At 58.8% G+C, this 55,040-nt stretch carries 60 protein-coding genes (2 of these 60 only partly in view); 29 read left to right on the top strand and 31 right to left on the bottom strand.

Annotated features, from left to right (window positions below):
* The 3 genes in view from speB (ACR0B3_RS04205) to ACR0B3_RS04195 are tightly spaced (at most 59 nt apart) and all read left to right on the top strand, a layout consistent with a single transcriptional unit that may run on beyond the window.
* Nucleotides 1-345: the end of an agmatinase gene (gene speB, locus ACR0B3_RS04205; RefSeq protein WP_480807960.1), read on the top strand. The gene continues 624 nt to the left of window position 1, outside the view; 345 of the gene's 969 nt are visible here — the last part of the coding sequence; its start codon lies beyond the left edge, outside the window; it ends in the stop codon at nt 343-345.
* A 59-nt stretch (nt 346-404) separates the two neighbouring features.
* Complete coding sequence (speB, locus tag ACR0B3_RS04200; RefSeq protein ID WP_480807959.1) at nt 405-1,352, top strand: agmatinase; 948 nt, start codon at nt 405-407, stop codon at nt 1,350-1,352.
* 57 nt (nt 1,353-1,409) lie between these two features.
* Entirely contained in the window at nt 1,410-1,811 is a 402-nt protein-coding gene (locus ACR0B3_RS04195) for a DUF1499 domain-containing protein (RefSeq protein WP_480807958.1), read from the top strand.
* On the opposite strand, the gene ACR0B3_RS04190 is transcribed toward ACR0B3_RS04195, so the two are convergent.
* Nucleotides 1,737-2,039 carry a hypothetical protein gene (locus ACR0B3_RS04190; protein ID WP_480807957.1) on the bottom strand — a complete coding sequence of 101 codons (303 nt, stop codon included), beginning with the start codon at nt 2,037-2,039 and terminating at the stop codon, nt 1,737-1,739. The genes ACR0B3_RS04195 and ACR0B3_RS04190 overlap by 75 nt on opposite strands.
* Before the next feature lie 62 nt (nt 2,040-2,101).
* On the opposite strand from ACR0B3_RS04190, the gene prfA reads away from it, so the two are divergent.
* The 3 genes from prfA to ACR0B3_RS04175 all read left to right on the top strand — a co-directional run bounded on the left by prfA (nt 2,102) and on the right by ACR0B3_RS04175 (nt 4,818).
* On the top strand, nt 2,102-3,157 hold the full coding sequence (gene prfA, locus ACR0B3_RS04185; protein WP_480808025.1) for a peptide chain release factor 1: 1,056 nt from the start codon (nt 2,102-2,104) through the stop codon (nt 3,155-3,157).
* Nucleotides 3,154-4,011 (top strand): peptide chain release factor N(5)-glutamine methyltransferase, encoded by an 858-nt coding sequence (prmC, locus tag ACR0B3_RS04180; RefSeq protein ID WP_480807956.1) that lies wholly within the window; start codon nt 3,154-3,156, stop codon nt 4,009-4,011. The genes prfA and prmC overlap by 4 nt, the downstream gene beginning before the upstream one ends.
* 228 nt (nt 4,012-4,239) lie before the next feature.
* Complete coding sequence (locus ACR0B3_RS04175; RefSeq protein ID WP_480807955.1) at nt 4,240-4,818, top strand: DUF4167 domain-containing protein; 579 nt, start codon at nt 4,240-4,242, stop codon at nt 4,816-4,818.
* Nucleotides 4,819-4,876: 58 nt separating this feature from the next.
* Here the strand turns inward: ACR0B3_RS04175 and rsmA are convergent, their stop codons facing one another.
* The 5 genes from rsmA to lptG form a co-directional block, all read right to left on the bottom strand.
* Nucleotides 4,877-5,719 (bottom strand): 16S rRNA (adenine(1518)-N(6)/adenine(1519)-N(6))-dimethyltransferase RsmA, encoded by an 843-nt coding sequence (rsmA, locus tag ACR0B3_RS04170; protein WP_480807954.1) that lies wholly within the window; start codon nt 5,717-5,719, stop codon nt 4,877-4,879.
* Nucleotides 5,720-5,800: 81 nt separating this feature from the next.
* The gene (pdxA, locus tag ACR0B3_RS04165) at nt 5,801-6,766 is read right to left on the bottom strand and encodes a 4-hydroxythreonine-4-phosphate dehydrogenase PdxA (RefSeq protein WP_480807953.1); all 966 of its coding nucleotides are present in this window, start codon (nt 6,764-6,766) and stop codon (nt 5,801-5,803) included.
* Nucleotides 6,763-8,016 carry a peptidylprolyl isomerase gene (locus ACR0B3_RS04160; RefSeq protein ID WP_480807952.1) on the bottom strand — a complete coding sequence of 418 codons (1,254 nt, stop codon included), beginning with the start codon at nt 8,014-8,016 and terminating at the stop codon, nt 6,763-6,765. The genes pdxA and ACR0B3_RS04160 overlap by 4 nt, the downstream gene beginning before the upstream one ends.
* On the bottom strand, nt 8,007-10,172 hold the full coding sequence (locus ACR0B3_RS04155; RefSeq protein ID WP_480807951.1) for an LPS-assembly protein LptD: 2,166 nt from the start codon (nt 10,170-10,172) through the stop codon (nt 8,007-8,009). The genes ACR0B3_RS04160 and ACR0B3_RS04155 overlap by 10 nt, the downstream gene beginning before the upstream one ends.
* Nucleotides 10,172-11,272, bottom strand: coding sequence for an LPS export ABC transporter permease LptG (gene lptG, locus ACR0B3_RS04150; RefSeq protein ID WP_480808024.1), 1,101 nt, complete (start codon nt 11,270-11,272; stop codon nt 10,172-10,174). The genes ACR0B3_RS04155 and lptG overlap by 1 nt, the downstream gene beginning before the upstream one ends.
* 220 nt (nt 11,273-11,492) lie before the next feature.
* On the opposite strand from lptG, the gene ACR0B3_RS04145 reads away from it, so the two are divergent.
* Genes ACR0B3_RS04145 through ACR0B3_RS04135 form a run of 3 tightly spaced genes read left to right on the top strand, consistent with a single transcriptional unit; the run spans nt 11,493 to nt 14,499 of the window.
* Complete coding sequence (locus tag ACR0B3_RS04145) at nt 11,493-12,959, top strand: leucyl aminopeptidase (RefSeq protein ID WP_480807950.1); 1,467 nt, start codon at nt 11,493-11,495, stop codon at nt 12,957-12,959.
* A 4-nt stretch (nt 12,960-12,963) separates the two neighbouring features.
* Nucleotides 12,964-13,422 (top strand): DNA polymerase III subunit chi, encoded by a 459-nt coding sequence (locus ACR0B3_RS04140; RefSeq protein ID WP_480807949.1) that lies wholly within the window; start codon nt 12,964-12,966, stop codon nt 13,420-13,422.
* Between the two features lie 30 nt (nt 13,423-13,452).
* Entirely contained in the window at nt 13,453-14,499 is a 1,047-nt protein-coding gene (locus ACR0B3_RS04135; protein WP_480807948.1) for an aldo/keto reductase, read from the top strand.
* 75 nt (nt 14,500-14,574) lie between these two features.
* Here the strand turns inward: ACR0B3_RS04135 and ACR0B3_RS04130 are convergent, their stop codons facing one another.
* Nucleotides 14,575-15,561, bottom strand: a complete 987-nt coding sequence (locus tag ACR0B3_RS04130; RefSeq protein WP_480807947.1) for a GlxA family transcriptional regulator — start codon at nt 15,559-15,561, stop codon at nt 14,575-14,577.
* Nucleotides 15,562-15,693: 132 nt separating this feature from the next.
* Here ACR0B3_RS04130 and bcoG point away from each other — a divergent pair, with 132 nt between their 5' ends.
* A complete protein-coding gene (bcoG, locus tag ACR0B3_RS04125; RefSeq protein WP_480807946.1) occupies nt 15,694-16,611 on the top strand; it encodes a 3-dehydrocarnitine:acetyl-CoA trimethylamine transferase BcoG in 918 nt (305 codons plus the stop codon).
* Between the two features lie 63 nt (nt 16,612-16,674).
* Nucleotides 16,675-18,156, top strand: coding sequence for a carnitine 3-dehydrogenase (locus ACR0B3_RS04120; RefSeq protein WP_480807945.1), 1,482 nt, complete (start codon nt 16,675-16,677; stop codon nt 18,154-18,156).
* A gap of 64 nt (nt 18,157-18,220) precedes the next feature.
* Here ACR0B3_RS04120 and ACR0B3_RS04115 read toward each other — a convergent pair whose 3' ends face one another.
* A complete protein-coding gene (locus ACR0B3_RS04115; RefSeq protein WP_008756037.1) occupies nt 18,221-18,403 on the bottom strand; it encodes a hypothetical protein in 183 nt (60 codons plus the stop codon).
* 76 nt (nt 18,404-18,479) lie between these two features.
* On the bottom strand, nt 18,480-19,346 hold the full coding sequence (locus tag ACR0B3_RS04110; RefSeq protein ID WP_480807944.1) for a helix-turn-helix domain-containing protein: 867 nt from the start codon (nt 19,344-19,346) through the stop codon (nt 18,480-18,482).
* Nucleotides 19,347-19,454: 108 nt separating this feature from the next.
* Here ACR0B3_RS04110 and ACR0B3_RS04105 point away from each other — a divergent pair, with 108 nt between their 5' ends.
* From ACR0B3_RS04105 to ACR0B3_RS04095, 3 genes are read left to right on the top strand one after another with little or no spacing between them, the layout of a single operon-like run.
* Complete coding sequence (locus ACR0B3_RS04105) at nt 19,455-19,658, top strand: DUF2061 domain-containing protein (protein WP_170683622.1); 204 nt, start codon at nt 19,455-19,457, stop codon at nt 19,656-19,658.
* On the top strand, nt 19,651-20,553 hold the full coding sequence (locus tag ACR0B3_RS04100) for a fatty acid desaturase (RefSeq protein WP_480807943.1): 903 nt from the start codon (nt 19,651-19,653) through the stop codon (nt 20,551-20,553). The genes ACR0B3_RS04105 and ACR0B3_RS04100 overlap by 8 nt, the downstream gene beginning before the upstream one ends.
* A gap of 21 nt (nt 20,554-20,574) precedes the next feature.
* On the top strand, nt 20,575-21,477 hold the full coding sequence (locus ACR0B3_RS04095; protein WP_480807942.1) for an EamA family transporter: 903 nt from the start codon (nt 20,575-20,577) through the stop codon (nt 21,475-21,477).
* Here the strand turns inward: ACR0B3_RS04095 and ACR0B3_RS04090 are convergent.
* The 3 genes from ACR0B3_RS04090 to ACR0B3_RS04080 form a co-directional block, all read right to left on the bottom strand.
* The gene (locus ACR0B3_RS04090) at nt 21,474-22,826 is read right to left on the bottom strand and encodes a DEAD/DEAH box helicase (RefSeq protein ID WP_480807941.1); all 1,353 of its coding nucleotides are present in this window, start codon (nt 22,824-22,826) and stop codon (nt 21,474-21,476) included. The two genes, ACR0B3_RS04095 and ACR0B3_RS04090, sit on opposite strands and share 4 nt — an antisense overlap.
* 184 nt (nt 22,827-23,010) lie before the next feature.
* A complete protein-coding gene (locus tag ACR0B3_RS04085) occupies nt 23,011-23,940 on the bottom strand; it encodes a glycosyltransferase family 2 protein (protein WP_480807940.1) in 930 nt (309 codons plus the stop codon).
* Nucleotides 23,941-23,963: 23 nt separating this feature from the next.
* Nucleotides 23,964-25,568, bottom strand: coding sequence for a peptide chain release factor 3 (locus ACR0B3_RS04080; protein WP_480807939.1), 1,605 nt, complete (start codon nt 25,566-25,568; stop codon nt 23,964-23,966).
* A 109-nt stretch (nt 25,569-25,677) separates the two neighbouring features.
* On the opposite strand from ACR0B3_RS04080, the gene ACR0B3_RS04075 reads away from it, so the two are divergent.
* From ACR0B3_RS04075 to ACR0B3_RS04040, 8 genes are all read left to right on the top strand, one after another.
* A complete protein-coding gene (locus tag ACR0B3_RS04075; protein WP_480807938.1) occupies nt 25,678-26,040 on the top strand; it encodes a SnoaL-like domain-containing protein in 363 nt (120 codons plus the stop codon).
* 71 nt (nt 26,041-26,111) lie between these two features.
* A complete protein-coding gene (locus ACR0B3_RS04070; RefSeq protein WP_480807937.1) occupies nt 26,112-26,891 on the top strand; it encodes an SDR family oxidoreductase in 780 nt (259 codons plus the stop codon).
* Between the two features lie 2 nt (nt 26,892-26,893).
* Complete coding sequence (locus ACR0B3_RS04065; protein WP_480807936.1) at nt 26,894-28,006, top strand: hypothetical protein; 1,113 nt, start codon at nt 26,894-26,896, stop codon at nt 28,004-28,006.
* A gap of 96 nt (nt 28,007-28,102) precedes the next feature.
* Nucleotides 28,103-29,149, top strand: a complete 1,047-nt coding sequence (locus ACR0B3_RS04060; protein WP_480807935.1) for a methyltransferase domain-containing protein — start codon at nt 28,103-28,105, stop codon at nt 29,147-29,149.
* An 80-nt stretch (nt 29,150-29,229) separates the two neighbouring features.
* Nucleotides 29,230-30,315: an ABC transporter ATP-binding protein gene (locus tag ACR0B3_RS04055; RefSeq protein WP_170683632.1), complete on the top strand. Its 1,086-nt coding sequence runs from the start codon at nt 29,230-29,232 to the stop codon at nt 30,313-30,315.
* A gap of 119 nt (nt 30,316-30,434) precedes the next feature.
* Nucleotides 30,435-31,217, top strand: coding sequence for a 5'/3'-nucleotidase SurE (surE, locus tag ACR0B3_RS04050; RefSeq protein ID WP_480807934.1), 783 nt, complete (start codon nt 30,435-30,437; stop codon nt 31,215-31,217).
* Nucleotides 31,214-31,864 carry a protein-L-isoaspartate(D-aspartate) O-methyltransferase gene (locus tag ACR0B3_RS04045; protein WP_480807933.1) on the top strand — a complete coding sequence of 217 codons (651 nt, stop codon included), beginning with the start codon at nt 31,214-31,216 and terminating at the stop codon, nt 31,862-31,864. The genes surE and ACR0B3_RS04045 overlap by 4 nt, the downstream gene beginning before the upstream one ends.
* 59 nt (nt 31,865-31,923) lie before the next feature.
* The gene (locus ACR0B3_RS04040; protein ID WP_480807932.1) at nt 31,924-33,087 is read left to right on the top strand and encodes a peptidoglycan DD-metalloendopeptidase family protein; all 1,164 of its coding nucleotides are present in this window, start codon (nt 31,924-31,926) and stop codon (nt 33,085-33,087) included.
* Between the two features lie 63 nt (nt 33,088-33,150).
* Here the strand turns inward: ACR0B3_RS04040 and ACR0B3_RS04035 are convergent, their stop codons facing one another.
* Together ACR0B3_RS04035 and ACR0B3_RS04030 are read right to left on the bottom strand one after the other, a co-directional pair.
* The gene (locus ACR0B3_RS04035) at nt 33,151-33,822 is read right to left on the bottom strand and encodes a helix-turn-helix transcriptional regulator (protein WP_480807931.1); all 672 of its coding nucleotides are present in this window, start codon (nt 33,820-33,822) and stop codon (nt 33,151-33,153) included.
* A gap of 21 nt (nt 33,823-33,843) precedes the next feature.
* On the bottom strand, nt 33,844-34,149 hold the full coding sequence (locus ACR0B3_RS04030) for a hypothetical protein (RefSeq protein ID WP_170718702.1): 306 nt from the start codon (nt 34,147-34,149) through the stop codon (nt 33,844-33,846).
* A 220-nt stretch (nt 34,150-34,369) separates the two neighbouring features.
* Between ACR0B3_RS04030 and ACR0B3_RS04025 the strand changes: the two genes are divergently transcribed.
* From ACR0B3_RS04025 to ACR0B3_RS04010, 4 genes are all read left to right on the top strand, one after another.
* Nucleotides 34,370-34,585, top strand: coding sequence for a twin-arginine translocase TatA/TatE family subunit (locus tag ACR0B3_RS04025; protein WP_010440381.1), 216 nt, complete (start codon nt 34,370-34,372; stop codon nt 34,583-34,585).
* A 6-nt stretch (nt 34,586-34,591) separates the two neighbouring features.
* Nucleotides 34,592-35,050: a Sec-independent protein translocase protein TatB gene (gene tatB / locus ACR0B3_RS04020; protein ID WP_170718705.1), complete on the top strand. Its 459-nt coding sequence runs from the start codon at nt 34,592-34,594 to the stop codon at nt 35,048-35,050.
* Nucleotides 35,047-35,928: a twin-arginine translocase subunit TatC gene (tatC, locus tag ACR0B3_RS04015; protein WP_170758277.1), complete on the top strand. Its 882-nt coding sequence runs from the start codon at nt 35,047-35,049 to the stop codon at nt 35,926-35,928. The genes tatB and tatC overlap by 4 nt, the downstream gene beginning before the upstream one ends.
* Before the next feature lie 115 nt (nt 35,929-36,043).
* On the top strand, nt 36,044-36,886 hold the full coding sequence (locus ACR0B3_RS04010; RefSeq protein ID WP_480807930.1) for an ATP-binding protein: 843 nt from the start codon (nt 36,044-36,046) through the stop codon (nt 36,884-36,886).
* Between the two features lie 63 nt (nt 36,887-36,949).
* Here ACR0B3_RS04010 and ACR0B3_RS04005 read toward each other — a convergent pair whose 3' ends face one another.
* The 11 genes from ACR0B3_RS04005 to alr all read right to left on the bottom strand — a co-directional run bounded on the left by ACR0B3_RS04005 (nt 36,950) and on the right by alr (nt 46,850).
* Nucleotides 36,950-37,594 (bottom strand): SDR family NAD(P)-dependent oxidoreductase, encoded by a 645-nt coding sequence (locus ACR0B3_RS04005; RefSeq protein ID WP_480807929.1) that lies wholly within the window; start codon nt 37,592-37,594, stop codon nt 36,950-36,952.
* A gap of 42 nt (nt 37,595-37,636) precedes the next feature.
* A complete protein-coding gene (locus ACR0B3_RS04000; RefSeq protein WP_480807928.1) occupies nt 37,637-37,885 on the bottom strand; it encodes a hypothetical protein in 249 nt (82 codons plus the stop codon).
* Between the two features lie 240 nt (nt 37,886-38,125).
* Complete coding sequence (gene purF, locus ACR0B3_RS03995; RefSeq protein WP_480807927.1) at nt 38,126-39,646, bottom strand: amidophosphoribosyltransferase; 1,521 nt, start codon at nt 39,644-39,646, stop codon at nt 38,126-38,128.
* Between the two features lie 643 nt (nt 39,647-40,289).
* Entirely contained in the window at nt 40,290-40,862 is a 573-nt protein-coding gene (locus tag ACR0B3_RS03990; RefSeq protein WP_170683643.1) for a CvpA family protein, read from the bottom strand.
* A 39-nt stretch (nt 40,863-40,901) separates the two neighbouring features.
* Nucleotides 40,902-42,266, bottom strand: a complete 1,365-nt coding sequence (gene radA, locus ACR0B3_RS03985) for a DNA repair protein RadA (protein ID WP_170718720.1) — start codon at nt 42,264-42,266, stop codon at nt 40,902-40,904.
* A 121-nt stretch (nt 42,267-42,387) separates the two neighbouring features.
* On the bottom strand, nt 42,388-43,164 hold the full coding sequence (locus tag ACR0B3_RS03980) for a DNA repair protein (protein WP_480807926.1): 777 nt from the start codon (nt 43,162-43,164) through the stop codon (nt 42,388-42,390).
* A 144-nt stretch (nt 43,165-43,308) separates the two neighbouring features.
* Nucleotides 43,309-43,761: a paraquat-inducible protein A gene (locus ACR0B3_RS03975; RefSeq protein ID WP_480807925.1), complete on the bottom strand. Its 453-nt coding sequence runs from the start codon at nt 43,759-43,761 to the stop codon at nt 43,309-43,311.
* Nucleotides 43,762-43,848: 87 nt separating this feature from the next.
* Nucleotides 43,849-44,247 (bottom strand): hypothetical protein, encoded by a 399-nt coding sequence (locus tag ACR0B3_RS03970; RefSeq protein WP_480807924.1) that lies wholly within the window; start codon nt 44,245-44,247, stop codon nt 43,849-43,851.
* Between the two features lie 46 nt (nt 44,248-44,293).
* A complete protein-coding gene (locus ACR0B3_RS03965) occupies nt 44,294-45,040 on the bottom strand; it encodes an ABC transporter ATP-binding protein (protein ID WP_480807923.1) in 747 nt (248 codons plus the stop codon).
* Nucleotides 45,037-45,819 (bottom strand): MlaE family ABC transporter permease, encoded by a 783-nt coding sequence (locus tag ACR0B3_RS03960; RefSeq protein ID WP_480807922.1) that lies wholly within the window; start codon nt 45,817-45,819, stop codon nt 45,037-45,039. The genes ACR0B3_RS03965 and ACR0B3_RS03960 overlap by 4 nt, the downstream gene beginning before the upstream one ends.
* Nucleotides 45,816-46,850, bottom strand: coding sequence for an alanine racemase (alr, locus tag ACR0B3_RS03955; protein WP_480807921.1), 1,035 nt, complete (start codon nt 46,848-46,850; stop codon nt 45,816-45,818). Before alr ends, ACR0B3_RS03960 begins: the two co-directional genes overlap by 4 nt.
* 251 nt (nt 46,851-47,101) lie before the next feature.
* Between alr and ACR0B3_RS03950 the strand changes: the two genes are divergently transcribed.
* Entirely contained in the window at nt 47,102-47,641 is a 540-nt protein-coding gene (locus ACR0B3_RS03950; protein WP_480807920.1) for a GNAT family N-acetyltransferase, read from the top strand.
* 3 nt (nt 47,642-47,644) lie between these two features.
* On the opposite strand, the gene ACR0B3_RS03945 is transcribed toward ACR0B3_RS03950, so the two are convergent.
* The 6 genes from ACR0B3_RS03945 to ACR0B3_RS03920 all read right to left on the bottom strand — a co-directional run bounded on the left by ACR0B3_RS03945 (nt 47,645) and on the right by ACR0B3_RS03920 (nt 53,620).
* Nucleotides 47,645-49,135, bottom strand: a complete 1,491-nt coding sequence (locus ACR0B3_RS03945; RefSeq protein WP_480807919.1) for a replicative DNA helicase — start codon at nt 49,133-49,135, stop codon at nt 47,645-47,647.
* A gap of 201 nt (nt 49,136-49,336) precedes the next feature.
* Nucleotides 49,337-50,014 carry an orotate phosphoribosyltransferase gene (locus ACR0B3_RS03940; protein WP_480807918.1) on the bottom strand — a complete coding sequence of 226 codons (678 nt, stop codon included), beginning with the start codon at nt 50,012-50,014 and terminating at the stop codon, nt 49,337-49,339.
* 140 nt (nt 50,015-50,154) lie between these two features.
* Nucleotides 50,155-51,336: an ammonium transporter gene (locus ACR0B3_RS03935; RefSeq protein ID WP_480807917.1), complete on the bottom strand. Its 1,182-nt coding sequence runs from the start codon at nt 51,334-51,336 to the stop codon at nt 50,155-50,157.
* 186 nt (nt 51,337-51,522) lie between these two features.
* Nucleotides 51,523-51,999, bottom strand: coding sequence for a CinA family protein (locus ACR0B3_RS03930; RefSeq protein ID WP_480807916.1), 477 nt, complete (start codon nt 51,997-51,999; stop codon nt 51,523-51,525).
* Nucleotides 51,996-52,493, bottom strand: coding sequence for a phosphatidylglycerophosphatase A family protein (locus tag ACR0B3_RS03925; protein WP_480807915.1), 498 nt, complete (start codon nt 52,491-52,493; stop codon nt 51,996-51,998). The genes ACR0B3_RS03930 and ACR0B3_RS03925 overlap by 4 nt, the downstream gene beginning before the upstream one ends.
* Nucleotides 52,490-53,620, bottom strand: a complete 1,131-nt coding sequence (locus tag ACR0B3_RS03920) for a bifunctional 2-C-methyl-D-erythritol 4-phosphate cytidylyltransferase/2-C-methyl-D-erythritol 2,4-cyclodiphosphate synthase (RefSeq protein WP_480807914.1) — start codon at nt 53,618-53,620, stop codon at nt 52,490-52,492. The genes ACR0B3_RS03925 and ACR0B3_RS03920 overlap by 4 nt, the downstream gene beginning before the upstream one ends.
* A gap of 233 nt (nt 53,621-53,853) precedes the next feature.
* Between ACR0B3_RS03920 and dusB the strand changes: the two genes are divergently transcribed.
* Both dusB and ACR0B3_RS03910 read left to right on the top strand, forming a co-directional pair.
* Complete coding sequence (gene dusB, locus ACR0B3_RS03915; protein ID WP_480808023.1) at nt 53,854-54,783, top strand: tRNA dihydrouridine synthase DusB; 930 nt, start codon at nt 53,854-53,856, stop codon at nt 54,781-54,783.
* A protein-coding gene (locus ACR0B3_RS03910; protein WP_480807913.1) for a two-component system sensor histidine kinase NtrB crosses the window boundary here: on the top strand, nt 54,780-55,040 show its start. It continues 819 nt past the right edge of the window; 261 of the gene's 1,080 nt are visible here — the first part of the coding sequence; it begins with the start codon at nt 54,780-54,782; the stop codon falls past the right edge of the window. The genes dusB and ACR0B3_RS03910 overlap by 4 nt, the downstream gene beginning before the upstream one ends.

The following is a 55,040-nucleotide window of genomic DNA, read 5'->3' as shown; positions in this document are numbered from 1 at the left end:
GGCGTCAACATCATCGACGCGCGCGAGGTTTACGAATCCGGCCCAGCCGCCGTGGCGCAGAAGATCAGGGGTATTCTGGGCGACAGCCCCGTGTACCTGAGCTTCGACATCGACGGTCTGGATCCTGCTTTTGCGCCCGGTACTGGTACGCCGGTCTGGGGTGGGCTGAGTTCGATTCAGGCGCAAATCATCCTGCGCGACATTGCCGGGATCAACCTCAAAGGTGGCGACGTGGTCGAGGTTTCTCCGCCCTATGACACCTCTGGTGCGACGGCGATTGCGGGGGCTCATGTGGCAACACAGATCATTTGCCTTTTGGGGTGGAACAAGCTGGTGAAGCCTTAACCTTTGGTTAGGCATAATCCCGGTATCTGCTTGGTGAGGCACCGGATCGGAGACATCACATGACCCAATACAACCAACCGATTGGCGGCAATGATCTGGCACGGTTTTCGGGGCCGAACACGTTTATGCGGTTGCCACAGGCGTCGTCGCTGGACGGGCTGGATGTGGCGATCCTGGGGGTTCCGATGGATATCGGCACTTCGTGGCGGTCGGGCACACGGTTCGGACCCAAGCAGATTCGCAGTGAAAGTGCGATGATCCGGCCCTATAACATGTCCAATGGCGCGGCGCCGTTTGACCATCTGCAGATCGCGGATATCGGAGATCTGGCGATCAACACCTTCTCGCTGGCGGACAGTCTGGAGATCATCAAGGACAGTTATGACGGCATTCTGGCGCAGGGCGTGATCCCGGTTGCTATGGGCGGGGATCATTCAATTACCCTGCCGATCCTGCGAGCCATAGCGGCCAAACACGGGCCGGTGGCGCTGGTGCATGTGGACGCTCATGCGGACGTGAATGATGAGATGTTCGGCGAGCGTGAAACTCACGGCACGGTTTTTCGCCGCGCCTATGAGGAAGGTCTGATTGTCCCAGACAAGACCTTCCAGATCGGAATTCGTGGTTCGGGCTATGCCGCGAGCGATTTCACCGAGGCGCAGGCTTGGGGATTCCGCCAGTACCCTGCATGGGAGCTGTGGCAGCAGAACCTGACCGAGATCGGCTCACTGATCCGCAAGACGGTTGAGGATCACCCGGTCTACATAACTTATGACATCGACAGCCTCGATCCGGCTTATGCACCCGGCACCGGTACGCCCGAGATAGCGGGTCTGACCACCCCGCAAGCGCTGCAACTGATCCATGCGCTGGCGGGCATGAACGTGGTGGGCTGTGATCTGGTCGAGGTGTCTCCGCCCTATGATCCGTCGGGGAACACGGCTCTGACGGCGGCGAATCTGCTGTTCGAAATGCTGTGCATTCTGCCCGGCGTGACGTCACGATAGGGGTGATGGCTGCGCCCGTCACGGATAGGGTTGACGCGAGTTGAACTGGACGGGCTGATGAAAATGGCGCTTTGGCTTTTGATAGCAGTGGTGATCGCGGTAGGCGGATATATCCGCTTGGCGCCGTCTGACCCCACGCGTTGGCATGTGGCACCGCAGGGGGCTGAGCAGGACATGCGGCGCGGTGTCGTTCGAGTGGTCGAAACCGGCCCGGACGGGTTGGCACGGCTGGATGCGATTGCTCGTACGGCGCCGCGCACCACCGTGCTGGCCGGGTCGGTCGGTGAGGGGATGATCACGTATATCACCCGCACAAAACTGTTCGGTTTTCCCGATTACACAACGGTTCAGCAGGACGCTGAAACGCTGCGCATCTATGCTCGGTCAAGATTTGGTCGGAAAGATTTCGGCGTCAATCGGGACCGGATCACCCAATGGCTTGCTGTGCCCCAACCCTGACGACAAACATCCCTCTTGCACCTCGCGCCACATGGGTACGTTCAGCGACATTTGGCACTGGGCCATGAACATGCGGCCGTCAACCTGCAGGCAGATCATCTCTCCCAACTCAACGCGGCTGCCGGATTTGTCGGTGCAATAACAGTCTTGCACCTTGCCTCCGGGGCCGACAACGTCGGCCATACCGGGTGCGGCGCAGAGGGTCAGAATAAAGATCAGACGTTTCATTCGTCAAACCTAGCACAAGGCGGGGCCTTGACCAAAGCCCCGGATTGTTAGACACCGCCCGGATGATCCCCGAAGAACGCCTTGAACAGATAACCCAGCGATTCCAATACCTCGAAGCCGCCATGGCAGATGGTGCCTCGGGCGGCGATATTGCGGCTTTGGCCAAGGAGTATTCCGACCTCAAGCCGGTGGTCGATCAGATCATGGCGTGGCGTCAGCTGGTCGGTGATTTGGCCGAAGCCGAAGCGATGCTGTCTGATGCCGATATGAAGGAACTGGCCGAGGAAGAGATACCTGAACTGCAGGCGCGTATCCCCGAGGCCGAGCATGCGTTACAGCTGGCCTTATTGCCCAAGGATGCTGCAGACGCGCGCCCTGCGATGCTGGAAATCCGGCCCGGCACAGGAGGGGATGAGGCCGCGCTGTTCGCGGGGGACCTGTTGCGCATGTATCAGCGATACTCTGAGGCGCGCGGTTGGCAGTTTGAGATCATCGAAGAACAGGCCTCGGACCTTGGCGGGATCAAAGAGGTGGTGGCCCATATCAAGGGCGATAACGTTTTTGCGCGGTTGAAGTACGAATCCGGTGTGCATCGGGTGCAGCGCGTGCCCGAGACGGAAAGCGGCGGGCGCATTCATACATCGGCGGCGACCGTGGCGGTTTTGCCCGAGGCTGAGGATGTCGACATTCAGATCGACGCCAATGACATTCGGATTGATACGATGCGCAGCTCCGGCGCGGGCGGGCAGCACGTGAATACGACGGATTCGGCAGTACGGATCACACACCTGCCTAGCGGCATTGTGGTAACCAGTTCCGAGAAATCCCAGCACCGTAACCGCGAGATCGCGATGCAGGTGCTGAAAACGCGGCTTTATGATCTGGAACGACAGCGGATTGACAGCGAACGCTCGGCAGACCGTGCCAGCCAGGTGGGATCCGGTGATCGGTCGGAACGGATCAGGACTTATAACTTCCCGCAAGGCCGCATGACGGATCACCGCATTAACCTGACACTCTATAAGCTGGATCAGGTGATGCAGGGCGATCTGGATGAGGTGATTGACGCGCTGACGGCGGATGATCAGGCCCGGCTGTTGGCCGAGATGTCCCAATGATTGCGGCGCTGACAGCCGCTCAGGCCATGGTTGCCGCGACCGCGCGTTTGCGGGCGGCGGGTGTACCTGATCCTGCGCGGGATGCGCGGGTTTTACTGGCCCATGCAGCGCGGATTGAGGCCAGCCGGGTGACCCTGATCGCACCCGAGGAACTGCCGGTTGATATCGCGGAACGCTATGATCAGTTGATCTCACTGCGGGCAATCCGAGTGCCGGTGTCGCACCTGTTGGGTGAGCGTGAATTCTATGGCCGCCGGTTCCGAGTCAGTCGCGATGTGCTGGACCCACGCCCCGAGACGGAAGCGCTGATCGAGGCAGCGCTGAGCGAGCCGTTTGACCATGTGCTTGATCTGGGAGTGGGTTCGGGCTGTATTATGATCACACTATTGGCGGAACGGGCCAGCGCCTCGGGCATCGGGGCGGACCTGAGCGAAGCGGCGTGCCTGCAGGCCAGCGCAAATGCGGTTCAGCATCAGGTGCAGGCGCGGGCGGAGATTCGGCAATCCAACTGGTTTGAGAACATTGGGGGTCATTTTGATCTGATTGTTTCGAACCCGCCATATATCTCGGCAGAAGAGATGGATGCGCTTTCTCCGGAAGTGCGCGAGCATGAGCCGCGCATGGCGCTGACGGATGAGGGCGATGGGCTGGATTCCTATCGTCAAATTGCGGCATCAGCCCCCGATTTTCTGATCCCCGGCGGGCGTATTTTGGTTGAGATCGGGCCAACGCAAGGTGCTTATGTCTCGGCGTTATTTGACGCGGCGGGCCTGACCGGTACGCAGGTGATCCCCGATCTGGACGGACGGGATCGCGTCGTGGGGGCCAGAATGCCGCCATCCAAAGGAATCTGAGGCTGAAAAGTGCCGATAGATGTAAAAAAGCTGCGACAATTGTGAGAATCCCCTTGTCTGAGCGCTCAGGACATGTTTACTCAGGATTAGTCGGCGAGGTTGACGCTGTTTCAGCGCACCCCTGACGCCAAGCCCAAAAAGTCGATAGCGCGTAACGGCACAAAGCCACTGAGCAGCGTTAGATACGGGCTGATCGACAGTGAATTGATAAGGCTGACGTAAAGTAAGATGAGATCTTCCAAATCCCGTTCGCGGGCCAAGAACAACCGCAATCGCCCTTCTGGCGGCAACGTCGTTAACCGGGTTTTTGACAGCTCGGGTCCCGAAGGCAAGGTGCGTGGCACGCCGCAGCAGATAATTGATAAGTACAATCAACTGGCCCGTGACGCGCAGTTGTCGAACGACCGTGTCGCGGCTGAGAACTTTCAGCAGCACGCCGAGCATTACCTGCGCATGCTGAGCGAAGCGCAGCGCGAGATTGAAGCGCGCCGCGAAGAGCAGGAGCGCCAGAACCGCGAACGCCAGGCCGAGCGAGACCGTGAACGCGCCGAGCGTCAGGAACGCGAAGCGGCCCGTCAGGCGGACCCGGCAGAGGCTCCGCAGCCTGATGTGATGGATTTTGCCGCGCCTGAGGTCGCGCCTGAGAGTGGCCTGGTCGAGACGCCGGAAAGCAAGGAGGCCGAGGCCCCTGCGCCGGAGAAAAAAGAAAAGCCTGCACGCAAACCACGCGCGCGCAAACCGAAGGCAGCGCCTGCGGCTGAGGAGACGCCCGCGGATACAGGTGATGCGCCTGAGGCAGCTGAATAAGTTTACACAAGAGTATCGTGAAACAACGAACCCCGGGTATTGGCCCGGGGTTTTTCGTTCAGGTCTTCCGAACTTCTCGGGCCAGCGCGCAGAAGGCCTCGAGCGATATCTGCTCAGCCCGATCGGTTGGTTTGATGCCCGCAGCCAGCAGACGGTCTTCGATATCCGGTGCGACCCCTTTGAGCGAGGCGCGCAGCATTTTGCGGCGCTGATTGAATGCGGTGGCAACGACGCGCGATAGGGTGGCAGCGTCTGCCGGGTAACGCGGCTCGGGCAGGGCGGTCAGATGGACCACGGCGCTGGAGACTTTGGGGGGCGGGGTGAAGGCCCCGGGTGGCAGAGACATGACAATGCGCGCCTCTGATCGCCACTGGGCAAGGATGGCAAGGCGGCCATAGGCCTTACTGCCGGGTTGTGCGACTATACGTTCTGCCACTTCGCGCTGGAACATCAGCGTCAGGCTTTGCCAGAAGGGCGGCCATTCGGGTGGGGTGAGCCATCGGACCAGAAGTTCCGTCCCGATATTGTAGGGCAGGTTGGCGGCCACGCGGATCGGTGGTGTGAGGTGAGTCAGCGGATCGATTTCCAGCGCATCGCCATTGATTACCTCAAGCCTGCCCGGATAGGCGGCGGCGATGTCGTTCAGGGCAGCGATACAGCGGGTATCCTTTTCCACCGCCACCACTTTGCGGGCACCTTCTGACAGCAGCCCTCGGGTCAGGCCGCCGGGGCCGGGGCCGATTTCGAGCACATCGCACTGGGTCAGGTCCCCAGCCTGACGCGCGATTTTGGCGGTCAGGTTCAGGTCGAGCAGAAAGTTCTGGCCCAGCGATTTGCGGGCCGAGAGCTGGTGGGTTGCGATGACTTCGCGCAGCGGGGGAAGGGAGTCGATGGCGCTCATGTTCCTACCGTCGCGCGGGTTGTGGGGAGAGCGCCAGAGATTTCTTGCCTCTGGCGGGGATATTTTTGGCCAGATGAAGCATTAGCGGGATTGGGTCATACGCTGGGCGAGTTTCAGGGCTTCGATCAAGCTGGTTGGGTTGGCGATGTCTTTGCCTGCGATGTCCAGGGCGGTGCCGTGATCTGGCGAGGTTCGGACGAAGGGCAAGCCCAGCGTGACGTTGACGCCGCGATCGAAATCCAGCGTTTTGATCGGGATCAGCGCCTGATCATGATACATCGCTATTGCGGCATCATAACGGGTGCGAGCGGCTGCATGGAACATGGTGTCTGCCGGGTGGGGGCCCGTCACCGTATAATCGGTGGAATCAAGACCGGCGATCAGCGGCGCGATCCAATCAAGCTCTTCCGTGCCCATCTTTCCACCTTCACCCGCATGGGGGTTGAGGCCTGCGATGGCGATCCTGGGGGTGGGGATGCCAAATTGGTTGCGAAGGCCATTTGCTGTAATCTCGATGGTCTCGAGCAGCAGTTCCGGGGTCAACGCACTGGGGACTTGCGACAGCGGGATGTGGATGGTGGCGGGAACCACGCGCAGTTGATCGCTGGCCAGCATCATCACCACACGCGACCGGCCTGCCAACGCGGCAAGAAACTCAGTATGGCCGGGAAAGGCGAATCCCGCGCCGTCGATAAGCGCCTTTTTGTGAATCGGGGCCGTGCTGAGCGCTGAGGCCGCGCCGGATTGGACCAGTTCAACGCCTTGTTCGATCGAATCGATGACCGCCACGGCATTGGCTGGATCGGGGGTGCCCGGCGTGTTCGATGCAGGAAAGTCGACATGCAGAACGGGCAGGGCCGAAGCGCTGGCTGCTATTGCTTCGGCGGGTGTGCCAATCCTGACGATTGGAGTGCCGGTGGGTAAATGTGATGCGTCACCGATATAGAAAAAGGGGCAGGTGTCGCGCAGGGCTGCCCAGGCTTTCGCCGCAATTTCAGGACCGATCCCGGCGGGTTCGCCGCAGCTTAGCGCAATTGGGGCTGTCATTGTTCGATGATGACAGCATCAGCCCTCAGCTGTTCCAGCAGACTGTCGGACAGGGCTTGTAGCCGCTGTTGCGTCAACGCGTTTGCGATGTCGACGCGGGTGGTGTCCTCGCCCAGATCGCGGGTCCGGTTGCACAGCATCAAGTACATCAAGGTCTGACCATTATTCCGAGTGAGCGTCGCCGATGCCTCGTTAGGATCAAGCTTGGCCAATTCCAACGCCACATCACGTGGGATTTCGGATGGGCTTGAGGTGATGCGGTCCAACACATCAGGGGATTGATCCTTGGCGAGGCCGTAGAGATCATCGCAGGTATCAATCTCTTCCTTCAGCTTTTCCGCCCTGGCAAGCGTGTCTGCACTGCGGCCACCAGGCAGGTAGTAGATGGCATAGTCGATCTCGGAATAGGTCGGGGCGCCGGCAGGAGTTTCGCGGATGCCGCGCATTTGGAAGAGGGCCACGGCATTCGGTAGGGTCAGCGGCGTCGTGATCTCACCAATGTTGAGGCCCAGAAGCACGGGTTGCAGCGCTGGAGGAAGATTGGTGAGCGGCAGCCATTCCAAGCGACCCCCATCTTCGCGCGTTGCGGCAGCGGAATATTGAGCTGCGGCGGACGAGAAGCTTTCTTGATCCTCAAGCAGAGATATTTCTTCGGCTAAGGCCTCGGCCTGCGCCAGCGTCTCGGGTGTCACCGGAATAATGATTTCGGACAGCAGAACCTGCAGCCCGCCGCCACCACCCTGACCCAAGGCGCGATTGATCTCATCTTCCGAGGGGCGGGCCTGGGACAGGAAACGCGCGCTGACATAATCGCGCCAGGACAGTTGGTCGGCCACGAAATCGCGCACAGTCTCATTCGAAACGCCCGCCTCATTGAGCAGTCGCAAGAACTCTTCGCTGCTCAGGTCACCGCGTGAAGCAAATTGATCGATCCCCGCCTGGACATCTTCTGGCGCGGCCTCAATCCCGGCATCGCGCATGGCCTGTTTGCGCAGACGATCGTCGATCAGCGCCCGGCGCACGTCGGTTTCCGAGCTTCCAGGAACGCCGAGCAGTTCCAGAAACTGCTGGCGTTGCTGAAGTTCATACCAGGTAACGATGTCTTGATTGACGCGGATTGCAGGTGAGAAAAGGCTTTGTGCAATCGCCTGAGGTGCGGCCATAGCCATAAGTGCGGTGGCCAGCAACGGTAGGGCCGATCTGCGGCAACCCGAGCGAAGAGATTTTGTGAAACCTGAGATCAACTGCATCTTCTCTTAAACTTCTGTCCATCGCCTTCGACGGAATACCCTGTCAGGGCAACGGTAAAGCCGAATTCTGTCGAAGGCTCAATACTTGATGTTGAGGTAAACCGCCGGTTGACGTTCACATTTACCTGCACACACTCGTTTTCGTAGGTCACACCGAACCCAAGGCGGAGCGGTTCGGATTCGCTGAAATCATAACGTCCGCTGGCGCTGGTTAGCCAGTTCTGATCGACTCGGTAGCGCCCAGCAACCCGAAATTCTGATATTTCGTCGTTGTTTGCCTCGGCCGGATCGGGTTCCAGCCAGATATAGCCACCGGAGATGGCAGTGTCCCCATTGGACCAAGACGCACGAAGTTCGGCCTTGGTAAAGCTGAAATCACTGTTCAGCAATCCGCGGGCGGCAAGGCTGAGCCCCTTGCCGTTGTTCAACTGCCCGGCAAGCAAAAGATCTGACGTGGTGCCCTGAAGCCCCGACGTTAGTGTGAAGTCCGGATCAGCGTCTGATCGGAAGACTTGTCCGATGGTCGCCAGAGCACGCCAGCCATCGGCGTTGTAGCGCAACCAGTTCAACCCAACCACAGCCGTTGTTCCATCTTCCCGACGGTCGGGGGCAGGGAAGCGCGACAGGGCCAGAAGGTTTCCCTGATCAAATTCCTGAAACGTGCTTTCGTCGTTGGGCAGGTCGTTGTCGGAAACATGCGTCCAGCCAATTTGTGCAATTGGTTCAAGAATCTGCGTGGCACCACTCTGCTCACGCCGCAACATGGGATAGCGCAGCGTGAAAGCCGCACGCGGGGTCGAACGTGTTACGTTGTTCGGGAAACTGCTGTCATTGCGAATATTGAACGTGTCAACCGAGGCACCAACCAGCGCTTCGGCGCGCAACCCTGTTGCGAATGTCCAGTTGCGCAACCATTCTGCATCGAATGTGGCACGCGCGACGTCGCGGCCCACAATATCCTCGTCGCTGGTACGTGTATGGGTGTGGCCGTCAAAGCTTAGCTCTACTTCACCGCCTAACGCATTGGGAAAGAAACGTTTGCGGTAGTTGATATCAAAGATGCGGGAGGGGATTTCGTCCTGATTTTCGCTGTCGCGGAGGGTTTTGTAGTGAATGAAGCTGGTTCTGAAGGCGGTATCGCGCTTGATCCGTTCAAGTGCGATTTCACTGCGCAAACGGTCGAAATCAGGCAAGCCATAGTCGGCGAGATAAGAATCGTCCGAGGTTGTCTTGATATCGAATGTCAGCCGATAGCCATTCCCAAGGGCAAATCGCCCGTCTGCGAAGAAATATCCGCGATCCCGACCGGGTTGAACATCGTCACGCGTGAAGGCCCCTTGCAATCGGATGCGCCCCCGTTTGAAGGCCTGTCTGTATCGGAGCCCAAGTGTCCGGGTTTTGGACGAAAAATAAGGCGTTACGGTCAGGTCCTTGTGATCGCCGATCTTGAAGAAATACGGGACCTGAAGGCCAGTACCCAGCTGTGAAGTGGTGCGGATAGACGGCACAAGAAAGCCGGTCGCCCGCTCAAGCGTTGGATCAGGCAGGCGCAAGGTGGGAAAATAGAAGACCGGTACATCCAGAATCCGGAACTGCGCACCCTCAAAATATAGCTGCCGCTCTAACTGGTCGTGGGTCACTTTTCGGGCACGGATCTGCCAGAGAGGCGGGCGGCCATCCGCACAAACGTGGCATGAGGTTGCCGCGACCTTGCTGAACTGGGTGTATCGCCCCGCTGCGCGTGTGGCTTGGACGGACGCGATCTGAACCTGCTGATCGAACACCATCCGTGCGCCCATCAGCAATCCGTTCTGAATGCCACTATCCAGCTGTGCGGAATCGGCCAGCAGCGTGCTGTTACCGCCCTGATCGATACGGATGGGACCAACAAGGGTCAGCTCGCCGGTTTCGCGATCATAGGTGACGCTTTGTGCCGTAAGCTTCACGTCACCTTGAAAGGCTTCGACATTCCCCTCGGCGACCAATTTGCGATCCGGTGTGATGAATATCTCATCAGCGACCAGCAGGGCGGGTTGATTTTGTTCTGCCTTGGCAGAGCTGTCGCCAGCCCCGACGCTGGTTGATTGCGCTGCCCCAGTCATTGGCAGTGAAAAGACCAGAGCGCTGGAAAGCAGCAATGAAAGGAGGGGGCGCATCAGCCATCCTCCGCGTGTAACAGCAGGCCCAAAGACAGTAGAATCCCGGCAAATGGTGGCGCCCAGGCGGAAACGAGAATCGGTAATTGTCCGTTTTCGCCAAGGATTTGCGCAAAGTTTCGTATAAAGTAGATACCGAACCCCAGCAGAACGGCGGTCAGTACAGCGACACCGGTGCCGCCAAACCGGACGTGGCGCATGGTGAAGGCAGCCCCGATCAGGACCATCGAGACCAGAAACAGCGGCCGCGCAAGCTGTACTTGCAGCCAGACCTCGTATTGCTTGGTAGAAAAGCCGGCCTCGCCCAAATCCTGAATCAACTGTGGTAAATCATAGACCGATACCGAATCCTTCTGGCCGAGCGTGTCGAGAATCCGATCGCGGGTGAGCGTTGTGGGCAGGTTCAGAATCTCGTGGGTTGTCGCGTTTACTTCGGGGTTGAGATCATCCTGAATGGGCCAGATTTTGGCCTGATGCAGGGTCCAGAATCCATCCTCAAGATCAGCTTGCTGCGCCGAGATCTGTTGTTTCGGCTTACCATCAGACGAAAACGTGGTGATTGTCACATCCTGCAGTGCAAACCGGTCGCCGTTGACTGTGCCGGTGGCATGAATCACGGACTGGCCATTTTCTGAACCCTGACGCAGCCACAGCCCTTCGCGGCTGATCGACAGGGCTGAACTGCCCTGATTGCGGTAATCGTCGGACAGCCGCTGAAATTCTTCCGACGTCGCAGCGGCGATGGGATTCAGCAATGCAACCGCAAGCCCGCCGATGACCAGCGCCAGCAAAACAGGTGCTAACAGGGCGCGAATGCCTGAGCGTCCGATGGCGCGGGTCACCACAAGTTCGGAGCTGCGCGCAAGGCCCACGAACAGCGCGATTGTGGCAAGGATCATCAGCAAGGGCAGCATCTCGCTGATCGCGGCGGGTATATTCAGCAGTGTCAGCTGCAGCAACTGACCGAAGGACAGGCCTATGCCATCGAAACGACGCACCTGTTCGATCAGATCGATCAGGACCATCAGGGTCAGAAAAATACCGCCGATCACAAGAAAGCACTGGATAAACCGGCGCGCAAAGTAGCGGTCGAGGATCACGCGAAAATCCCCATCAGACCCCGGCATTCGAGAATCACGACCGGGCATGGAATCATGCGCGACGGCCTGTAGCTGCCGATTGATCTCACGTTCTCTCCCCCGAGGCCTGCCGTTATTTTCGCGCGACCATAATGCAATTGCCCGGCGGGGAAAACTGCTATCTGGTCAATGGGGGCTGCGCGGGCTAGGTCTTGGGCAACGCATTTTTCAGGAGAATGATATGAGCAGTCTTGCGCCGGTCCGTTTCACCCCCTTTGATCTTGATGCGATGGCGCAGGCCGAAGGGCGGGTGGCCATTCTTATTCCCGCCGATGGCAAGATGAGTCCCGCCGCGCGTCGGGCCAATCGCCTGACCAAGGGCGCTGTTGCACGGCTTGTCGAAAGCGAGCGGTTCAGCAAGGCCAAGTCAGGTAATGTGATCTCGCTGGCTTGGCCTGCCGGAATGGCGGCCGAAGCGTTGGATATTCTGGTCCTGCCGCGCCGTCCTGATTCTGACGAGGCGCGCAAGGCTGGGGCCAATCTGGCGAAAGCTGCAGCGGGCAAACCTGTTCTGATCATGGCCGCCAATCACGCGCGCATCGAAGAACTGGCCTTGGGAATGGTGCTGCGGACCTATGATTTTGATGTCCACAAGACCAAGGAGGCCGATCCGGCAGGCGAGATCACCATCGGTCATTCTAAACCGGAAGAGGCCGAGGCCACATTTGCCCCGCTCTATGCCGTTGCAGATGGCGTGCGCATGACACGCGATCTGACCAATGAGCCCGCGAACGTGCTGACAACAACCGAGTTCGCGGACCGGCTGGTTGAGATGGAATCGCTGGGCCTGAAGGTCGAGGTTCTGGAAGAGGACAAGCTGGCCGAACTGGGCATGCGCACGTTGCTGAGCGTCGGGCAGGGCTCGGTCAGCCCGTCGAAAGTTGTGGTGATGCAGTGGGATGGCGGCGACAAGGATGATGCGCCGCTGGCCTTGGTCGGCAAGGGCGTTGTGTTCGATACTGGTGGTATTTCGCTGAAACCTGCGGGCGGCATGGAAGACATGACCATGGATATGGGCGGCGCCGGTGTTGTCGCCGGAACCATGCGGGCGCTGGCCAAGCGTAAGGCCAAGGCAAACCTGGTGGGGCTGGTCGGGCTGGTTGAAAACATGCCTTCGGGTAATGCCACCCGTCCTGGTGATGTGGTCACTTCGATGAAGGGCGACACGGTCGAGATCATCAACACCGATGCCGAGGGCCGCTTGGTTCTGTGCGATGTCATGTGGTACGCGCAGGAGCGGTTCCAGCCTGTGGGCATGATCGATCTGGCTACGCTGACGGGCGCAGTCATCATTGGTCTTGGGCATGAGAATGCCGGGGTCTTCTCGAACAACGACACCTTCTGTGATGCGTTCCTGAAATCGGCCAAGGCCGAGGACGAGGGCGCATGGCGGCTGCCCCTGGGGGAAGGCTATGATAAACAGCTGAAATCGCGCATCGCGGATATGAAGAACGTGGGCGGACGGCCTGCGGGTTCGATCACCGCGGCACAGTTCCTGCAGCGGTTCGTGAAGGAAGAGACACCGTGGATACACCTGGATATCGCAGGCGTGGCCTCGGTTTCATCCGAGACGTCTTATGCGCCGAAAGGGGCCACCGGCTGGGGCGTGCGGGCGCTGAGCCGGTTTGTGCAGGACAATTTCGAGTAAGCACATGGGGGCCGTCTATTTCTACCACCTGACCCGTCAGCCGCTTGAGCACACATTGCCTGTGCTGCTGGACAAGGCGCGGCAGGCCGGGTGGCGGATTGCCGTGCGGGGTGTTGATCCCGCGCGGATGGATTGGCTGGATGAAAAGCTGTGGTTGGGGCCGGAAGAGGGGTTCCTGCCGCACGGGCGAGAAGGCGGTGCGCATGATGCCGCGCAGCCGATCTTGCTGACGACCGGGCCAGAGGCCGCAAACGGCGCAACCTGCGTCATGGCGGTTGATGGTGCACGAGTTGAGGCCGAGGAGGTCTCGGGCCTTGAGCGCGTCTGTATTCTGTTTGACGGGAATGATCTGGATGCGGTTCAACGTGCGCGCGGGCAGTGGAAAGAGCTGACCGGCGCGGGCTGCTCGGCACAATATTGGTCAGAAGAATCAGGACGTTGGGAAAAGAAGGCCGAGGCGTAATCGGCAAAGTGATTTTAAGGGAGATTTAAGATGCAAATGAAGCCTTTGGGCCGAACAGGGATTATGGTGTCTGACTTGTGTTTAGGCACGATGACATTTGGCACTCAGACCTCGGAAACCGAGGGGCATCGCCAGATGGATATGGCGTTGGCAAATGGGATCAACTTTGTAGACGCGGCTGAGATGTATCCGGTCAACCCGATCTCGGCCGAGACGGTGGGGCGGACCGAAGAGATCCTGGGCAATTGGAATGCGGCCAACAAGTCCAGACGTGGGGACTATGTGCTCGCAACCAAGCATTCGGGCGAGGGGTTTGTGCACGCACGCAATGGTGCGCCGATATCGAAAGAGACGATTCCCGAGGCCATTGAAGGCTCACTTCGGCGGTTGCAGACGGATTGCATCGACCTTTATCAATTTCATTGGCCTAACCGCGGCAGCTATATGTTCCGCCAGAACTGGGATTTTGCGCCGACCGGGCATAACCGCGATGAGGTTGTGGCCGAAATGCAGGAGAGCCTGATCGCGCTGCAGGCACAGGTTGATAAGGGTAATATTCGCGCCTTTGGCCTGTCGAATGAAAGTGCCTGGGGCACAGCGCAATGGTTGCGCGCATCCGATGAGGTTGGCGGGCCGCGAGTCGCGTCGATCCAGAACGAATATTCGTTGCTCTGCCGGTTGTTCGATACCGATCTGGCTGAGTTGTGCCTATTCGAAGATGTCGGATTGTTGGCCTTTTCGCCGTTGGCCGCCGGATTCCTGACCGGCAAATATCAGGGTGGCGCGGTACCCGAGGGATCGCGCATGTCTCTGGTCCCTTCGATGGGCGGGCGCAATTCCGATCGTGTACTTGATGCGGTGGCGGCCTACCTGGAGATCGCCGAACGGCACGGGTTGGACCCGGTGCATATGTCATTGGCGTGGTGCTGTAGCCGTCCGTTCATGGGCTCGACCATTTTTGGCGCAACGACTGTGGCGCAGTTGGAGCATATTCTGGCAGGCAAGGACCTGGTGTTGTCACAGGATGTGATGGACGAGATCAGCGCGGCGCATCGAGCGTTTCCTATGCCTTACTAAAGGCGCGGGGGCTCTGCCCCCGTCGCCTTTGGCGACTCCCCCGGGATATTTATGGCCAGATGAAGCTGGATCCCGTTAGTGATGGGTGGGTTGTGTTCGATCTTGCCGGAGATCGCGCGCCGAAAGGCCATGGGCGGTGCGGAAAGCGCGGGCGAAGCTGGATTGCGAGGCAAAGCCAGTGGCTAGAGCCACATCCATCAGCGGCATGTCGGTATCGGTGACCAGACGGCGGGCCTCGGCCAGTCTGAGCTGCAGGTAGTGGTCCTGCGGGGTTGTATTCAGACGCAGGCGGAATTGTTGCTGCAGGGTGCGCGTGCTGGTGCCAAGGGTGTCGGCGATATCAGCCAGTGGCAAAGGCTCGTCAAGCGAGGATTCCATAAGCGAGTTGGCCTTGGCCGTGAGTGCTGTGTGGCGGTGCGGGGCGCCGGTGCGGCTTTGCGGTTTTGAAGGCTGCGACGCACCCTCGTAGAGAAACAGCCCAGAGACACGCGCGGCAAAACCTGCACCATGGCGGGCCGCGATGATGTGGAGCATCATGTCGATGGCCGGGACCGCCCCGCCCGAGGTTAGGCGGTTTTCAGAGACGGTGAACCGGTCTGGGCGCATATCGACATTTGGGAAGCGGGCGGCGAAGTTTTCCAGATCCTCCCAATGGGTGGTCGCGGCATGGCCGTCGAGCAGACCGGCCTCGGCCAGAAGCCAGGGGCCACCATCGATCCCGGCGATGGCAGCGCCGGTGGCGGCGATGCGGCGCAGTCCGGCGAGAAGGCTTGGTGTTGCGTGGCGCGCCAGTTGGAACCCCGCGACGACGATCAACAGATCGCATCCCTGAAGACGGGCCAGCGGAATGCCTTGGACGTTCAGAGCGCTTGTCAGCATCGCGGGCTCTGCCGTGGCGGTGACGTAATCCCAGTCAAACGCGGGCCGATCCGCCAAGCGATTGGCCGCACGCATCGGATCGACAGCGGCGGCAAAGCTGAGCGTGTTGCATTCATCCAACACCAGCACTGCCGTTTTGAGGGCGCGATGTTCGGGTTGCAGTATGTTTTTTGCGGATTTCATCAAGTCTGATTCGCATTCTGCCAAGTGGTTTGGCCAAGGCTGCGCCAGAGTTGGGATTGACGCAAATCGGAATCCGGGGAGAAGCCTGGGGAAAACCCATGGAAGAACCGGGTATAAGCTGGGGATAACACCATGCCTTTGGAAATGAACCGCGAAGTCTTTATCACATGTGCCGTGACCGGGTCGGGCGGGACGCAAGATCGCAGCCCTCATGTGCCGCGCTCACCCGAGCAGATTGCCGACAGCGCGATTGCCGCCGCCAAGGCGGGTGCAGCGGTGGTGCATTGCCATGTGCGCGACCCCGAGACCGGCGCGCCGTCTCGCGATCTGGCGCTGTACCGTGAAGTCACGGACCGCATTCGCGATGCCGAAGTAGACGCGGTTCTGAACCTGACCGCAGGTATGGGTGGTGACATGGTGTTTGGCGGAGTTGAAAATCCTCTGCCGTTGGCCGAGGCTGGAACTGATCTGGTGGGCGCGACCGAGCGGGTTGCGCATGTGGCGGAGTGTCTGCCAGAAATCTGCACGCTGGACTGTGGCACGATGAACTTTGCCGAGGCCGATTACGTGATGACCAATACGCCCGGTGCACTGCGGGCGATGGGGCAGATGATGACTGATCTGGGTGTGAAGCCTGAGATCGAGGCGTTTGACACCGGCCATCTTTGGTTTGCTAAGCAGTTGGTGAAAGAGGGCGTGCTGGACAGCCCCGCCTTGGTTCAGCTTTGCATGGGGGTGCCCTGGGGTGCGCCCGATGATCTGAATACGTTTATGGCTATGGTGAATAACGTGCCTGAGGATTGGACGTTCAGCGCGTTTTCGCTGGGGCGGAATGAGATGGCGTATGTGGCGGCCTCGGTTCTCGCAGGCGGCAATGTGCGGGTTGGATTGGAAGATAACCTTTGGTTGGAGAAGGGCGTTCTGGCTGAGAACTGGCAATTGGTGGAACGCGCGGGCAGCATCATCGAGAATATGGGCGCGCGCGTGATCGGGCCGCAGGAAGTGCGTGAGAAACTGGGGCTGGTGAAACGGGCGCCGGCTGCGAAGTAAGTGCGGATTGGGGGCCAGCCCCCAAACCCCCGGGATATTTTTGGCCAGATGAAGAGGCGGATCGTGGGCGAAGAGCAACAAGCAAAAACAGCTGCAATCATAGGTGGCGGTGTTATCGGCGGCGGATGGGCTGCGCGTTTCCTTCTGAATGGGTGGGACGTTCGGGTGTTTGATCCAGACCCGGAAGCTGAGCGGAAGATTAGTGAGGTGTTGGCCAATGCGCGGCGGTCCTTGCCGGGCCTAAGTGATGTGCCTTTGCCGCCCGAGGGCGATTTGACTTTTCACAGCGAGATGGCGGATGCAGTTCAGGGGGCGATCTGGATTCAGGAGAGCGTGCCCGAGAGGATCGACCTGAAACTGAAGGTTTACAATAGCTTGCAAGAGGTCTGTGAACCAAGCGCGATCATCGGGTCATCGACCAGCGGGTTCAAACCGTCCGAACTGCAGGAGGGCGCATTGCGGCCCGAGCAGATAGTGGTCACGCATCCGTTCAACCCGGTATACCTGCTGCCTCTGATCGAGTTGGTGCCGACTGAGAAAAACCCGGCAGAAATGGTCGAACGGGCGCAGGAGTTGCTGAAGTCGGTTGGATTCTTTCCGCTGCATATCAAAAAGGAAATCGACGCGCATATTGCGGACCGGTTCCTTGAGGCGGTCTGGCGCGAGGCTTTGTGGCTGGTCAAGGACGGTATCGCGACCACCGAGGAAATCGACGAAGCGATCCGCATGGGCTTTGGCATCCGCTGGGCACAGATGGGGCTGTTCGAGACCTATCGCGTGGCCGGAGGCGAGGCTGGGATGCGGCATTTCATGGCGCAGTTTGGTCCGGCGCTCAAATGGCCCTGGACCAAGTTGATGGACGTGCCCGAGTTCACCGATGAGCTGGTTGATCTGATCGCCGATCAATCGGATGCGCAGTCGGGAATGCATTCGATCCGCGAATTGGAACGTATCCGCGACAACAACCTCGTGGGCATGATGCGTGCGCTTAAGGCGCAAGATTATGGGGCGGGGGCGGTGCTGAACCAGTATGATGCGGCCCTGAGACCGGGGGCGCTGCCGACGCTGGATGAGGCGGATCTGAGCCAGCCGATTCTGACCCTGGCGCGCGCAGTGCCGCTGGATTGGACCGACTACAACGGCCACATGAACGAGGCGAAGTATCTGGAGGCTTTTGCCGCGGCCACGGATCGGTTCATGGAGATCATCGGCTGCGATATGGACTACATCGCCACGGGCGGCAGTTATTTTACCGCTGAAAACCACATCCGGTATGTGCAGGAAGTGCATGCTGGCGCGCGGATTGAGTGCCGTACGCAGATGCTTTTGGGGCAGGGCAAGAAGTTGCATGTCTTCCACAGCATGTACGAAGGCGAGACTTTGCTCGCCACGGGTGAGAGTTTCCTGCTGCATGTCAGCCTTGAAACGCGACGCCCCAGCCCGCCGTCGCCCCAGATCGAAGCTGCGATGGCCCGAATTGCAGAGGCCCAGGCCGGGCTGCCTTATCCAGACGGTGCAGGTGCCGCGATCCGTAGGCCGGAATGAGAAACGGATTCAGCCCCCGTCGCGAGGGATCGCGCCGGGGGTTAGGTCACTTAGATTTCGCGGTTCAGCCCTGATTGGGTCCGCGAATCTGGCGGATTGCGCCGCGGACGGCTTGCCAGTCCTGTGCCTCTTGCTGGTTTCCGGCGGCTTCGCATTCGCGCATCTTCTGAGCGGCTTCGGCTTCGGCGCGGTCGCCATGGGCCGTGTACAAGGCACGTGCGTATTGAGCGGTTTTGAGAGCATCCATTCCCGTCATCCTCCGTTTGTGATCGGAATGTCTGTGGGTTCGCGCTAATGGACTATACTACAGCTTATGGTTCGGGTCATGCCCCAGAGATTTCGCCCCGCAATTGGCGCAGATGAGCGGGGAAATCGCGTGCAGTCATGTCTGCCTCGCGCACCAGACGGTCGAAATGGAGCGTAAACACTTCGATCCGGTCGCGGTCACGGAAGGCCATATAGTGACTGCCAGCATAGAACACACATAAGAGCGGGCCAAATATCGTTACAGGGGCCGAATAAAGCCTTTTTGCATCAAAGAGATAGATGCGCAGGCGCGGGTAAAGTTGTTCGCAAAGTTGCAGCAGGTGATCGATCTGATCCAGCCGGTCCTGAAGGGGCAGGTCTTCGTAATATCCGGTCGCATGCGCAAAGCTTTGGATTTCGAACAAGGGCATCGCGATTTCATAGTCGGACTGCGCACTGCGCATCCAAGCAAGGCGGTCGGCCGAGGCCCCGATGGCCTGATCCGCTGTGCGCCCCAGATGCGGGGCATATTCCCATTCCAGCACCGCGCGGGTTTTGAGCATGTCGGGCAGGGCAGCGGGGACATGGCGGATCTTGTAACCTGCGGCTTCCTGATGCCATTCAAAGATACGCTCATCCACCAGCGCGCGGGCGGCCTCGGTCAGGGTCAGCGAACTGGCCAGCAGTTCCGCCGCACTTTCTGGCCTGTCCGAGAGCCCAAGCAGCCAGTCGGCCGAGACCCCAAGCGCCGAGGCGCAGCTGCCGACCACATGGGCATTCGGCAGGCGTGCACCCGCACCGGTCAGCAATTGCGACACGGTGGAGCGATCAACACCGATGCTGCGCGCCAACGCGCTTTGACTGATGCCTTGGTCCTGCATGGCGCGCGTCAGTCGCTTGCGGAAGCGTGAAGATCGGTCGCGTTTGTCGATTTTTTCAATCATGTGGTGATAAATAACATCATTGTTGAGAATTGTTAATCATATTCAGAATTCCCGACCCATGGGTCTGTCTGTAACGCTGATGTTACAAAAACAAGAATGGGGTCTGGAATGGAAACGCGACGCAGATCGGTCGTGAAAGCGCTGGTGTGGAATGCGATGGGGCTGGCGATGATGACGCTGGTTGGTTTGATCGCAACGGGTTCAGCCGCGCTTGGGGGAATGGTGGCACTGGTCAATACGGCCATAGGCTTGACCTTGTACGTGATCTATGAGCGCGTTTGGGCCGGAATTTCGTGGGGCCGGAATGGCTGAGCCGGTCACACCCAAATCACCCGAATGGGTGACGTTTGCCCTGATCGTGGCGTGTTATTCCGCTTGGCTTGGTGCGATATATTGGCTGGCGGGCATATCATTGTGGCTGGCGATCCCTTTCATGGGTCTGGTGGCCGCGTTGCATTCATCGTTAACGCATGAAGCGTTGCATGGGCATCCGTTCCGTCAGAAATGGTTGAATGAAGCGCTGATGGCGCTGCCGCTCACCTTGTTCATTCCGTACAACCGGTTTCGAGACATGCATTTGGCGCATCACTGTGATGCCAACCTGACCGATCCTTACGATGATCCTGAATCCAATTACCTCGACCCACAGGTTTGGGCATCTCTGGCAGGGTGGCAAAGGCGGATGTATAAGGTGAACAACACTCTGCTGGGGCGGATGGTTCTGGGCCCCGCAATCGGGCAGGTGGCATTCTTGCGGGATGAACTGCGGGGAGCAAAGCGTGGAGATCGGGAGATTCTGTTGGCGTGGGCGCTGCATATCCCTGGCGTTGTCGCGGTGCTTTGGGTCGTCGCGCTTTCGAACATGCCGATCTGGGCCTTCGTCTTGTCAGCCTATATCGGGCTGGGGTTGGTCAAGATCCGCACGTTTCTGGAACATCGCGCGCATGAGAAATCGCGCGCTCGGACGGTGATCGTCGAAGATCGGGGTCTACTGGCATTTCTGTTTCTGAACAATAACCTGCACGTAGTTCATCATATGAATCCGTCAGCGCCGTGGTACAGATTGCCTGCGCTCTACCGCATGGGCAAAGAACGGTATCAGGCCTGCAACGAGGCGTATGTTTACCGATCGTATGCGCAGATTTTCAGGGAGTACTTCTGGCGCGCCAAGGACCCGGTAGAGCATCCGCTCTGGCCAAAGCCTTGATTTCACGACAAAAGGGAAACCATGAGTTTATGGATTCCCGTCACCATCGCTGCCGCATCGTTCCAAACGGTGCGGTTTATGCTGCAGAAATCGCTGAGCAGCGCCAAGCTTTCAGCCGCCGGGGCGACATTCGCGCGATTTGCCTATTCGATGCCGTTAGCGTTGCTGGGGCTTTTCATAGCGTTGGGCGCGACAGGGTACGAACTGCCGACACTGAAGGCGAAGTTTTGGATCTTTGCTGTCATCGGCGGAACGTCACAGATATTGGCCACGATCTGCGTTGTGGCCTTGTTCAAACAGCGTAATTTCGCTGTCGGGATAACGTTTAAGAAAACCGAGGTAATTCAAACCGCTATTGTGGGGTTCCTCATCCTTGGCGATCAGGTTTCGACCGGGGCGCTTGCAGCAATTTTGCTTGGGCTGATGGCTGTCCTGTTGTTGTCAAAAACACCCGGTGGCAGGGGGGCTTGGTGGCAACATCTGACAAACAAGGCCTCGCGCCTTGGACTTGGGTCAGGTGTGTTGTTTGCCTTTTCCTCGGTCAGCTATCGCGGTGCCTCACTACAATTGGGCGATATCGATGCGTGGTTCCGGGCGCTTGTGACACTGGCTGCGGTGGTGACGTTTCAATTCCTCAGCATGTGGCTTTGGTTGCTGTGGAGGGACAGGGCCGAGCTGCGCGCGGTGTGGGAAACACGCCGGACCGGCGTTTTTGTCGGCCTGACCAGCCTTTGTGGTTCGTTCTGCTGGTTCTTTGCTTTCACGTTACAGAACGCGGCCTACGTAAAGGCCTTGGGGCAGATTGAGCTGATCCTCAGTCTGTTGGCCTCGCTGCTGTTTTTCCGTGAAACCATCACCCGGCGCGAGATTGCCGGGATGACTTTGCTTGGCCTGTCGATACTGGCGCTTGTTCTGACGATTTAGCTTGCGCGACGCTCGTCAAAGCTGAGTGCGATAAAGCTGGGCATGTGATCGCCCATGCCCACAACAGCCGGCCCGCTATCTTCACGACGCCCACGCCCACGGGATTTGGGCTCACGCTCTTTCCGGTTTTCGCTTTTCTTGCTGTCTGCGGCCTTGGCCTTTTTCTCAGGCTTTGGCGCCTCGGGCTTGGGCTCGTCTGCCTTGACCGGATTGTCGATGCGCGGAATGTCTTTCTGAATCAGGCTTTCGATCGCGGCCAGCGCCTTTTCATCGCGGCCCGAGCAGATCGTGATCGCCTTGCCCTCGCGCCCAGCACGACCGGTGCGGCCGATGCGGTGGACGTAATCCTCGGCATGGCCGGGAACGTCGAAATTGAACACATGGCTGACCGAGGGGATATCCAGACCTCGTGCCGCCACGTCCGAGGCCACCAGCAGCCGCAGTGATCCATCGCGGAATCCGTCCAGTGTTTTCATCCGCTGCGACTGGTCCAGATCACCATGAATCGCTGCGGCGTTATAGCCGTATTTCTTCAGCGACTTGGCACAGATATCAACATCCGTCTTGCGGTTGCAGAAGATGATGGCGTTGGTGCATTTGTCACCTTCGGCATCGATCAGCGCGCGCAGGGTTTTGCGTTTTTGGCTGGCCTCACGATCCCGGCGACCGCCTTTGAACATCACCACGCTCTGTTCGATGGTTTCCGAGGCGGTGGCTTGACGCGCGACTTCAACCCGGGTTGGGGCTGACAGGAAGGTGTCGGTGATCCGTTCGATCTCGGGTGCCATGGTGGCCGAGAAGAACAGGGTCTGGCGGGTGAAGGGCGTCAGCGAAAAGATGCGTTCAATATCGGGGATGAAACCCATGTCGAGCATTCGGTCGGCTTCATCCACCACCATGATCTGCACGCCGGTGAGCAGCAACTTGCCGCGTTCGAAATGGTCCAGCAGACGGCCCGGAGTGGCGATTAGAACATCAACACCGCGGTCGATCAGAGCATCCTGCTCCTTGAACGAAACACCACCGATCAGCAGCGCTTTGGTTAGCTTGAGATGCTTGGCGTAGGTGTCGAAGTTTTCGGCCACCTGTGCCGCCAGTTCCCGCGTCGGGCACAAGACCAGCGAGCGGGGCATCCGCGCCCGCGCACGCCCGCGTGCGAGCAGAGTGATCATCGGCAGGGTAAAGCTGGCGGTTTTGCCGGTGCCGGTCTGGGCGATCCCCAGAACATCACGCCCCTCCAGCGCGGCTGGAATAGCGCCTTCCTGGATCGGGGTCGGAGTTTCGTATCCGGCTTCCTCAATGGCTTTGAGGACCTTCGGGTTCAGGTTCAGTTCGTTAAACTTTGTCATGTATGTCCGGTTCATGCGGACACTAGACCTAGCCCGCGCGTCTGAAAATGCCGGGCCCGGATGGCCATGCGCCCCATGCGCGTTTCGGCTGTGGCGCGGGCATAACAAAAACGTGGGGCAGGGTCAAATGAAGTCGGCTTAACCTTTTGGCATATCCGCCGGTAACAGGGATTTCCGCAACAATTCAGATGGTTCCGGGAAAGTGTTTCGCGACTTTTTGGTCCAGATCCAGCGGGCGGTGCCGGATCATGTCGTTATCTTCAAGTCGCTCCAGCACGTCGGGATCGACTGCGCTGATTTCATCATAGAATTCCTTCAACCCATCAAGCCCGAATTCAGCCTCCAGAAGGCTGAGCAGTTCGAACTTGTTCAATCCACCAATTTTCCTTGGGCGGTTGGGCGTCTGGCTTGCTTGGTACGAACCGCGTTCGAGGCGGAAACGATAATGCGCCAGCCAGTGTTCCCAATCCGGGGCGTGGCGGTGGCACAGGTCGATTTGCGGCAACTCGGTCCTGACCGGCAGAAATTCGCCGTGCTGATAAAGGTTGTGTATACGGTCGCTTAGTTTTTTCAGGCCACGGCGCACGAATAGTTTGCCCTGAATGTGGCTCATGAAACCGGCCAGAACATAAGCGCCGAAATTCGGGTAGAGCGTCTCGACCAGCTTTTGCCGGTTCGCGCTTTCGGGAATGAAGGCTTTGTAGAGGTCCTCACCCCCCGCCAGAGCCTCGATCGGGCGGACGCGGACGGCAGGGATGTCATCGGGAATGTCGCGCAGCAGCTCTGGGATCGGGGCCATCGGCCACAGAAACTCATCGACGTCGATATGTGCGACCCAATCCAAATCGGTCCGATTGTAGATCAGATTTGCGTTCGAGGATTGCCGGACCTGATGTTTGTCCGGCCTCTCGCGCCCGCGCCGTTTCCAGAACGCGGCATCGCAGGTGCGCACCCGGATCCGGGGGTGTTCGCGCAGGCCGGTGATGTCGCCTTGGACCGGCTCGTCCAGAAAGATGTGAATCCGGTCCGCGCCGATATCGAGGTGGTGGGCGGCAAAGCGCAGAATATCCTCACGCGGGGCGCGGATCGTGGACACAATCCCCCATGTGGTCATTTCTGGATTGGCCTCAGAATCCGTCAGGTCATCATTTCCTTCGTCGCGGTCAGGTTCAGCGCTGGATAGTCACGAACCACCCGGTCGATATCCCATTGCAGACGCGTCAGATAGACGATGTCGCCGTCATGGTCATGCGCGATGTGCTGCTTGTTGGCGTTGACGAATTTGTCGATCTCGGCCTTGTCGCCGCTGACCCATCGGGCCGAGGTGAATTGAGACGCCTCAAACCGAACCGGCAGGCCATATTCCATTTCGATCCGGCTGGCGAGAACTTCGAACTGCAGCGCGCCAACGACGCCGACGATAAAGCCCGACCCGATCGAGGGCTTGAAGACCTTGGCCGCGCCTTCCTCGGCAAACTGCATCAGGGCCTTTTCGAGATGCTTGGCTTTCATCGGATCGCCTGCGCGCACGGTTTGCAGCAGTTCCGGCGCGAAGGACGGGATGCCCGTGACGCGGATCGCTTCGCCTTCGGTCAGCGTGTCGCCGATGCGCAACTGGCCGTGGTTCGGGATGCCAATGATGTCTCCGGCCCAGGCTTCTTCGGCCAGTTCCCGGTCAGAGGCGAGGAACAGTACGGGGTTCGAAATCGCCATCGGCTTTTTCGACCGCACATGGGTCAGCTTCATACCACGTTTGAAATGTCCCGAGGCCATGCGGACAAAGGCCACCCGGTCGCGGTGCTTGGGGTCCATGTTGGCCTGCACTTTGAACACGAAACCGGCGACCTTCTTCTCATCCGGCGCAATCTGGCGCGGTTCGGCGGATTGAACCTGTGGCTGCGGGCCATAAGCGCCGATGCCTTCCATCAGTTCCTTGACGCCAAACGAGTTGATGGCCGAACCAAACCAGATCGGCGTCATGTGGCCTTCCAACACCGCCTGCGGGTCGAGCTTGGGCAGCAATTCGCGCGCCATCTCAACCTCTTCCAGCAGCTTATCCAGCAGTTCGGCAGGCACGTGCTCGGCCAGTTTGGGGTCGTCCAGCCCGTCGATCTGAATGCTCTCGGCCACCTTGTTGCGGTCGGCGCGGTCCATCAGTTCCAACCTGTCGCGCAGCATGTCGTAACAGCCGATGAAATCGCGACCCACGCCAATCGGCCACGCGGCGGGCGTGACGTCGATCGCCAACATCTCCTGAATCTCATCGATGATTTCAAACGTATCGCGGCTTTCGCGATCCATCTTGTTACAGAAGGTCAGGATCGGCAAATCGCGCAGACGGCAGACCTCGAACAATTTCTGCGTCTGGCTTTCCACACCCTTCGCGCCGTCGATCACCATCACAGCAGCGTCTACAGCGGTCAGTGTGCGATAGGTATCCTCGGAGAAATCCGAGTGGCCGGGTGTGTCCACCAGATTGAATCGAAAGTTGCCGTAATCAAACGACATCGCCGAGGCGGAAACCGAGATGCCGCGATCCTTCTCCATCTGCATGAAGTCCGAGCGCGTGCGCCGCGCCTCACCCTTGGCGCGGACCTGACCGGCCATCTGGATCGCGCCGCCGTACAGCAGGAACTTTTCTGTCAGCGTCGTTTTGCCTGCATCTGGGTGCGAGATGATGGCGAAGGTCCGGCGCCGGGCGATCTCGGGCGGCAGGGTGGGTTGGTTCGAGGTATCAAGCATATTCGCGCGTATAGGCGGGGAATTCTGCCGAGGCAAGACAAAGGGGCTGGTTCGAATCATGTGGCTATGGCAATAAGAACATATAGTGAACAAAATATGGAGTGGACCAATGAATTTGAATGAAATCGCTGACGAACTGGTCGCAGGATGCCGAGAGAACAGGGCCAAAGAAAACCTTGAGAAACTTTATGCAGCTGATGCTGTCTCGGTCGAAGGGCAGGACTATGCGGGCATGGGGCGCGAGACGCACGGCCTTGAGGCTATTCGCGGCAAGCATGACTGGTGGGAAGGGGCGCATGAGGTATCGGGCGCGTCGGTCAGTGGTCCTTATCCGCATGGTGACGACCGTTTTGCCGTGATCTTTGAGGTTCAGGGCAAGGTCAAGGAAACCGGTGAAAGCTTTGATATGAAAGAGGTCGGTGTCTATCACGTTGCCGACGGCAAGATCGTCCGGGAAGAGTTCTTCTATTGATTTGACAATCCCATTCTGGCCTTCCTTGCCGGGCCGGTGCTAGATGAGTGGCAAGGTTAGGGAGTGTCAGAATGGACTTGGGAATTCGCGGAAAACGTGCGCTGGTTTGTGCCAGCAGCAAAGGGCTGGGCTTGGGGTGCGCCGAAGCGTTGGCCGAAGCAGGTGTTGACCTTGTGATGAACGCGCGCGGTGCCGAAGCGTTGGAGGCCGAGGCCACGCGCCTGCGGTCGTCATATGGAATTGCAGTGCAAACTGTGGCTTGTGACGTCACCTCGTCAGATGGCCAGGATAAGGTCATAAACGCTGCGCAGAATATTGATATCCTTGTGACAAATGCGGGTGGTCCCCCTCCGGGCCTGTGGTCGGACTGGGATCGTGAGGATTTCATAAAGGCATTGGACAGCAATATGCTGACACCTATCGCGTTCATGAAGGCGTTGTTGCCGGCGATGATCGACAAAGGTTGGGGGCGCGTGGTGAACATTACTTCTCAGTCCGTCCGTGCGCCGATTCCTGCCTTGGGATTGTCCAATGCCGCACGAACCGGTTTGACCGGGTATGTTGCGGGCACCGCTCGGCAGGTCGCGCCGTTTGGGGTGACCATCAACAATCTGTTGCCGGGTATTCATGCGACCGATCGTGCGGATGTTTTGGACGGTGGTGTATCTGCGCAAACGGGGATTTCCATCGACGAGGCGCGCGCGCAACGCGCAGCTACGATTCCGGCCCGGCGCTATGGGACGCGGGAGGAGTTCGGCGCGACCTGCGCGTTTCTTTGTTCGCAACAAGCTGGTTTTATCGTCGGGCAGAATATTCTGCTGGACGGTGGATCAAACAATCTGACGATGTAGTTATGTCTCAAGGGTTTTCGCTGAAAGATCAGCTATTTAATGCGGAAAAAACGAGCTACCTCAGTGGGTTGTTCGCAGAGGCTGATCCTAGTTTCGATAGGTCTGCGTTCGATTCTCAGGTGATCTCACGCCTGCCAGAGCTGGAATTGAAAGAGCGTATGGCCTGGATCGCGGAATGTTTGCAGCAAGCCTTTCCGGGTGATTTGCCTGTGGTTGCTCCGGTGATCCTACGCGCGCTTCCTGAGCCGCTGGATCCCAATAAAACAGATGACGATTTTGGCGATTTCATCTTTGCACCGCTGGGGGATTGGGTTGTCGCGGTTGGGCTTGATCATCCTGCGTTGGCATTGGATGTTCTTGAAGAACTGACCCAGCGATTTTCGATGGAATGGGCGATCCGCCCCTTCTTGAACCAATGCCCAGAGCTGGTATTGGAGCGGATGTACGACTGGTGCGCGCATCCCAGTTACCATGTGCGCCGTCTGGTCAGCGAAGGCACGCGGCCGCGCTTGCCCTGGGGGCAGGCCGTTGGTCTGGGCATGTCAGACCCATTGCCTTTGCTGGATCGCCTGCATGGGGATAAGACACGTTACGTTACGCGCTCGATCGCCAATCATCTTAACGACATCACAAAGAAAGAACCCGATATCGTGCTGGAGCGCCTGCATGCTTGGGGCGAGGCCGGGCAACAGGATCACGAAGAGCTGAACTGGATGACCTCACACGCGCTGCGCGGCCTTGTGAAATCGGGGCATCCGGGGGCGATGAAAGCCCTAGGGTATGATCCGGACGCCGATATCGCGGTCGAGGTTCGGGTGAACGGCGCAGCGCGGATCGGGGATGCGCTGGAGTTTGAGGCTGATCTAAGCGGTGTAAAAGGCCAACCTGTATTGGTTGATTATATTATACATTTTCAACGGCCTGGCGGGAAAATTTCACCTAAGGTGCATAAGCTGAAACAGTCTGAGCTGAGCGATGGTCAGCTGACGCTTGGCAAACGTCATAAGCTCAAGGGCAATGCGACGACGTTCAAACTAGTCCCTGGGCCACACCGGCTGGAGATTCAAGTTAACGGACGGGTGCGCGCAGGCGTGGATTTCGAACTGCTCGCCTGAGCGCTGTCACGGTTTCGTTAGATCGGGTGCTGGTGGATTGCGCGGTGCGACTTGCTGCACTAGCTCAAATCAACCAGTGACAAGAGGATTGCCCCGATGAAGCATGAAGCTGTGCAGAATTACTATGGCGAGGTGCTGCAAGGCAGTGCGGACTTGCAAACCAATGCCTGCTGCACCCCGGACGACATGCCAGACCACCTCAAGAGAATTTTGTCGCAGATTCATGATGATGTGCTGACGCGTTACTATGGCTGCGGATTGATCGCGCCGTTGGATCTGGAAGGGATGCACATCCTTGATCTGGGCTGCGGTGCGGGGCGGGATGTCTACGCTCTGTCCGCGATGGTCGGCGAAACCGGCCGCGTAGTCGGGGTTGATATGACGCCGGAACAACTGGATGTCGCGCGCGCGCACCAGGACCATCACGCGCAGGTCTTTGGACACTCTAAAAGCAATGTGGAGTTCCATCACGGCTATATCGAAAAGCTGGATGAGCTGGAGCTTGAGCCCGGTTCGTTCGACATCATCGTCTCGAATTGTGTGATCAATCTGGCAACTGACAAGGCCGCTGTACTGCGCGGCGCGCATCGGTTGCTGAAAGAGGGCGGAGAGATGTATTTCTCGGACGTCTATTCCGACCGGCGGGTGCCCAAACACATGGCTGAGGACGAGGTGCTGTATGGCGAGTGCCTGTCGGGTGCGCTCTATTGGAATGATTTCCTGTCGATGTCGCGCGCAGCTGGGTTTGGCGATCCGCGCCGGGTCACGCATCGGCCGTTGACCATCGAAAACCCGATTCTTGAGGAAAGGGTCGCGCCGCTCAGTTTTATTTCGGCCACATACCGACTGTTCAAGCTGCCAGAGTTGGAGCCCGCATGCGAAGATTACGGACAGGCCGTGATCTACAAGGGCACGGTGCCGCATGCGCCGCATGAATTCGTACTGGACGATCACCATGCCATCGAGACCGGTAAGGTGTTTCCGGTCTGCGGAAATACCTGGATGATGCTGCAAGACACCCGGTTTGCGCGGCATTTCGAATTCATCGGTGATTTCGCTACCCATTACGGGATTTTCGAAGGATGCGGCGGGGATAGCCCCTTTGTGGTTCAGGGTGAGGCGGCGTCGGCCGGGTGCTGCTGATCTCTTGCGCCTGATGGGCGGGGTTGATATCCCCGCTCAAGCCCGATGGATTTGATCGGGAAAGGCAACGGGGCCCATCGGTGACAGCTACGACAACTCCTCCTCGGCTGGAAATTCGCAATCTTGTGGCGCGCTTTGATGGGCGGGCGGTTGTGGATGACGTGTCGCTGAGCGTTCAGGCGGGGCAGGTGACCTGTCTGCTGGGGCCATCGGGTTGCGGCAAGTCGACCACCTTGCGCATGATCGCAGGGGTCGAGATGCAAACCTCGGGCGAGATTTATGTCGATGGTAAACTGATCTGCGACACAGTGTTTCGCGTGCCGCCCGAGCGGCGCGAGATTGGGCTGATGTTTCAGGATTTCGCGCTGTTTCCGCACCTCAGCGTGGCAGACAATGTTGCCTTTGGCTTGAAAGGCAGCAAAGAGCAAAAGCGCGCACGGGTTGAAGAACTGCTGACCAAGGTCGACCTGATGCGCTTTATCGATGGATATCCGCATCAGTTATCAGGCGGTGAGCAGCAGCGGGTGGCTTTGGCGCGGGCTCTGGCGCCACGCCCGCGGATCATGCTGATGGACGAGCCATTCTCGGGCCTGGATAACCGTTTACGGGACGGCATCCGGGACGAGACCCTTGCCGTTCTCAAAGAAGAAGACGCAGCCGTTTTATTGGTCACGCACGAGCCGGACGAGGCGATGCGGATGGCGGACGAGATTGCGCTGATGCGGCGCGGCAAAATCGTGCAGCAAGGGGCGCCGTACAACGTCTATACCAGGCCAGCGGATAAGGCTGCGGTGGCATTCTTCAGTGATGTCAATGTGTTGAAGGCGCAGGTTAATGGCGCTTTGGCCGATACGCCGTTCGGTCGGTTTCTTGCGCCGGGCGTGCCAGATGGGACGGACGTTGAGATCGTGTTCCGACCTCAGCACGTCAAGCTGGACTTTGATCGCAATGGCAAAGGACCAATGCCAACGCCCACTGATGGCGTCGCCGCCCGAGCAGTGGTCGAACGCGCGCGTTTTTTGGGCAATGAGAGCCTTGTTGAATTCCGCATGGATTACGATGGCTCGATCCTAAAGGCGACGGTTCCAAATGTGTTTGTTCCCAAAGAGGGCCGGGTCATGTGGCTGACCATCCGCCGCGACCGGTGTTTCGTGTTCCCGGCCTGACGACCTGATCTCGTCGTTTTCGTCCAAGTGGTGCGTGAAAGCCTCAGATTGCGCGCGTGCATTGCTTGTCGCAGCGCAGAGGCGGGTCTATCAAGGGCAAAACGAGGGGTGGACCGGGCATGCGAATTCTTCTGACCAATGATGACGGCATCAATGCGCCGGGGCTGATCGTGCTTGAGGCGATTGCCGCAGAGTTGGCAGGTCCGGACGGCGAGATTTGGGTGGTTGCCCCGGCTTTTGAGCAATCGGGTGTAGGCCATTGCATCAGCTATACGCACCCGATGATGGTCGCCAAATTGGGCGAGCGTCGCTATGCCGCTGAAGGATCTCCTGCAGATTGCGTCTTGGCAGGTCTGCACGACGTGATGAAAGACACACCGCCTGATCTGGTGCTGTCGGGGGTGAACCGGGGCAACAATTCGGCTGAGAATACGCTCTATTCCGGAACGATTGGCGGCGCGATGGAGGCGGCTTTGCAGGGCGTGCCCGCGATTGCCCTGTCGCAATACTTCGGGCCACGCAATTTGGGGTTGGACGATCCGTTTGAGGCAGCCGCCCGGCATGGTGCGGCGCTGGTGCGTCGCATTTTGGATGCAACGCCAGCCGAACAGGGCGATTACCGATTGTTCTATAACGTGAACTTCCCCCCGGTTCCGGCAGGCGAGGTGCTGGGTACACGGGTGGCACCACAAGGGTTCCGGCGCGATACGCATTTTTCGGTCGAACCGCACAGCTCCCCCTCGGGCCGCCGGTTCCTTTGGATCAAGGGCGGCTATCAGCACAACCCGACGGCACCGGGCACCGATGCGGCAGTTAATCTGGAAGGTTATATCTCGGTTACGCCCATGCGGGCAGACCTGACGGCCCACGACACGCTTGAGGCGATGAAGGTCATCGAATGACGGGACCAAGCGCCGAAACCCTCATGCAATTCCTGTTCGCCCTGCGATCGCGTGGGGTGACGGATGCGCGTGTTCTGGCCGCGATGGAGCAGGTTGATCGGGGACGGTTTGTCAAAGGCCTGTTCGCAGATCGGGCGTATGAGGATACTCCGCTGCCCATTGCCTGTGGTCAGACGATCAGTCAGCCCTCGGTGGTAGGGCTGATGACGCAGGCGCTGCAGGTGCGCCCGCGCGATACGGTGCTGGAGGTCGGTACGGGCTCGGGCTATCAGGCTGCGATCCTGTCCAAGCTGGCGCGCCGGGTCTACACGGTTGAACGTCACAAGCGCCTTGTGCGCGAAACGGGTGAGCTGTTCCGCGAGCTGAGGCTGACAAATGTGACCGCCATGCTGTCGGATGGCTCGTTTGGTTTGTCCGAACAGGCGCCGTTTGATCGTATCATTGTGACCGCTGCCGCCGAAGATCCTCCGGGCCCGCTCTTGGCGCAGTTGAAAATCGGCGGTATCATGGTGTTGCCGGTGGGACAGTCGGATGCGGTGCAGACCCTGATCCGGGTCACACGCACCGAAACCGGTCTGGACTACGACGAATTGTTGCCGGTCCGTTTTGTACCCCTGCTTGAAGGGCTGGGAAAAGACGGAGCGTAAAGGTATATTCAGAGGCGCCGGAACCCCGGAGAACAGGGGCAGGTGTTGAGGACAGTAAAATGAGAGCAGTTTCCAAATCCACAATGCGCCGTTGTGCAACGGGCGTGGCGGCGTTGGCAATTTTGGCCGGGTGCGAAGGACCGTTAGATTATGACCTGCGGGGAAATGTCGGCGGGTTTTCAACAACGGATGCCGCCCTTGCGGCGACCGCAAACCGACCGACGCCAGATGCGCGCGGCGTTATAACCTATCCCAACTATCAGGTGGCCGTGGCCCGCAACGGAGATACCGTGGGCGACGTTGCCGCCCGTATCGGAATGCCCGTGGCCGAGTTGGCCCGGTTTAACGGTTTGCAGCCCAATGACTCGCTGCGCGATGGTGAAATTCTTGCTTTGCCGCGCTCGGTTGGTGGAACAAGCAATGTCGATATCGCGACGATTGCGGGAACCGCGATTGATGAGGCCCCGGACACAGGCGGCGTGCAAACATCGACATTGGAACCCGCACAGCCCGCAGCGGCACCGGCCCCGGTCGCGTCTGGCCCCGAGCCGATCCGGCACAAGGTCAAGCGGGGTGAGACGGCCTATACAATTTCGCGCCTCTATCAGGTGTCCGTGGAATCGCTGGCCGAATGGAACGGATTGGGATCGGACTTTACCGTGCGTGAAGATCAATACCTTCTGATCCCGGTCAAGAACCAGCCCGCACCAAGGGCTGCTGCGCCAGCGGCATCAGCGACCGGAGTGACCCAACCGGGCGAGGGGTCTCCGACGCCCACGCCGCCAAGCGCGACGCAGCCGTTGCCGGATGAAAAAGTGGCGGCCGCAACACCCGCGCCCGATGTCACCGCCGAAGCCCCCACCAATACAGGCAGTTCAGCTTTGGCGAGTCCGGTCAACGGCACAATCATTCGAACCTATAAGAAGGGGAAGAATGAGGGCATCGATATCTCTGCAGCGCCCGGTGCGCCTGTCAGCGCAGCTGAGGCAGGCACAGTCGCCGCGATCACAGCAGATGCGGATCAGGTTCCGATTATTGTTGTCAGGCACAACAATGACCTGCTGACTGTTTATGCCAATGTCGACAATATCACCGTGAAGAAAGGTGATCGGGTGCGGCGCGGTCAGAAGATCGCCGCGCTGCGCGGAGGCGACAACTCTTATGTACATTTTGAGGTGCGCAAAGGGTTCGAATCTGTTGATCCCGAGCCCTATCTGAAGTGATCAGATTGGCCCGTTCCGGGCCATGCCTCCGGCGGGGATATTTTTGGCCAGATGAAGGGCGGATCACCCGTGGGGGTCGTAGTCGCTCAGCCGTTTGCCGGGTTCATCTGTGAAGAGTTCAGGCAGAGGGGTGATGGATTCGATCAGGTCGATCCGGAAGACGCGGAATCCGTCGCGGAGTTCGCACCATGCGGTCAGCGTCCAGACGCGACCCCAGTATTCCATATGAAGCGGTCGGATGGTGCGTTCGGTCAGAGCGCCGTCAATGCGACGGTAGCCGAGATGGAGTTTCTGGCGTGATTTGATCGCGGCGCGGATGGGGGCCATATGGGCCAGACCGCGCGCGGCATCGGCAAAGGGGTAGACCGCGAATTTCCAACTGTCGGCTTCAGCGATGACCTGCGTAGGCAGAACGGCGTCAATCTTTTCGGCCAGAGATTCGGCGGCGGATTTGAGATCGGGATCAGCGGCCTCGGCCACGATGGCCATGCCGAGGTTCAGCGCCTCAAGCTCGGCCGGTGTCAGGTTTAGTGGGGGCAGGGTGATCTGTTCGCGCACCATATAGCCGACGCCACGCTCGCCCTCGACCGGGATGCCCGAAGCCACCAGCGTGTCCATGTCGCGGTAGATCGTGCGGACCGACACCTCGAGCCGGTCCGCGATATCCTGCGCGCGGTGCAGTTTGCCGTCGCGCAGGATTTGGATGATGTCGAACAGACGATCAGTGCGGCGCATTCTGCGCTGCCCTGACCGCGATCAGGCGGTCATTTTCCATAGGATATGCTCGTGGCGCATTTGAACGCTGTCTGGATTGATTGCCGCCATCAAGGCAGGTGCAAAATCCTGTTGAGGGAACTTTGCTGCAACGTCTTGTGCGGCTTTCATATCTTTCCAGATTACATAATCTGTCCAACGCCCATCTTCGCCTTGGCTAAGCTGCCGGTGGGTGAAGCCCGGGGCAGCACGAACGAACGCCTCGGTGGTTTCGCTGAGTTTGACGAACTCTTCGGGCGTGGTGCCGTCGGTGAGCGTGAAGGTGACGATTTCTGCAACATGGGTCATGTGAATCTCCGTTGGTCTGGTTTCGATACCCACTGCCTATTGCTTTCCAACTGGCATAAACCTGTCAGTTGAGAAAAGCCAGTCCGGAAAAAATGCGTAGCACCCGCAATTTTAAACCCGTATTTGGCCTGACTCACTTTTTTGATCGCCTTGGCGCGCGTAGACACGGGGGCAGATCATATTCCGGGCGTTCTGCGCCGACGTAGAAGGAGACAAAGACATGCTCAACAATATTGGACTTCCGGGCATCCTGCTGATTGCTGTTGTGGTTCTGGTCCTGTTTGGACGCGGCAAGATCAGCTCGTTGATGGGCGAAGTGGGCAAAGGCATCACCTCGTTCAAGAAAGGCATCAAGGAAGGTTCGGAAGAGCTGGAACAAGACGCGTCTGAGCTGGCCAAGGACGTCACGCCTGAGACTGACAAAGACAAGGTCTGAGCCTAGATGTTTGATCTGGGCTGGACCGAGCTTCTGGTCATCGGCATCGTCGCTCTGATCGTGGTGGGGCCGAAGGACCTGCCTGTGCTGTTTCGCAATGTCGGGCGGTTCGTCGGCAAGGCGCGCGGTATGGCGCGCGAGTTCAGTACGGCGATGAACGAGGCTGCGGATGAGGCTGGCGTTAACGAGATCAAGAAGGGCTTGAATGCGGCGACCAATCCGGTCGGCTCTGCCATGGACGGGATCAACGAGGCCGCGCGCGATGTCGCAAAAAGCCTGGACCCAACCAAGTTCGACCCTGACAGTGAGACCGGCAAGCTGGCAGCCGAGCGCGCCGAACAGGCCAAGAAGATCCAAGCCACCACAGCCCGCGCCGCCGCTGAACGCAAGGCCAAAGAAGCCGCTGATGCGCTTGCCAAGGCGGAAGAGGCCGAAGCTGCGTTGAAAACCGAAAGCAAAACATGACAAAGACCGACGAGATCGAGGACAGCTCGGCCCCACTGATCGAGCATCTGGCCGAGCTGCGCACACGGCTGATCCACTGCGTTGTGGCGTTTCTGATCGGCATGATCATCTGTTTCACCGTGGCCACGCCGATCTTCAACTTCCTGACGCAACCTTTGTGCGAGGTGCTGACCGAGCGTGGGCAGGACTGCGGCCTGATCTTTATCTCTCCACAGGAAGGCTTCTTTGTCGCCATCAAGGTCTCGTTGCTGGGCGGGTTCATTCTGGCCTTTCCCTATATTGGGATGCAGATGTGGCGGTTCGTGGCGCCGGGTTTGTACAAGTCCGAGAAGAACGCATTTCTGCCGTTCATGCTGGCCTCGCCTTTCATGTTTCTGCTGGGCGCGAGCTTTGCGTTCTATGTTGTCACACCACTGGCCTATGACTTCTTTCTTGGGTTCCAGCAGTTCGGGGCCGAAGGTGAAGCCGTTGCCGATGGTGCAACCGCAGCGCCGCTGAGCGTTGTGTTCCAGGGCTCGGCGCAGGAATATCTGAACCTGACGATCAAGTTCATTGTGGCCTTTGGCCTGTGCTTTCAGCTGCCGGTTCTGTTGACCCTGATGGGCAAGGCGGGTCTGGTCAGTGCCGAAGGTCTGGGCGCGGTGCGCAAATATGCCGTGGTTGGCATTCTGGTGCTGGCGGCGATTGTCACTCCGCCGGACGTGATTACGCAGATTATTCTGTTTGTGGTGGTCTATGGTCTTTACGAGATTTCGATCTTCCTCGTCGCTCGTGTCGAAAAAAAGCGCGAAGAACAGCTGCGCGCCGATGGTTACTACGACGATGAAGAGGCCGAGGCCGACGCAGACATGATGCGGGATTACGAAGAAACCAAGTAATCCGATCCAAACTCAGAAAAGGCGCGTTCTGATTTGACGCGCCTTTTTCGCGTGTTGCCCTTGTTGTGCTGCTCGGAACATGTTTGAACTCCGCCGGAATATCCCGGAGGAGCCGATGGACGATCAAGCCTTGAACCGTATCGCCGACGCGCTGGAGCGCACGGCGCCCGCGCCCCTGGCAACACCCGATTTCAACGCAGCCCCGGCCTTCGTCTGGCATGTCGAGCCTGACCGGTTGGAGCCGGTCACCCAGGTCAACCGGGTCGATCTTGATCTGCTGGTGGGGATCAACCGATCGCGAGATACTCTGCTGGACAACACACGCCGCTTCGCTGCTGGCTACAAGGCTAACAACGCGCTGCTTTGGGGGGCGCGGGGGATGGGAAAGTCGAGCCTCGTCAAAGCGGTGCATGGGACATTGCAGGATGAGCATCCGGACCTGAAACTGGTCGAGCTTCAACGAGAAGACATGTCGTCTGTTGCGCGGCTCCTGAACCACCTGCGCGCAGCCCCGCATCGGTTCATCCTGTTCTGCGACGACCTGTCGTTCAGCCATGATGACCAGCACTATAAGTCGCTCAAGGCGGTTTTGGATGGCGGCATCGAAGGCCGGCCGGAGAACGTGGTTTTCTATGCTACATCGAACCGCCGCCACCTGATGCCGCGTGACATGATCGAAAACGAACGCTCCAGCGCCATCAATCCCTCGGAGGCAGTGGAAGAAAAGGTTTCGCTTTCGGACCGTTTCGGCCTGTGGCTGGGCTTCCATCCCTGTGATCAGGACGAATACCTAGCCATGATTGATCGCTACTGCGCCGCCCATGGCGTCAAGGTTGACCCAGAAACCCTGCGTGCCGAGGCTATCGAATGGCAAGCCACCCGAGGCGCGCGATCGGGTCGCGTGGCCTGGCAGTTCTTTGTCGATCTCGCCGGTCGTAACGGCGTTCACATTGGGTAACCCGCCCGCTTCATCTGGCTATAAATATCCCCGCCGGAGGCATGGCCCATCAGGGCCATCCCGTCAAAGCTGCGCCAGAATCCGTGCCGCCGCATCCGCTGTGCTGGTCAAAGCATCACGGTCTTCGCCGGGATGGAACCGTGCACGCACGGCTGTCGGCATCGGGGCAGGTTCAACAATCGATACCCGCGGGCCTGTGCGTGCGGTTTCGGCCGCCCAACTCCGCGCCAGCGCCATCTGCGCCGCTTTGGTGGCGCCGTAGATGCCATAGAACCGCTCACCGGCCTTTGGGTCGTCGAAAAAGACCGCATGCCCGGTCTCTCCAAGCAATGGCGTGACATACGGAATCAGAACCGAAGTGGCGGTTGCATTTGTGTTGAGCGCTTTGGTCCATTCCTTGGGGTCGACAAAATGCACGGGCGTCAGGGCAGAAGTATGGACCGCCGTATGGAGCCAAAGATCCACCTTGCCCCAGCGGTCATGAATGCCGCGGCACAGCGTTGCCATCGCATTGGGATCGGTGATGTCCATTGGGGCCAGAGTGGCCGAGCCGCCCTTGGCCTGAATGCGATCGTCCAACTCTTCCAGCCCGCCTTGGGTGCGGGCGACAGCAACGATGTGATACTCCGGCGAAAGGGCTTCGGCCAATGCCGCGCCCAATCCACGTGAGGCCCCGGTAATCAGGGCAATTTTGGTCTGATCGGTCATGAGAGGGGTTTGAACCTGTCCGCGCAGAGCGTCAAGTCAGGATCAACCGCCGGGAATGTCGATCCGGCGGTTCTGGCCGCTTTGTCGCAGCACGATGCCCGTTTCATCAATTGCAACCACCTGGCCAGAGGCCACGCGGCTGCCCGGTTTCACTTTTTTCACTCGCCCGGAGGACAAGCGTACCAGCGCCTTTAGCTCGGCCTTGGGGCCAAATACGCCCAGGACTGAAACCGAGTTCTTCTTGAGCGCACCCGCTTGCGTGGCTGCGCCTTTGACTGTTGTGTTTGGCATGATCTGTGGCCGGGCTTCTCGCCCGTACCCCGTTTTTGTGAGTGGTTGTGGACGTCGCGTATCACGGCATCTAAGCGGCCTGAAGTGATCCACAAGGGTGCCGCAACGTCGTAAAAAACCCAGCCCGCAAGGTATTCCATAATCAGCAGAATTCGTCGGCGGATTTTTACCGATCAGTATGACCGTCCTAGGTCAGAACCAGCAGGGTCAGCGCGTCACGAATCGCGTGCTGAAAACTGCCTAGCCCGAGGCCAATTTCGCCGCGTTCCACGAACTGCCGACGACCTGCATATCCTCACGCTTTTTGCTGACGCGGCTGCTGTTTTCAAGGCTGCCCAGATATTCTTCGTCGACACCCGTGACGTAGTTGCCGTCGAAACAGGAACAATCAAAGGCCTCGATCTCGGGGTTGCCTTCTTTGGCTGCCCAGATCAGGTCATCTAGATTCTGATAGAACAGTGCATCCGCGCCCAGTTCTTCGCGGATTTCCTCGACATCTTTGCCATTTGCAATCAGTTCGGTCTTGGTGGGCATGTCGATGCCGTAGACATTGGGGTATTTTACCGGCGGTGAGGCGCTGGCGATATAGACTTTCTTTGCCCCAGCCTCGCGGCACATCTGAACGATCTTTTTGATCGTATTGCCGCGCACGATCGAGTCGTCGATCAACAGCACATTATGCCCATCGAATTCCAGCGGCACAGCGTTCAGTTTGCGGCGCACAGATTTCTGGCGTTCGGCCTGACCGGGCATGATAAAGGTCCGACCCACATAGCGGTTTTTTACGAGCCCTTCACGATAGGGGATGCCGGTGAGCTTGGCAGCCTCAAGCGCGACGGGGCGGGCGCTGTCGGGCACGGGAATGATCCGGTCAATTTCCAATCCTGAATCCTGAATCTGCTTGGCCAACGTTTGGCCCATGCGCATCTGGGTTTTGTACACCGATACGCCATCCAGCAGCGAGTCGGGTCGTGCGAGATACACATATTCAAAAATGCAGGGAGTCAGTTTGCCTTCAACGGCCTGGAACTCGTGCATATTGCCGTCGAGATCAATAAGGATCGCCTCACCGGGGCGCAGATCGCGCAGCTTTTCAAAGCCGTTGATGCCAAAGGCCACATCCTCGGACGCAAATGCATAGTCATCGCCATCACCCGGCGCTTCGCGCTTGGCGACTGAAAGCGGGCGGATTCCATAAGGGTCACGGAAGGCGAGCATACCGACACCCGCGACCAGACAGATCACGGAATAGGCACCCTGTACCCGTTCCATTGTCATTTTGACGCCAGCAAACAGGTTGCGGATCGGATCGGCATTGCCATTGACCTTGATCGCATCCGCCACCTTATCGGCCAGGACGTTCAGCAACACCTCGGAATCCGAAGTCGTGCGCAGATGTCGGCTGTATTTCGCGGTGACCTTTTCGCGCTGTTCTTCGGTATTGGTGATGTTGCCGTTGTGGACGAGGTAGATGCCATAAGGCGCGTTTACGAAGAATGGCTGGGCCTCGGACGCGCTGAGCGAGCCTGCTGTGGGATAGCGAACATGGCCCATGCCCACCTTGCCCAGAATGGTCTCGGCATCACTGGCATTGAACACGTCTTTGACCAGTCCGTTTGCCTTCTTTTCACGGAAAAACTCACCGTTATAGGTTACGATCCCCGAGGCATCCTGACCCCGGTGCTGTAGCATCAGCAAGCCATCATAGATTTCCGCAAAGACATCATGTGTCCGGCTTGCGATCCCCAAAATCCCACACATACACGGGCTCCAATTTCTATGATTTGTTCTGGCTGCTGTTTCGGTCGGATCGGCTGCAGACGGGTATCTGAATGGCGTGTTTCAGGCCGTTTGAACGGCACAGAAGCACAAGCGCAGGCACGGCAAGTGCGAAGAAAAACAGATACAGCAAGGTCGGCGGCTCCGATTCCATGTCGGTACGGCCCCCACATACTGCCTAATGTCGCGCGTGTCATCAAAGGATCACAATCGTGAATTGACGCAGGCCAAATTCCTGCGTGAGCCGGGTAACTAATGACAAAATGGACGACCTGTGCTGTCATTGTTCTCAGGCGTTAGGATCATATGCGCCAGCAGGTTTGGACCGGAGGCAGCCATGTGGCAACACAAGCAGAACTCTCCAAAGGAACAACCGGTCAAGCGGCGGTGCCATCGGTGCCGCGGGGCAGGGCGTGCGCCCTGCGAGATCTGCAAGGGCACTGGAGAAGTAATCAAGAGCCGCGATCAGTACGGTAAACCGGTTTCAAGTCGGTGTGACGGGTGTTTCGGCCTGAAGACAATCAGGTGCAATATCTGTGGTGGCGAAGGGTTCATTTAGCCATTACATGCCAAAAACGAAAAAGCCCGGCTGAGACCGGGCTTTCTTCTAAAACACCGCTTTGTTTCAACCTTCCGAAGCGTTGTCGGCGGTGCAGCTTGCAACCAGTGCTTCGTACTGAGCAGTGACCCAACCCAGTGCCGCCTCGGGGTTTTGTTCTTCGATCTGTCCGCTGAACTGTTCGAACACTTTGGCCGAGCGGCTTTCATCGACCATGGTGTAAGACTGACCGGTCATCACCGTGTCGTAGACAAAGAATGCGATGGCAACCAACAGGATGCCGCGGGCGATGCCGAAGAAGAAGCCAAGCGCCTGATCCAGCCCGCCAAGCGCGGAACGCTGCACCAGCGACGAAAAGAGCGGTGTGAAGATGCTGACCACGATCAGCGCAATCGCAAATACTGCGGCAAACCCGGTAATGACCGAAAGCTCGCAGCTATCACGCAGGAATTCTCCAACCACTGGGACCTCTTTGACCAGTGGTACGGCCTGCGGTGCGAAGATGAATGCCAGAACGGCGGCGGCGACCCAGCCAGCGATCGCCAGCACTTCGCGCATGAGACCGCGCGAATAGGCCAACAAGCCCGACAGCACGATGATCAGGGCCACAACCCCGTCAATTATTGTAAAACCTTCCATGGCCCTCGCCTGTTCGTTTCTGCCCCTCAGGGCGCGACCTTAACCTGCTCCGAAGGTTTCGCCAACAAACCCCACCAAATCAGAGGGTCGGGTGAGTGTCAGACCTGCCACAGTGCCGGTTTTTCCACCCGCCGGAGCAATTGCCGCTGTGAAACCAAGTTTTTGCGCTTCTTTCAACCTGTTTTCTGTCTGTGGGGCCGGTCTAAGTGCCCCAGATAGCGAGATTTCTCCGAAAACAACGGTATCGGCGGGCAGGGCGGTATCTTCCCGCGCGCTCAGCAGTGCGGCGGCTACTGCGAGGTCAGCGGCGGGTTCGCTGACTTTCAGCCCTCCGGCGACGTTCAGATAGACATCGAGCCCTGCGAAGGGGATGCCGCAGCGGGCCTCAAGCACTGCGAGGATCATGGCGAGCCGCCCGCTATCCCATCCCACAACCGTGCGGCGGGGCTGAGAATGAGGGGACGGGGCAACCAAAGCTTGTAGTTCGACCAGCACGGGGCGGGTGCCTTCGATGCCCGCGAATACGGCTGACCCGGGGCTGGGTGTGCCGCGTTCCGACAAGAACAGGGCCGAGGGGTTGGTGACTTGTGCCAGCCCTTTGCCGGTCATCTCGAAGACGCCGATTTCATCCGCCGGGCCAAAGCGGTTCTTGACCGCGCGCAGGATGCGGAACTGGTGGCCACGTTCACCTTCAAAATAGAGCACTGTGTCGACCATATGTTCGACCACGCGCGGGCCAGCGATCTGGCCTTCTTTGGTGACATGGCCGACCATGATGATCGATACCCCATGTCGTTTCGCGAACGTGGTCAGTTCATGGGCAGCAGCCCGGACCTGACTGACCGAGCCCGGCGCGCTGTCCACATTGTCGGCCCACATGGTCTGGATCGAGTCGATAATGGCGAGGCCGGGTTTTTCCGCCTCCAGCGTCGTGAGGATGTCCCGAAGGTTGGTTTCAGCGGCCAATTGCACCGGCGACTCTTCCAGACCTAAGCGGCGCGCGCGCATCCTAACCTGCGCGCTGGCCTCTTCGCCCGAGACGTAGATGGTTTTAATTCCATTGCGCGCGAAACGCGCAGCAGCCTGAAGCAGAAGGGTCGATTTGCCGATGCCGGGGTCACCGCCCACTAGCAGCGCCGATGCTGGGACAAGGCCGCCGCCGAGGACACGATCTAGCTCTTCAACCCCGCACAAGGTGCGGGGCGGGGGTGTTTCTTCGGTCGAAAGGTCGGTGAGCGCGATGGATTGACCGCGCTTGCCGCCGAGCGATTTCTTGGCAGGTCCTGCCGAAAGCGGTGCTTCCTGAACGATAGTGTTCCATTCACCGCACGCATCGCAGCGGCCCGACCATCTGGTGTGAGAGGCGCCGCAGGCCGAGCAGGAGAAGGAGTGTGTCTTTGCCATGTGGCCCTTCGTGCCCGAGGAAGGGCGGTTCTTCAAGCCCTTGCGGGCTTTCCTCACCGCCGGTAGTGCGCCGCGTCGTCAGGCCCTTCGGGCCATCCTTCGCAGCGGGCGCTGAGAGCGCTTATTCCGCAGCGCGCGGTGGTGTCATGGCGACGACGCTGGCAGGTTTGGATTCGTCGGTCGAAGATTGCAATTGCGCCGACAACTCGGGCAGCAGGTCAAAGAGTTCGTCCCTGAGGCGCGCGAGCTGGGATTTGGCGATGGATTCCTCGATCTCGATATCGCGGGTCCATTGGCGCAGTTCATGCTGGATGATCTGGGCATCTTCGATTCGATGCTGGAATTGCTCAATCTCTTCCTGCCGTTGCTGCAGGAAGGTCCGGGCGCGGGTGACCTTGGCCTCGCCATAGGTTTCGGCAAGCTCCTGGCTGATTTGGCTCATTTGAGCGGCAAGTTCCAGCACCTGCGGCTCGAGCGATTGCAGATCGGGGTGATCACGCAGAAAGGCCATGCGTTCCTTGACCGCATCGAATTCGGAGGACAGCGCAAAGGCCCCGCTGCGGTCGGCGGCATGGGCGACCTGATAGGCCCCTGCAACGTCCTGCATGTTCATTGTGAACTTCCGATGGGTATTCTCAAGCGCCATCATGCGGGCGTTCGAAGGCAGATAGAAGGCCAGCATCAGGATCAGGGCGGTCAATCCGACCTGGACGTAGATGCCCGCGTCAACCGTTGTTCCGTTGCTGAGACCGGCCTGCAACGAGAGCCAGGGGAGGATGCCAAACGCGGATAAAATGGTGGTCGTCACCGCGAACAACGCTGCGGCGCAGATCAGGAAAAAAGTCAGTCTTAATAATGCATTCTGAAATTGCAATGTTATTGTGTGGAGGGCGGCCATGATCGTCGTTCTCCTTCTTCAACCGGTACTGGACCGGGCCGGAAGCGGAGGAAATAACAGACTTAAGGTGATCCGCTGCGGACCCGAAAACTACAAACTTTACTGCTCGAAATATTAAGATGATACTCAGAAATCTGTTTTCAATCAATTAGGTCTGAGGTTTCGTGATCCAAATGTCATCTCTGTAATATGACCTAAGGTCAACGAAGCAATGATGCAGCCGGTAAACAGGTAGAGACCCCATGCGGTTTCGATGGTGGCGTATGAGATGCCTTTGGCCAATGTGATGTAGAGCGCGATGAGGAAGATATCGGCCATCGCCAGTTTGCCGAGGATGTTGAGCGCAGGTTGCACGCGCGGGTCCAGAAGGTTCCACTGGATCAGCGCGGTGCCGATGGTTTTGATGTAAGGCGCGAAGAGGGCGAAGACGGTGACGATCAGCGCGAGGAAGATGTCGGATTTCCACAAGGACTGGAGCCCGGTGATGACGCTGATTTCGCTGAGGCCGAAGATCGGGAGGAGACCGGCGCGCATCAGCGGGGCGAACCACGCGATGGGGTAGAGGATCAGGAGCGAGAGGGTGGCGAGGCGGAGCATATGCTTAGATTGGTTAGAGATGTCAGGAATCCAAGTAGAAACTCAATGTCATGTCTGATTGGTGCAACCTTGAATGACCAAGACCGATCAGCCAAATAATTCTGCTGACCACACAAAAAACAATCGAATAACCGGTATACACAAGAGAATGGTCATGAAGGCATGAACTGAGTAAAGCCTCTCAGAGATGGCGAATGCAGCGGCACCAATTGTCGCGACAGCGCTGAAAAAAACCGGTCCGATCACTACCGCTTCCAGCCAATTTCCGCTCAACATCTTTTCTAGAAAGCTTTCTGGGTAGCTTGCTGCGTTAAATATCACGACTATCGATAGCAGTATCCAAGCACAGCAAAAAAAAGGCGTCCAAATCAGGATCAGACCAACGTTTCTGTGTGTGGAGTTATCCCTGATTTTCATTCCTAGCGTTACAGCGACCCATGCAGCTGAAATTGGAAGAAATAAGAGCACTGCAATCAAGAAAACCATTGTTTCGACTCGGTTCTAGTCGCCAATTCAACTGTTAATTTAAGAGTTAGCGCACCGCCTCAATCGGCCCCTCTGCACTCCCGCTGATGAACTGCTCCACATAGGGATCACCCGAGGCGTCCATCTGTCCGACCGGACCGGTCCACTGGATCACGCCTCCGTGCAGCATGGCGACGTTGTCGGCAATGGCGCGGACCGAGCTCATGTCGTGGGTGATGGTCATCGCGGTGGCGCCCATCTCGGTCACGATTTCGCGGATCAGATCATTGATGACGCCGGACATGATCGGGTCGAGGCCCGTTGTGGGTTCGTCAAAAAAGATAATCTCGGGCTCGGCGGCGATGGCGCGGGCGAGGCCGACGCGCTTTTGCATCCCGCCCGACAGTTCTGCCGGGAACCGATCGGCGACGTTGGACTTAAGGCCCACGCGGCGCAGTTTCTCGATGGCGATTTCGCGCGCCTCGTCCGCAGGGCGTTTCAATGAGCCGCGCAGCAGGCGGAAGGCGACGTTCTGCCAGACGGGCAGCGAGTCGAACAGCGCCGCGCCCTGAAACAGCATCCCGAAGCGGGCCAGGAACGCATCGCGGTCGCCTTTCTGGGCGTCTTTGCCGTCGACATAGATCATGCCGCTGTCGGGTTTGATCAGGCCGAGGATGCATTTCAGCGCCACCGATTTGCCCGTACCCGAGCCTCCGATGATGACCATCGAGGTGCCCTTGGGAATCTCAAGGTTCATGCCTTGCAGGACGTGGTTGTCGTCAAAGGCTTTCGTTACGTTCTCCATCCGGATCATAGCGAGAAGAACACCCCTGTAAGAACGAAATTGGCGGCGAGGATCAGCACGGCGGCGGCCTCGACCGAGCCTTTGGTAGCGCGGCCCACGCCTTGTGCGCCACGGCCCGAAGACATGCCGTAATAACAGCCCATGATGGCGGCGATGACGCCGAAGGCGGCGCCTTTGACCAGTGACGAAACTATGTCTCGCGCTTCAAGGAAATCGACGGTGTTTTTCAGATAGGCCGCCGGATTGAAGCCAAGATTTTGCGTGGCGACGGTGTAGCCGCCTGCGATGCCGATGATATCTCCAACCGCGACAAGCGCGGGCACTGTGATCAGCGCCGCCAGTACGCGCGGAGCGGTGAGGTATTTCATCGGATGCGTGGATAGCGTGACCAGAGCATCAATCTGTTCGGTCACTTTCATAGTTGCGATCTCGGCTGCGATCGAGGAGGTCACGCGGGCGGCGATCATCAGGCCGACCAGAACCGGCCCAAGCTCACGTACCATGCCGATGGCGACGATCTGTGGGACCACGGCTTCGGCGTTGAAACGCGCACCGCCTGCATAAATCTGCAGTGCAAGCGCGCCGCCGGTGAAGATGGCGGTCAGGCCAACCACAGGCAGAGACAACCAGCCGATATTTAGCAGGGCGATGCCAAACTCGCGCGGATAATATGGAGGCCGGAAAATATGCGAAAATGCGTCGAGCGCAAACAGCGCGACGCGGCCAAATGCGGCCAGCATATTCAGGATGGTCCGCCCCAGCTCACCCAGCAATGAGATGGGGTTCATTCCACGTAGCCCCGCGAATAGCGGTTGCCGAGCGAGGTCAGGATTTCATAGCCGATTGTTCCGGCGGCCTCGGCCAGATCATCGACGGTTTGGTGTCCGTTCAGGATACGCAGGCGATCAGGTTTGTACGGCAAGTCAGTCACATCCACGGTGATCAGGTCCATTGAGATACGTCCTACCACTGGGCAGGGCTGATCACCAGCGAATGTGTCGATGCCGCCTCCGATGGCACGATGCAGCCCATCGGCATACCCCGCAGCAACGGTTGCAATCTTTGACGGGCGGCGCGCGGTCCAGCTGTTGCCATAGCCGACAGTCTCGCCCACGGCGACGTCTCGCACCTGAATCACGGGCAGATCAACGGTGACGACCGGTTTGGCCCCCGCGAACGGCATCCCGCCATAGAGACCAATCCCCGGGCGGCAAAAGTCAAAATGGAACTCTGACCCAAGCAGCGTACCGCCTGTTGCGGCTAATGAGCGGGGCACGTCGACACCGTCGGTCATCTGTTTGAACGTCTGCAGTTGCTGCCGGTTCATCGGGTGCTCGAGCTCGTCCGAGCAGGCCAAATGTGACATCACCACCAGCGGGTCCAACGCAAGGGCTTCGTGGCGTATCTCGGCCCAGTCCGCCGGTTCGAGGCCAAGGCGGTTCATACCGCTATCAAGCTGAATACCGAACTGGTGAGCGGGCAGGGCTTCGCGATGACGTTTGAATTGCTCGGCTGAATTGATCAGGGGCGTCAGCTCGTGTTTGCGCAGCAGATCCGCATCACCGTCCATATGGCCCGAGAACACAGCGACCAAGGGTCCGGGGCCTACCGCCTCGCGAACAACTGCACCTTCTTCAGCGGCGGCAACGAAAAACTTGCGCACGCCTTCTTCGGCCAAAGCCCAGGCGACAGGCTCGGCGCCCAGCCCATAGGCATCCGCTTTGACCACCGCGCCGGTTTCGACTTTGGTTTTCGCGTCGAGCGCGCGCCAGTTTTGGGTAAGCGCGTGCAGATTTATGGTAAGATGTGCCGTCGTCATGGCTTTTGTTCAAGCCACTGCACTTTGCGACGTCAAGAGGGAAAAAGGTGTTTGGGCCTTGGTTTTATGGCGTTGGACGGCAGAAACAGACTGGATTCGTTAAAAATTGAGGGATTCTGGCAGTTTGTCGCGTTTTGATACTTTGCTTCAGATTGTATTCACTTGGGTGTTAAACGCGGCAATCCGGGCGTATCGTTCTTGGATATGAAGCGGCTAAAATGCTGCGTTGCTGCCCGAGTATCGGAGGTCACATGGAGTTCGTAACGGGATATGCACAGCAAGAGGCTGAAATCGTGGACCTGTTTCGCGAGGTCTTCGCCGCTTCGGAAGGCCCAGAAGAAGGCGCTTTGATTGAAACCCTGACACGGAACATGTTGGCGACGCCTCAAAAGGACGATTTCTATGTTTTCTCAGCGCGCGACGGTGAGGTGCTTTTGGGCTGCATCATCTTCTCGCGAATACGTTTTGCCGAAGATGACCGACAGGTCTTTATCCTGTCACCTGTGGCCGTTCGGACGGACCGGCAAAGATCGGGTGTGGGGCAGAGGCTGATCCAATTCGGCCTGCAAAAACTGCGTGAGGACGGTGTGGATTACGTACTGACCTATGGCGATCCGAACTACTATTGCAAAACTGGTTTCCAGCCCATCACAGAGGCTTTCGCGCAAGCGCCATTGCCGCTGAGCCATCCGCATGGCTGGCTTGGGCAAGCCTTGTCGGAACGCGGGGATGCGCCGCTGAATGGTGCGTCTCGCTGTGTCGAGGCATTGAGCCAGCCCGAGCTTTGGTAAGGGTCAGTACCCTTCGATCTGACCGTCCTGTTGCCAGGGTTTCACCAGATTGCCAAAGCGGGTGAACTGGGCCTCGAACGAAAGCTCAACCGTGCCGATGGGGCCGTGGCGCTGCTTGCCGACGATGACCTCGGCCTTGCCATGCAGGCGTTCCATCGCCTGCTTCCACTCTTCCATCTTTTCCAGTTCATGGTCGCCGGGTTTTTCGCGTTCTTTGTAGTATTCCTCGCGGAATACAAACATGACTACGTCGGCGTCCTGCTCGATCGAGCCCGATTCCCGCAGGTCTGACAATTGCGGGCGTTTATCGTCACGGTTTTCGACCTGACGCGACAGCTGAGACAGGGCGATCACGGGAATGTTCAGTTCCTTGGCGATAGCCTTCATGCCCATCGAAATCTCAGCGATTTCGTTGACCCGGTTGTCGGACATTCCGCGGCAAAGCTGAAGATAGTCGATCACTAACAGGTCCAGCCCATGGGTTCGCTTCAACCGCCGCGCGCGCGCTGCGAGTTGCGAGATTGGTAGGGCGGGAGTGTCGTCAATGAACAGCGGGCAGGCTTCCAGTTCCTTGGCGGCGTCCACGAAACGGCGGAACTCGGCCTCGGTCATGTCGCCTTGACGGATTTTGTGGCTGGAGATTTCCGATGCCTCGGCCAGAACACGGCCTGCCAACTGCTCGGCGCTCATTTCCAGCGAGAAAAACCCGACCACGCCGCCGTCAATCGCGCCCTCGCTACCATCCGGTTTCTGCCCACGCTTATAGGCCTTGGCGACGTTGAAGGCCACGTTGGTCGCCAGCGAGGTCTTCCCCATCGACGGGCGCCCGGCAAGAATGATCAGGTCCGATGGGTGCAGGCCGCCAAGCTGTTTGTCGAGATCGGCCAGACCGGTGGAAATCCCTGCCATTCCGCCACCGCGCTGGTAAGCCTCGTTGGTGACGTTGACGGCTTCTGTGACCGCTTTGAGGAAGGATTGGAAACCTTGTTCGGTCTGGCCCTGCTCGGATAGCTGATAGAGCTGTTGCTCGGCCTCGACGATTTGTTCTTTCGGCTCGCTGCTGACCTCGACCCGCGCGGCCTTGTCCGAGATGTCGCGACCCAGCCGGATCAGCTCGCGCCGAATGGCGAGGTCATAGATCATCTGGGCATAATCATGCACAGCAAAGGCACTGATCGAGGCTCCGGCCAGCTTGACCAGATAGGCGGGACCGCCGAGTTCTTTCAGACCGTCATCTTCGGCCATGAAGGATTTCAGGGTCACGGGTGAAGCCAGCGCATTCTTGGCGATGCGCGCGGCCGCCACCTCATAGATGCGGGCGTGGACCGGATCATAGAAATGCTCGGCCCCGATGATCGAGGCGACCCGGTCATACAGATCGTTATTGGTCAGGATAGCGCCCAATAGCTGCTGCTCGGCCTCGATCGAGTGCGGCATTGTTTCCGGATTCTGAATCTGTGCGGCGGCCTGTTCGATACTGCTGATCTCGTTCATTGCTGCTCTCTATGTCCCTTGGACAAACGCCATAGCGCAGCGCCGTGAGTCGGCGCAAATTGTATGTTTTCTGGGGATATGCTGTGCATATCTCACTGCCCCATCATATTGAAGGATGTGGCAGCCTTTCGTCAACATCTAGCGGATGGAACTACTGGCCCGAGGGCTAGTGTTTCCGTTCTGAAAACAGTTTGCGCAACGTCAGGCTTTGTGAGTTTCCTGCCATCCACGCGGGTCGTTCAGGAATGCTTCGACACCGTTAAGGGTTTCTTCGTCAAAGGCCTTTTGCGCCTTTGCCTCGGCTAGAACATCCCACCAGGTGCACAAGGAGTGCAGCTTCACGCCATGGTCGCCCAACGTCTTTTCAGTCTCGGGGAAAATACCGTAGTAGAAAATCACCGCCGTATGGCCACAGGTCGCGCCGGTTTCGCGGATTGCATCGACGAAGGACAGCTTCGAGCCGCCATCGGTCGTAAGATCCTCGACCAGCAAAACCCGTTCGCCTTCGCCCATCGCACCTTCGATGCGGGCGTTGCGGCCGTATCCTTTGGGTTTTTTGCGCACATAGGTCATGGGCAGGGCCATGCGTTCCGCGACCATGGCGGCGAACGGGATACCTGCCGTTTCACCGCCTGCGATGTTGTCGAACCCTTCGAACCCGGCTTCGCGCATCACGGTGACGGTCAGAAAATCCATCAAGGTCGAGCGGATACGCGGGTATGAGATCAGCTTGCGGCAGTCGATATAGGTCGGACTGGGCAGACCCGACGCCAGCGTAAACGGCTCGCGCGAGTTGAAATGAACCGCCTTGATCTCCAGCAGCATCCGCGCGGTCAGGCGAGCGATTTCGGTACTGTCAGGGAAAGAACTGGGGATCATGGTGCAAACCTCTGGGCTGAAAGGGTGTCGCAGGCTGATAGCCCGACGTCAGGTCCAGAGTCGAGAGGGCTGACCAAAAGAAAAGCGGACCCCCAAGAGGTCCGCTTTGCCCTTGCGGGCGTCAGAGCGCCAAGGTGGGCTTAGCTGCTCATGTCGTAGGCGCGCTCTCCGTGTACCGACAGGTCGAGCCCGTTTGTTTCGGTCTCGGCGTCTACGCGAAGCGGAGTGATCAGCGCAACCATCTTGATCAACACAAATGTGACAACTGCCGTAAAGATACCCACGATCACCAGCCCGCCCAACTGTGCCGTCCAGGTGCCCAAGCCAAACAGCGCGATCATCAACGTCCCAAAGATGCCCCCGACGCCGTGCACAGCGAAGACGTCCAGCGTGTCGTCGATGTTCAGCTTGTTGCGGATCACATTGACGGCCTCTTGGCATAGGATACCAGCAACGGCACCGATGATCAGCGCCTGAACCGGACCTACAAAACCCGACGCGGGTGTGATCGAGGCCAGGCCCGCGATGGTACCGGTGACCAGACCAACCATCGAGGCTTTGCCAAAGCGAATGCGTTCCCACAGGGCCCATGTCAGCGAAGCGGTCGCGGCAGACAGATGCGTCACGGTTATGGCCATTGCGGCGCCTCCGTCAGCGGCCAGTTGCGAGCCGCCATTGAAGCCGAACCAACCGACCCACAGCATCGCCGCACCCACCATCACGTATCCGGGATTGTGCGGGGGAGTCGTGCGATTGCGGCGCGGGCCGAGGGCCATCGCAATGATCAACGCTGCCAAACCGGCGGTTTCGTGCACCACGATCCCACCTGCAAAGTCGCGCACGCCGATCTCGCCCAGAATGCCGCCGTCGGCTAGCATGCCGCCACCCCAGATCCAGTGAACCACTGGCGCATAGCACAGCAGCATCCAGAGGGCCGAGAATGTCAGGACGAACCCGAACCCGACGCGTTCTACATATGCGCCGACGATCAGCGCCGGAGTGATGATGGCAAAGGTCATTTGGAACGCGAAGAACAGGATCTCGGGCAGGGTGCCTGCAAGGCTGTCAGCATCTACGCCGTTCAGGAACGCTTTGCCCAGCCCGCCCCAGAGGCCGCTTTCACCCGGGCCAAAGGCGATCGAATACCCAGCGACCAACCACAGAATGCTCATCAAACAAGCAATCGAGAAGCAGTGCATAAACACGCTGAGTACATTTCGGGCACGAACAAGCCCGCCATAGAACAGGGCAAGGCCCGGCAATGTCATGAACAGGACCAATGCTGTTGCCACAATGATCCACGCTGTATCGGCTCCGTTCATGGGCCGCTCTCCTTTCCCTGAGGGCGCCGGGCATGTAAACCCCACGCGTCGTGAGTGGTGTGCGGCGGGTTGAAGCCGAGCTATGTCGGGGAAAAAAGAGGCAGAGGTGCAAAAAGTCGCCTGTTTTGGCGGCTTTTTGTCAACTGGTGATCAAATTTGCGCCTATCCGGTGTTTGTGCTGCAAAATTAGGCGATCTGAGAAAGGCTAGTTGCCAGCATCTGCAGCGCATGGTCGCGCGCGGCAATACGGACGTTCTCTCGACCCAGTGCGCCGAATTCCACGGTTTCGGTGCGCGTAGGCTGATCAACCGCTGCGAGCCCAAAGCACACGCGACCTTCGGGTTTATGTTCGGACCCACCCGGGCCCGCGATGCCTGTGATCGAAACCGCCAATTGCGCGTGTGAATTGCGCAGCGCGCCCTTGGCCATCTCGCGCGCGACTTCTTCTGAGACAGCGCCATGTGCCTCGAGCGTATCGGCGCGCACGCCCAGCATCTCTTGCTTGGCGGTGTTGGTGTAGGTGACAAAACCACGTTCCACCACGGCAGAGCTGCCCGGGATGTCGGTCAGTGCGGCGGCAACCATGCCGCCGGTGCAGCTTTCGGCAGTGGCGATCATGACGCCTTGCGCTTTGGCGCGGTTCAGAAGGTCAGTCACATTCATAGGCCCATCACTCCGTGTGCGATCGCAGCAAGGATGATGACGCCGATCGCGGCAAAGATACCGGCGATCACATCATCCAGCATGACGCCCATCGGGTCTCCGCGCCGGTCAGCCCAGCCGACGGGGCCGGGCTTGGTGATGTCGAATAGCCGGAACAGCAGGAAACCTGCGATCCAACCGGGCCAGAGCGCTGTGATCTCGATCCCATGCGCCCAGGATGGGTAGGAAATCGCCCAGATTGCAATGAATTGGCCTGCGACCTCATCTATGACGATCTCGGACGGGTCATGGTCTTGCTGGCCTGCGGTCATGATGCGCGTGGCCCAGAGGCCTCCGAAAAAGGCTGCGAACGTTCCGATGACCAGCATGGGGAAGCCGCCCAGCGTATGTAGTACCCAAGCCAGCGGCAGCGCGGCGAGCGATCCCCATGTGCCGGGGGTAGGGCGCAGATAGCCGACCCCGCAGACAGTTCCGATCAGACGGGCTGCAGTCATGATTTCACCAAACAGGCTGTGGCGAGCGATGCTATGCCTTCGCTGCGGCCGGTAAAGCCCAGTCGTTCAGATGTGGTGGCTTTGACCGAGAGCTGATCGCTGCGCAGGCCCATGATCCGGGCCATTTCAGCGCGCATGGCGTCGGCGTGCGGGCCGATCTTGGGGTATTCGCAGACCAGCGTGCAATCGACATTCGAAATCGTATAGCCCATCTGCCCGGCCAGATCGACCGCGTGGCGCAGGAAGGTCTCGCTGGCCGCGCCTTTCCACTGCGGGTCGGAGGGCGGGAAATGTTGCCCGATATCGCCCCGTGCCAGCGCGCCGTAGATCGCGTCGGTCACCGCGTGCATTCCCACGTCCGCGTCTGAGTGACCTTGAAGCCCGCGATTATGCGGCACCTTCACACCGCAGAGGATCACGTGATCTCCATCGCCAAAGCGGTGCACGTCATAGCCGTTACCCAGCCTTACATCCATATCTTTACCCACTATGCGTTCAGCCCGGGCAAAATCTTCGGGCTGGGTGATTTTCAGGTTATCCGCCTCACCGGGAACAATCGCCACGTCTATGCCTGCTGCGCGGGCGACTTCAACATCATCCGCAGCTGCGCCGGGGTGGCTTTTATGCGCGTCGGCAATAGCATCATAGAGAAATCCTTGCGGCGTTTGCGCGGCGTAAAGACCGGACCGATCTTTGGTGCCAGTCACCAGCGATCCATCACCCGTCCAAAGCGCATCCGTCACCGCCAAACCCGGAGCGGCGGCAGGATACGTATCAAGCGCATCCAGAACATCGCCAATCACCTGCGCGCTGACGCAGGGGCGGGCGATATCGTGAATCAGAACCTTTTCAACGCCATACGGCTGCAATGCCTGCAGGCCGTTACGGACGGATGCCGCTCGGTCCGGGCCTCCCGGAGCGAGAATCAGATCAGTCGCGCTGAATTCATTCCACGCCGCGGTATCCTCTTCTGCAAGTACCAGAACCAAGTGATCAACCAAGCCCACAAAGCGGTCGATGGTCCAATCAGCGACCCGTCGCCCAGCCAGTGCGCGCCATTGTTTTGGCACGCCGCCTCCGGCGCGTTGGCCGCGTCCGGCGGCGACGATGATAGCTGCTGTGGTCAACTTCGGGTTCTCCTGATTGAGGCAATGTTTAGGGGGCGGTGAATGCAGAGGCAATCACCCGCGTCAATATGCCTAAAAATTAATCAAGTGATGATTTTGCAGGCTTGAACACCACCGATTTGTTGTTCATACGCTGCGATTTCGATATCAAATGCGCAACTGCTCAAGGATTAGGCACATTGACCCTGCGTCTAGCTGAAAAGGATCTGACCCCTCCGGTGCTGCTGGCACCCATGGCCGGAATCACCGACCGGCCATTCCGTGATCTTGTGATGCGTTTTGGTGTGGGCATGGTTGTCAGCGAAATGGTGGCAAGCCAAGAGATGGTGCAGGCTAAACCGGGCGTACGCGAACGGGCCGAACTGTCGGCGGATGTGGAAAACACCGCCGTACAATTGGCGGGACGCGAGGCACATTGGATGGCTGAAGCCGCCCGGCAGGTCACAGACCGGGGCGCTCGAGTAATCGATATCAACATGGGTTGCCCGGCCAAGAAGGTCACCAATGGCTATTCAGGTTCGGCGTTGCTGAAAACACCCGACCACGCGCTGACGCTGATCGAGGCCGTTGTGGAAGCGGTGGACGTGCCGGTGACGCTGAAAACGCGGCTGGGCTGGGACGACAAACTGCTGAACGCACCCGACGTGGCGCGGCGCGCGCAAGACGCAGGTGTTCGGATGGTCACCATCCACGGGCGTACACGATGCCAATTCTACAAGGGCCGGGCCGATTGGCAGGCGATCCGGGCGGTGAAAGAAGCGGTCTCGATCCCCGTCATCGCAAACGGCGACATCGTGGATACCGAGGCCGCTCAAACGGCGCTGGATCAATCCGGGGCCGACGGCGTAATGGTGGGCCGAGGGGCGCAGGGCAAGCCATGGTTGCTGGCGCAGATCTGTCATGATCTCTACGGCGCTGACGCTCCGACTATTCCGACGGGCGCAGATCTGGTCGATATGGTGCGGGGTCACTATCAGGCGATGCTGGAATTCTACGGCACCGATCTGGGCCTGCGCGTCGCGCGCAAGCATCTGGGCTGGTATATGGATGAGGCTGGATCGCCAGCCAACTTGCGGCGGGCGATCCTGACGTCGCGCGATACGGATGAGGTGTTGCGCCTGCTGGCGGATGCGCTGAATGGCGCGGCGGAGGCGGCAGCATGACTTCGGATCAAAGCATCTGGAGCTCGCTGCCGGTTCCGGCTTTCATCATCGATGCCGAAGATCGGATATCGGATGTCAATTCCTCGGGCGAGGGGTTTCTGAACGCGTCGCGCAAGGCGGTGGTCGGGCACCCGGTCTGGGATCAAATCGCGGTTGATGCGCCGCTGGAAGAGGCGTTCTTGCGTGCCCGTCAACAAGGGACACCGCTGTTCGTAAACGATGTGGATGTTGGATCGGGCAATCGCGCGCCGCTGCAA

Source organism: Ruegeria sp. CE9, assembly GCF_056537425.1.
Note: the sequence above shows the minus strand (reverse complement) of the source record. Positions and strands in the feature narration are given on the sequence as shown.

Coding starts and splice junctions, on each gene's coding strand:
- speB (WP_480807959.1), top strand. CDS start 405: ATGACCCAATACAACCAACCGATTGGCGGCAATGATCTGGCACGGTTT.
- ACR0B3_RS04195 (WP_480807958.1), top strand. CDS start 1,410: ATGAAAATGGCGCTTTGGCTTTTGATAGCAGTGGTGATCGCGGTAGGC.
- ACR0B3_RS04190 (WP_480807957.1), bottom strand. CDS start 2,039: ATGAAACGTCTGATCTTTATTCTGACCCTCTGCGCCGCACCCGGTATG.
- prfA (WP_480808025.1), top strand. CDS start 2,102: ATGATCCCCGAAGAACGCCTTGAACAGATAACCCAGCGATTCCAATAC.
- prmC (WP_480807956.1), top strand. CDS start 3,154: ATGATTGCGGCGCTGACAGCCGCTCAGGCCATGGTTGCCGCGACCGCG.
- ACR0B3_RS04175 (WP_480807955.1), top strand. CDS start 4,240: ATGAGATCTTCCAAATCCCGTTCGCGGGCCAAGAACAACCGCAATCGC.
- rsmA (WP_480807954.1), bottom strand. CDS start 5,719: ATGAGCGCCATCGACTCCCTTCCCCCGCTGCGCGAAGTCATCGCAACC.
- pdxA (WP_480807953.1), bottom strand. CDS start 6,766: ATGACAGCCCCAATTGCGCTAAGCTGCGGCGAACCCGCCGGGATCGGT.
- ACR0B3_RS04160 (WP_480807952.1), bottom strand. CDS start 8,016: ATGCAGTTGATCTCAGGTTTCACAAAATCTCTTCGCTCGGGTTGCCGC.
- ACR0B3_RS04155 (WP_480807951.1), bottom strand. CDS start 10,172: ATGCGCCCCCTCCTTTCATTGCTGCTTTCCAGCGCTCTGGTCTTTTCA.
- ACR0B3_RS04145 (WP_480807950.1), top strand. CDS start 11,493: ATGAGCAGTCTTGCGCCGGTCCGTTTCACCCCCTTTGATCTTGATGCG.
- ACR0B3_RS04140 (WP_480807949.1), top strand. CDS start 12,964: ATGGGGGCCGTCTATTTCTACCACCTGACCCGTCAGCCGCTTGAGCAC.
- ACR0B3_RS04135 (WP_480807948.1), top strand. CDS start 13,453: ATGCAAATGAAGCCTTTGGGCCGAACAGGGATTATGGTGTCTGACTTG.
- ACR0B3_RS04130 (WP_480807947.1), bottom strand. CDS start 15,561: ATGAAATCCGCAAAAAACATACTGCAACCCGAACATCGCGCCCTCAAA.
- bcoG (WP_480807946.1), top strand. CDS start 15,694: ATGCCTTTGGAAATGAACCGCGAAGTCTTTATCACATGTGCCGTGACC.
- ACR0B3_RS04115 (WP_008756037.1), bottom strand. CDS start 18,403: ATGGATGCTCTCAAAACCGCTCAATACGCACGTGCCTTGTACACGGCC.
- ACR0B3_RS04110 (WP_480807944.1), bottom strand. CDS start 19,346: ATGATTGAAAAAATCGACAAACGCGACCGATCTTCACGCTTCCGCAAG.
- ACR0B3_RS04105 (WP_170683622.1), top strand. CDS start 19,455: ATGGAAACGCGACGCAGATCGGTCGTGAAAGCGCTGGTGTGGAATGCG.
- ACR0B3_RS04100 (WP_480807943.1), top strand. CDS start 19,651: ATGGCTGAGCCGGTCACACCCAAATCACCCGAATGGGTGACGTTTGCC.
- ACR0B3_RS04095 (WP_480807942.1), top strand. CDS start 20,575: ATGAGTTTATGGATTCCCGTCACCATCGCTGCCGCATCGTTCCAAACG.
- ACR0B3_RS04090 (WP_480807941.1), bottom strand. CDS start 22,826: ATGACAAAGTTTAACGAACTGAACCTGAACCCGAAGGTCCTCAAAGCC.
- ACR0B3_RS04085 (WP_480807940.1), bottom strand. CDS start 23,940: ATGACCACATGGGGGATTGTGTCCACGATCCGCGCCCCGCGTGAGGAT.
- ACR0B3_RS04080 (WP_480807939.1), bottom strand. CDS start 25,568: ATGCTTGATACCTCGAACCAACCCACCCTGCCGCCCGAGATCGCCCGG.
- ACR0B3_RS04075 (WP_480807938.1), top strand. CDS start 25,678: ATGAATTTGAATGAAATCGCTGACGAACTGGTCGCAGGATGCCGAGAG.
- ACR0B3_RS04070 (WP_480807937.1), top strand. CDS start 26,112: ATGGACTTGGGAATTCGCGGAAAACGTGCGCTGGTTTGTGCCAGCAGC.
- ACR0B3_RS04065 (WP_480807936.1), top strand. CDS start 26,894: ATGTCTCAAGGGTTTTCGCTGAAAGATCAGCTATTTAATGCGGAAAAA.
- ACR0B3_RS04060 (WP_480807935.1), top strand. CDS start 28,103: ATGAAGCATGAAGCTGTGCAGAATTACTATGGCGAGGTGCTGCAAGGC.
- surE (WP_480807934.1), top strand. CDS start 30,435: ATGCGAATTCTTCTGACCAATGATGACGGCATCAATGCGCCGGGGCTG.
- ACR0B3_RS04045 (WP_480807933.1), top strand. CDS start 31,214: ATGACGGGACCAAGCGCCGAAACCCTCATGCAATTCCTGTTCGCCCTG.
- ACR0B3_RS04040 (WP_480807932.1), top strand. CDS start 31,924: ATGAGAGCAGTTTCCAAATCCACAATGCGCCGTTGTGCAACGGGCGTG.
- ACR0B3_RS04035 (WP_480807931.1), bottom strand. CDS start 33,822: ATGCGCCGCACTGATCGTCTGTTCGACATCATCCAAATCCTGCGCGAC.
- ACR0B3_RS04030 (WP_170718702.1), bottom strand. CDS start 34,149: ATGACCCATGTTGCAGAAATCGTCACCTTCACGCTCACCGACGGCACC.
- ACR0B3_RS04025 (WP_010440381.1), top strand. CDS start 34,370: ATGCTCAACAATATTGGACTTCCGGGCATCCTGCTGATTGCTGTTGTG.
- tatB (WP_170718705.1), top strand. CDS start 34,592: ATGTTTGATCTGGGCTGGACCGAGCTTCTGGTCATCGGCATCGTCGCT.
- tatC (WP_170758277.1), top strand. CDS start 35,047: ATGACAAAGACCGACGAGATCGAGGACAGCTCGGCCCCACTGATCGAG.
- ACR0B3_RS04010 (WP_480807930.1), top strand. CDS start 36,044: ATGGACGATCAAGCCTTGAACCGTATCGCCGACGCGCTGGAGCGCACG.
- ACR0B3_RS04005 (WP_480807929.1), bottom strand. CDS start 37,594: ATGACCGATCAGACCAAAATTGCCCTGATTACCGGGGCCTCACGTGGA.
- ACR0B3_RS04000 (WP_480807928.1), bottom strand. CDS start 37,885: ATGCCAAACACAACAGTCAAAGGCGCAGCCACGCAAGCGGGTGCGCTC.
- purF (WP_480807927.1), bottom strand. CDS start 39,646: ATGTGTGGGATTTTGGGGATCGCAAGCCGGACACATGATGTCTTTGCG.
- ACR0B3_RS03990 (WP_170683643.1), bottom strand. CDS start 40,862: ATGGAAGGTTTTACAATAATTGACGGGGTTGTGGCCCTGATCATCGTG.
- radA (WP_170718720.1), bottom strand. CDS start 42,266: ATGGCAAAGACACACTCCTTCTCCTGCTCGGCCTGCGGCGCCTCTCAC.
- ACR0B3_RS03980 (WP_480807926.1), bottom strand. CDS start 43,164: ATGGCCGCCCTCCACACAATAACATTGCAATTTCAGAATGCATTATTA.
- ACR0B3_RS03975 (WP_480807925.1), bottom strand. CDS start 43,761: ATGCTCCGCCTCGCCACCCTCTCGCTCCTGATCCTCTACCCCATCGCG.
- ACR0B3_RS03970 (WP_480807924.1), bottom strand. CDS start 44,247: ATGGTTTTCTTGATTGCAGTGCTCTTATTTCTTCCAATTTCAGCTGCA.
- ACR0B3_RS03965 (WP_480807923.1), bottom strand. CDS start 45,040: ATGATCCGGATGGAGAACGTAACGAAAGCCTTTGACGACAACCACGTC.
- ACR0B3_RS03960 (WP_480807922.1), bottom strand. CDS start 45,819: ATGAACCCCATCTCATTGCTGGGTGAGCTGGGGCGGACCATCCTGAAT.
- alr (WP_480807921.1), bottom strand. CDS start 46,850: ATGACGACGGCACATCTTACCATAAATCTGCACGCGCTTACCCAAAAC.
- ACR0B3_RS03950 (WP_480807920.1), top strand. CDS start 47,102: ATGGAGTTCGTAACGGGATATGCACAGCAAGAGGCTGAAATCGTGGAC.
- ACR0B3_RS03945 (WP_480807919.1), bottom strand. CDS start 49,135: ATGAACGAGATCAGCAGTATCGAACAGGCCGCCGCACAGATTCAGAAT.
- ACR0B3_RS03940 (WP_480807918.1), bottom strand. CDS start 50,014: ATGATCCCCAGTTCTTTCCCTGACAGTACCGAAATCGCTCGCCTGACC.
- ACR0B3_RS03935 (WP_480807917.1), bottom strand. CDS start 51,336: ATGAACGGAGCCGATACAGCGTGGATCATTGTGGCAACAGCATTGGTC.
- ACR0B3_RS03930 (WP_480807916.1), bottom strand. CDS start 51,999: ATGAATGTGACTGACCTTCTGAACCGCGCCAAAGCGCAAGGCGTCATG.
- ACR0B3_RS03925 (WP_480807915.1), bottom strand. CDS start 52,493: ATGACTGCAGCCCGTCTGATCGGAACTGTCTGCGGGGTCGGCTATCTG.
- dusB (WP_480808023.1), top strand. CDS start 53,854: ATGGCCGGAATCACCGACCGGCCATTCCGTGATCTTGTGATGCGTTTT.